The sequence below is a fragment of the Thermomonas sp. XSG genome (assembly GCF_014678725.1).
Taxonomy (GTDB): domain Bacteria; phylum Pseudomonadota; class Gammaproteobacteria; order Xanthomonadales; family Xanthomonadaceae; genus Thermomonas.
Window position 1 is genome coordinate 1,070,001 of the sequence record NZ_CP061497.1, and the last position, 57,227, is coordinate 1,127,227.

Genomic DNA, 57,227 nt, shown 5'->3' on the forward strand with positions numbered 1-57,227 from the left:
CGTGGAGCTGGCGGACGACGACGCCGAGCGCGCGCGCGGCCTGATGTTCCGGGATGCGATGGCCGAAGACCGCGGCATGCTGTTCGTCCATGACACCCAGGAACCGCAGGCCTACTGGATGAAAAACACCAGGATCGCGCTGGACATCCTGTACTTCGACAACGACCGCAAGCTGGTGGCCCAGCAGCGGGATGTCCCGCCGTGCTCGCTGGGCGATGCGTGCCCGTCCTATCCCAGCAATGCGCCAGCACGCTACGTGCTCGAACTCAATGCGGGACAGGCGGAGAAGCTCAAGCTGCAGGACGGCGCCACGCTGACCTTCGGCCCCGGCATCCCGACGCCGGCGCGCTGACCCACCCGCGAGCGAAGGCGATCAGCCTTCGTAGAGTTCGAAGTCGTCCTTGGTCACGCCGCAGTCCGGGCACGTCCACGTGTCCGGCACGTCTTCCCAGCGCGTGCCCGGCGGAATGCCGTCTTCCGGGGCCCCTTGCGCCTCGTCATAGACGTGGCCGCAGACCACGCACATCCAACTGCGATAGGGACGATCAGGACCGGGAGTCGACATCGGGGCGATAATTGGCGGGCGGGCCGCGATTGTCCCATCCTGCACCGGATGGCGGAAGCCGCCCGCCACCCCACACCACTTCCGAAGACCCGCCATGCCGATCAGCACCGAACGCTCCCACGACCTGTTTTCCCGCGCCCAGCAGCTGATGCCCGGCGGCGTCAACTCGCCGGTGCGTGCGTTCAAGTCGGTGGGCGGCGAGCCGTTCTTCGTGCAGCGCGCGGACGGCCCCTACCTGTTCGACGTGGATGGCAACCGTTACATCGACTACGTGGGGTCGTGGGGGCCGATGATCGTCGGCCACAACCACCCGAAGGTGCTGGAGGCGGTGATCGAAACCGCGCGCAACGGCCTCAGCTTCGGCACGCCCAACCCGCTGGAAGTGACGATGGCGGAGACCATCGCCCGGCTGATCCCCAGCTGCGAGATGGTGCGCATGGTGAACTCCGGCACCGAGGCCACGCTGTCGGCGATCCGGCTGGCGCGCGGCGCCACCGGGCGCAGCCGCATCGTCAAGTTCGAGGGCTGCTACCACGGCCACGGTGACTCGTTCCTGGTCAAGGCCGGCAGCGGGGCGCTGACCTTCGGCGTGCCTACTTCGCCGGGCGTGCCCAAGGCGCTGGCCGACCTCACCCTGACCCTGCCGTACAACGATTCCGAAGCGGCGACGCGCCTGTTCGACGAATGCGGCGGCGACATCGCCGCGCTCATCATCGAGCCGGTGGTCGGCAACGCCAACTGCCTGCCGCCGCGCGAGGGCTACCTGCAGCACCTGCGTGCCCTGTGCACGCGACACGGCGCACTGCTGATCTTCGACGAGGTGATGACCGGCTTCCGCGTCGCGCTGGGCGGCGCGCAGGCGCGCTACGGGGTGACGCCGGATCTTTCCACCTTCGGCAAGGTGATCGGCGGCGGCATGCCGGTAGGCGCCTATGGCGGCCGCCGCGAACTGATGCGGCAGATCGCACCGGCCGGCCCGATCTACCAGGCCGGCACCCTGAGCGGCAATCCGGTGGCGATGGCGGCGGGCCTGGCGATGCTGGAGTTGGTGCAGGCGCCGGGCTTCTACGACGCGCTGGAAGCGAAGACGAACGCGCTGTGCGACGGACTGGAGGCCGCCGCGCGCGATGCCGGCGTCGCCTTCACCACCCAGCGCGTGGGCGGCATGTTCGGCCTGTTCTTCAGTGCGGAAAAAGTGGACACCTTCGCGCAGGCGATGGCCTGTGACAGCGCCGCATTCAACCGCTTCTTCCACGCCATGCGCGAGCGCGGGGTGTACCTGGCGCCGTCGGCATTCGAGGCGGGCTTCCTGTCCGGCGCGCACGACGATGCAGTGATCAAAGCCACCATCGACGCGGCGCGCGCCGCCTTCGCCGCGATCTGACCCGCGCCGTGGACGACAAGCCGCAGACGGGTACGGGCGGAGGCGATTTCTTCACCCCCATCCACCAGCCTGCCAGCCGCGAAGGATGGCGCTTCCGGCTGTACCGGCTGATGTTCCACCACGAGAGCCGCGGCGAGCGGAACTTCGACCTCACGCTGATCGGCGTGATCCTGGCCAGCGTGCTGGTGGTGCTGCTGGACAGCGACCCGGAGATCAAGGCGCGCTGGCACTTCCAGCTCTACCTGGCCGAGTGGGTATTCACCTTGGTGTTCGCGGTGGAGTACGCCGCAAGGGTCTGGGTGGTGCGCGAGCCGCTGCGCTATGCGCGCAGCTTCCTCGGCATCGTCGACCTGCTGGCGATCCTGCCGACCTTCCTGTCGCTGCTGTTCCCCGCCAGCGCGTCGCTGACAGTGATCCGCATCCTGCGGCTGCTGCGCATCTTCCGCGTGCTCAAGCTGGTCAAGTATTCCGACGAAGCCGGCATGCTCACCCACGCGCTGATTCGCAGCCGGCGCAAGATCCTGATCTTCGTGCTCACCCTGCTCACCATCGCGGTGATCTTCGGCGCGCTGATGTACGTGGTCGAAGGCCCGGAGCGTGGTTTCGTCAGCATCCCCTCCGGCATGTACTGGGCGGTGGTGACGATGGCAACGGTGGGCTACGGCGACCTGTCGCCGTCCACCGGGCTGGGACGTTTCCTCGCCTCCATGCTCATCATCATCGGCTACAGCATCATCGTGGTGCCGACCGGCATCTACAGCGCCGAGTTGGCCCGCACCATGCGTTCGCGTGGCCGCGTGCAACTGCGCTGCCCGCAGTGCAGCCTGGGCGAACACGACGACGATGCCTGGTTCTGCCGCAAATGCGGCGAAGCCCTGCCCCCACACGATTGAGGCTCGCGATGACCACGCACCGTCCCTGCACCCTCGCCGTCCACGCCGGCAACCATGCCGACCCCGCCACCGGCGCGGTGGCGCCGCCGATCCACCTGGCCACCACCTTCCGCCATGGTCCCGCTGGCGAGCGCATCGCCGGCTACGAGTACCAGCGCGAGGGCGATCCCACCAACGACCGCCTGCGCGAAGCGCTGGTCGCGCTGGAAGGCGGCGCGACCGCGCTGACGTTCGCCTCCGGCATGGCCGCGATGACCACGTTGCTGGAATCGTTGCCGCCCGGCAGCCACGTGCTGTTCCCGGACGACTGCTACAGCGGGTTGCGCATGCTGTTCGGCGAGTTCCTGCCAGAACGGGGATTGGTGGTCGGGACCGTGGACATGGCCGACCTCGACGCCGTGCGCGCGGCCTGCGCCACGCCGCTGGCGATGCTGTGGGTCGAAACGCCGTCGAACCCGCTGCTGAAGATCAGCGACATCGCGACGCTCGCGGGCATCGGCCACGCGGCCGGCGCGCGGGTGGTGGTGGACAACACCTTCGCCACGCCGCTGCTGCAGCGCCCGCTGGCGCTGGGCGCGGACGTCGTCATGCACTCGACCACGAAGTATTTCGGCGGCCATAGCGACGTGCTCGGCGGCGCGCTGGTGTTCGCCCGTGACGACGAGTTCGCGAAGCACGTGGCGCACCGCCTGCACGTGACCGGCGCGGTGCTGGCACCATTCAGCGCCTGGCTGATCCTGCGCGGCTGCCGCTCGCTGGGCGCGCGCATGGCGATGCACTGCGCGAATGCGCGAAAGCTGGCGACGTTCCTCGCGACGCATCCGGCGGTGGCGCGGGTCAACTGGCCCGGCCTGCCCACGCACCCGGGGCACGCGGTCGCCACGGCGCAGATGCGCGACTTCGGCGCGATGCTGAGCGTGGAACTGCGCGGCGGCCGCGAAGCCGCGCTGGCGGTGGCCGGCAGGCTACGCATCTTCACCAATGCCACCTCGCTGGGCGGCTGCGAATCGCTGGTGGAACACCGCGCCTCGGTGGAAGGCCCGAACCCGCGCTCGCCGCAGAACCTGCTGCGGGTGTCGGTGGGTCTGGAAGACGGCGACGACCTGGTCGCCGACTTCCAGCAGGCGTTGGGCTGAGGACTCAGCCTGCGACGAAAGCGTCCAGCGCCTTGCGCAGCCGCGCCAACCCTTCCGCGACATCGGCATCGCCGATGTTGAGCGCCGGCACGAAACGCAGCACGTCCGGCCCGGCCTGCAGCAGCAGCAGGCCATGCGCGGCGGCAAGGTCGCCGATCGCGCCGGCCTTGCCCGCATGTTCAGGCTTCAGCACCGCGCCCAGCATCAGGCCGCGGCCGCGCACTTCGGCGAACAAGCCGAGGTCGCGGTTGATCGCTTCGATGCCGTCACGAATCGCCTGCGACTGCTTCGCCACGTTGGCAGCGATCTCGGCGGATCCCAGCCGGCGCAGCGCCACGCGCGCCACTGCCGATGCCAGCGGGTTGCCGCCGAAGGTGGTGCCGTGGGCGCCGAACTGCATCGCCTGCGCGACCCTGGGGCCGGCCAGCAGCGCGCCGATCGGCATGCCGCCACCCAAGGCCTTGGCCAGCGTCACGATGTCGGGCGTGACGCCGTCCTGCCAGTGCGCGAACAGCGCGCCACTGCGGCCCATGCCGCACTGGATCTCGTCCAGCACCAGCAGCGCCTTGTGCTGGTCGCACAGCGCGCGCACCGCCTGCAGGTAACCGGGCGCGGCCGGCATCACCCCGCCTTCGCCCTGCACCGGCTCCAGCATCACCGCGGCCACGTCGCCGCCGGCCATCGCCGCTTCCAGCTGCGCGATGTCGTTGAAATCGACGTAGCGGAAGCCGTCGGGCAGCGGCTCGTAACCTTCCTGGTACTTGGGCTGCGCGGTGGCGGTGACGGCCGCCAGAGTGCGGCCGTGGAAGCTGCCGCGGAAGGTGACGATGACGCGGCGCTCCGGTCCGCGCCCGTGCGATGCGGCCCATTTGCGCACCAGCTTGATCGCCGCCTCGTTGGCCTCGGCGCCGGAATTGCACAGGAACGCACGCTCGGCGAAGCGCGAGGCCGCCACCAGTTCCTGCGCCAGCCGCAGCGGCGGCTCGCTGTAGAACACGTTGCTGGTATGCCAGAGCCTGCCGGCCTGCTCCACCAGCGCGGCGGTCAGTTCCGGGTTGCAGTGGCCGAGGCTGCAGACGGCGATGCCGGCGCCGAAGTCCACGTACTCGCGGCCTTCGCTGTCCCACACCCGCGCACCCTGCCCGCGCTCCATGATCATCTCGCGCTGGCGGTACACCGGCAGCAGCACGTCGCGCCCAAGCGCCAGCAGCTCCTCCACGCTCGCGTCGCGTGCCATCTCACCAGACTCCCGTGTTCGGCATCGACACCCACGGCTCCTGCGGCGGCAGGTGGCCATCCTGCAGCAGCTCCACCGAGACCAGGTCCGGCGAACGCACGAACGCCATGTGGCCGTCGCGCGGCGGACGGTTGATGGTGTAGCCCATGTCCAGCAGGTGCTGGCAGCTGGCGTAGATGTCGGCGACGCGGAACGCAAGGTGGCCGAAGTTGCGGGCGCTGCCGTAGTCCTCGTCGGCGTCCCAGTTGTAGGTCAATTCGATCTCCGCGTCCGGGCTTTCGTCGGCGGCGAGGAAGATCAGGGTGAAGCGGCCCGCTTCGTTTTCCATGCGCCGGGTTTCGCGCAGGCCCAGGCCTTCGCAGTAGAAGCGCAGCGAAGCATCGACATCGCGTACGCGCACCATCGTGTGCAGGTATTTCATGGCTGGATTCCGTTCAGAGGGGGATCGCAAGATGATCCCACGAAGCCCGGTTCAGGGATCGATGTAGAGATCCGGCAGCAGCGGCATCGACGGGTCCTGCGCGTAGCCGGACAGATCGCTGATGCCGGCCTGGCGCAGCACCTGGTCGTCGATCAGGAAGTTGCCGGAAAAACCGGCGGCCTCGCGGGTCAGCACGGCGTGCGCGGCGTCGCCCATGATCTCGGGCTTGCGGCCGTTGCCGGCGGCAACGCCGGGGATCATGTTCAGCGCATCGGTGGCGATCAGGGTGCGTGGCCACAGCGCGTTCACCGCCACGCCGCGCGGGCCGAATTCGGCGGCCAGACCCAACGTGACGAAGCTCATGCCCATTTTCGCTAGGGTGTAGGCGGTGTGCGGGCCCCACCACTTCGGTTCCAGCGAGGGCGGCGGGCACAGGGTGAGGATGTGCGGGTTCGGCGCGGCGAGCAGATGCGGCAGGCAGGCCTGCGCGCACAGGAAGCTGCCGCGGCTGTTGACCTGCTGCATCAGGTCGAAGCGCTTCATCGGGGTATCCAGCGTACCGCGCAGCCAGATCGCGCTGGCGTTGTTGACCAGGATATCGATGCCGCCGAAGGCATCGACGGTCGCGGCGACCGCCGCGCGCACCTCGTCTTCCTCGCGGATGTCGCACTTCAGCGCCAGCGCGCGACCGCCCGCCTCCTCGACGGCGCGTGCGGCGCTGTGGATGGTGCCGGGCAGCTTGGGATTGGGCACGTCCGACTTGGCGACGATGGCGACATTGGCGCCGTCGCGCGCGGCGCGCAGCGCGATGGCCAGGCCGATGCCGCGCGAGGCGCCGGTGATGAACAGGGTCTTGCCGGAAAGCGTGGTCATGCGCATTCACCGTGGTATCGACGAACGGAAGTGTAGCCTCCGCCACCTATAATCCGCCGATGCAAAGCGCGTGGTTCGACAACATCGTCGCGTGGATCGGCGCGCACCCGCAGGCGGCCGGCCTGCTGATCTTCGTGATCGCATTCAGCGACGCGGTGATCGTGCTGGGCGCCATCGTGCCGGCACTGCCGCTGATGATCGCCATCGGCGTGCTGATCGGCATGGAAGAGATCGCAGGCCCCTACGCTGTGGCCTGCGCCGCGCTGGGCGCCTTCGCCGGCGACAGCCTGAGCTACTGGATCGGCCGCCGCTGGGGCAATGCGCTGCGCGGGGTGTGGCCGTTCCGCCGCTATCCGCAACTGCTGGACCGTGGCGAGGCGCTGTTCCGGCGCAACGCGGTCAAGAGCATCTTCATCGCCCGCTACGTGGGCGCGGTGCGGCCGTTCGTGCCCGCCATCGCCGGCATGTCGCGGATGCCGCTGCCGCGCTACCTGCAGGCCAGCGGCGTGGCCTGCCTGTCGTGGGCGGTGCTGTTCCTGCTGCCGGGCTGGGCGCTGGGCCAGGCCTACGATGCCGTGGCCGCGGTGGCCGACAAGCTGGCGTTGGTGCTGCTGGGCCTGCTGACGGCGCTGGCGCTGGCCTGGGCAGTGGTGCTGTACAGCTGGCGCTGGTTCGCGATGAACGCCGACAGTCTGCTGGCGCGGCTGCTGCGCTGGAGCCGCCGGCATCCGTGGCTGGGCCGCTATGCCGCGGCGCTGATCGACCGCCGCCGGCCGGAATCGGCGCCGCTGCTGCTGCTCGCGGTCTGCCTGTTCGCGGTGGCATGGCTATGGGCGTGGTTCAGCGCCTCGCTGATGCTGCGCGGCGGTCCGCTGCTGGCCGACCACGACGTGCACGCGCTGATGTTCACCCTGCGCAATCCGCTGGCCGACCGGATGATGGCCACGCTGGCGGCGATCGGCAGCGCGCCCGTGCTGGGGCTGGCCTCGATGTCGGCGATGCTGTGGCTGCTGTGGCGGCGGCGCTGGAAGGCGGCGGTGCACTGGCTGATCGCCATCGCGGTGGGACTGGGGCTGACCGAAGGACTGGAGGCGCTGGTCGACATGCCGCGCCCGCCCACCGCTGCTGCGGGCTTCGGTTTCCCGTCGGTCGCAGTGACCATGACCACGGTGGTGTTCGGCTTCTTCGCGGTACTGATCGCGCGCGAGCTGCCGGGCCGGCAGCGGGTCTGGCCCTACCTGCTCACCGGGATAGCCACTGCGCTGGTCGGCTTCGCCCGCCTGTACCTGGGCGCGCACTGGCTGTCGGACATCGTCGGCGGCGTGCTGCTGGGCGCGCTGTGGGTGCTGCTGATCGGCATCGCCTACCGCAGCCACAGCGAGCGCTCCTTCTGGATGCGTCCGCTGGGCTGGACCTTCTACGGCAGCTTCCTGCTCGCCGCCCTCTGGTACGCGCCGCGCAGCGCACCGCAGACGCTGGCGCAGTTCGAGCCACCGCCGCCTGCACAGGTGCTGGACGCACGCCGCTGGCAGGCGCAGGGGCTCGGCGAGGATCACCAGCGCTTCGATCTGGAAATCGCTGGCGACATCGAACTGCTGCGCCAGCGCCTGCAGGCGCGCGGCTGGCGGGTGCAACCGGCGGCGGACTGGGTGGCTGCGCTCGGACTGCTGGATGACGACCTGTCGCCGGCGCAGCGCCCGGTGCTGCCGCTGGCGCTGGATGCACATCCCGAACGGCTGCTGCTGCGACGCGCGGATCGCAACGATCCAGAACGCATCGAAGTGCTGCGCATCTGGCCGGCCCCGGTGCGGCTGGACGACGGCAGCACGCTGTGGGTGGCACGCTATGACGTGATGCAGCTGCGTCGCCGCTTGTACCTGTTGAACCTGTGGAAGCCGGACCCGCCGGCGCATGCGCTGCCGGCAGACCTGCTGGCGCTGGGCGATCCCCCGGCGCTGCGGGCGCTGGCGCATCCGCGCTGAACGCGAATCCTGCCGGCGCAGGAGCGCTCCACACTCGTCCTGCTTGAACCCTCTCCCGCGCGGGGAAAAGATCCGAAACGAGGCTTCAGAGCGCGGCGAAAAACCGGCGCGGCGCGCCGTCGAAGCCGCCGTTCGACATGAACACCACGTGGTCGCCGGCGCGCACGATGCCGCCCAGCGCGGCCAGCAACGCATCGGCGTCGGCGACGGCATGGCCTTCGCCACGCAGCGCCGCGATCACCTTGCCGGCGTCCCACGGCAGTTCCGGCCGGGCGAGGAACACCACCGCGTCGGCCAGATCCAGCGACGGCGCCAGCGCATTGGCGTGCGCGCCCAGGCGCATCGAATTGCTGCGTGGCTCCATCGCCACCACGATGCGGGCATCGCCCACCTTCGCCCGCAGCCCGGAAAGCGTGGTCGCAATGGCGGTGGGATGGTGGGCGAAGTCGTCATACACGGTGACGCCAGCGTGCGCGCCGATCACCTCCAGCCGTCGCTTGACGCTGTGGAAGCCCGACAGCGCCGGCATGACCCTCGCGACGTCCACGCCCACGGCCGCGCATGCCGCCAGCGCGGCCAGGCCATTCAGCACGTTGTGGTCGCCCAGCAGCGGCCAGTCGACGACGCCTAGCTCGGTGCCAGCGTGGAGCACCGCGAAGCGGCTGCCGTCTTCGGCCAGCTTGCGCGCGCTCCATTCGAATGCGGGATCGAAGCCGAACCGCTCCACCGGCGTCCAGCAGCCCATCGCGAGCACTTCACGCAGGTGCGCGTCGTGGCCGTTGACGATCAACCGGCCGCGACCGGGCACGGTGCGCACCAGATGGTGGAACTGGCGCTGGATCGCGGCCACGTCGGGGAAGATGTCGGCGTGGTCGTATTCCAGGTTGTTGAGGATCGCAACCAGCGGGCGGTAGTGGACGAACTTGCTGCGTTTGTCGAAGAAAGCCGTGTCGTACTCGTCCGCCTCGACCACGAATTCGCGGCCCGTGCCCACCCGCGCCGACACGCCGAAGTCCTCGGCCACGCCACCGATCAGGAAACCCGGCTCGCGGCCCGCGGCCTGCAACAGGTAGGCCAGGATGGTCGTCGTGGTGGTCTTGCCGTGGGTGCCGGCCACCGCCAGGGTGTCGCGGCCGGGCAACACGCGCTCGCTCAGCCACTGCGCGCCGGAGGTGTACTTCAACCCGGCATCGAGCACATGCTCGACCGCCGGGTTGCCGCGCGACAGCGCGTTGCCGACGATGATTTCATCGCAGTCCGCGCCGATGTTGCCGGCCGCATAGCCCTGCTGCAGCGCGATGCCCAGCTGCTCCAGCTGGGTGGACATCGGCGGGTAGATGTTGGCATCGCTGCCTTCGACGGCATGGCCGAGTTCGCGCGCCAGCGCGGCCACGCCGCCCATGAAGGTACCGGCGATGCCGAGGATATGGAGTTTCACGTCATGGGCTCCGGGAGGGTGCGGAACGGCGGGTGCGTCGGCCCCGCAAGTCGCTCCCCGATACTCGCTTGGTTGCGGGGCCGACGCACCCGCCGCCCCGCTTTCGCACGTGTCGGGCAGTGTCAGCCGACGTCGTGCCCGGGCTGGATCGCCTCGATGATGCGGGCGAACACATCGTCCAGCGAACCGACGCCGTCCACCACGGTCAGCTGGCCGTGCTGGCGGTAATAGTCAATCACCGGCGCGGTCTTCTCGTCGTACACGTTCAGGCGGTGGCGCACCGATTCGGGGGTGTCGTCGGCGCGGCCTTCCGCCTTGGCGCGGCCGGCGAGGCGCTCGATGATCTGCTCGTTGTCCACCGCCAGCTGCACCGCGGCATCGAACTTCTGGCCCAGGCTGGCCAGCAGTTCGTCCAGCGCAGCGGCCTGTGCCAGATTGCGCGGGTAGCCGTCCAGGATGAAGCCGGCGCGGGTGTCTTCCTGCGAGAAGCGCGAGCGCAGCATGCCCAGCAGGATCTCGTCGCTGACCAGGTCGCCGCGTGCCATCACCTCCTTGGCCTGCAGCCCCAGCGGGGTGCCGGCGGCCACTTCGGCGCGCAGCAGGTCGCCGGTGGAAATGTGCGGAACCTGCAGATGTTCCTTGAGTCGCGTCGCCTGGGTGCCCTTGCCGGAACCCGGCGCGCCCAACAGAACCAATCGCATCGAATCACTCCAGTAAGGGACAGGCGGGGCGGCGTTAGACTGCACCCGAACCCCCGCTACCCGGCCAGCTTAACGCATCCGGCCGTCGTTCCAGACCCATTCCGAAGGATTTTCCATGCCCGCCGGTACCCTGTTGTATGCCCAGAGCGGCGGCGTGACCGCCGTCATCAACGCCACCGCCTCCGCCGTCCTGCAGGCCGCCCGCGCCCGCAAGGTGCCGGTCCTGGCCGCCCGCAACGGCATCCTCGGGGCCCTGCGCGAAGAGCTGCTGGACACCTCCACCCTGACCGCCTCCGAGATCAAGGGCCTGGCGCATACCCCCGGCGGCGCATTCGGCAGCTGCCGGCTCAAGCTCAAGTCGCTGGCCGACGACCGCGCCAGGTACGAGCGCCTGCTGGAGGTCTTCCGCGCCCACGACGTGCGCTGGTTCCTCTACAACGGCGGCAACGACTCCGCCGACACCGCCCTGAAGGTGTCGCAACTGGCCGCGGAGTTCGGCTATCCGCTGACCTGCGTGGGCGTGCCGAAGACGGTGGACAACGACCTGGCCGTGACCGACTGCTGCCCGGGCTTCGGCTCGGCGGCCAAGTACACCGCGGTGTCGGTGCGCGAATGCGGGTTGGACGTGGCGGCGATGGCGGAAACCTCCACCAAGGTGTTCGTCTACGAGGCGATGGGCCGCCATGCCGGTTGGCTGGCAGCGGCGGCCGGCCTGGCAGGCGAAGGCAAGGACGAGGCGCCGCACCTGATCCTGTTCCCGGAGCGGGTGTTCGACGAGGCCGATTTCCTGGCCAGGGTCGATGCCGTGGTCAAGCGGATCGGCTACTGCGTGGTGGTGGCCAGCGAAGGCATCCGCACCGCCGACGGGACGTTCGTCGCCGATGCCGGCGGCGGCAAGGACAGCTTCGGCCATACCCAGCTGGGCGGGGTGGCCTCGCACTTGGCCGGGCGGGTCAAGGACAAGCTGGGCTACAAAGTACACTGGGCGCTGCCCGACTACCTGCAGCGGTCGGCCCGCCACCTGGCCAGCGCCACCGACCTGGAGCAGGCGCTGGCGGTGGGCAGGGCGGCGGTCGAGTGCGCACTGTCGGGGCAGAACGCGGTGATGCCGGTCATCGTGCGCGACAGTGACGCGCCCTACCGCTGGCATATCGACATCGCCCCGCTGGCCCGCATCGCCAACCACGAGAAAACCATGCCCAAGGGCTTCATCCGCGCGGACGGCTACGGCATCACCGCAGCGGCGCGCCGCTACCTGACCCCGCTGGTAGCGGGCGAGGCCTATCCGCCATTTGGCCGGGACGGACTGCCGAATTACGTTATTCCCAAGCTGCGGCAGTTGCGTCGCAGGCTTCCGGGCTGGAGCGACTGAGCGCCTCCGGTTTAAACTCACCACCGCGCGCATTCCGCGACGCCCATCACATCGAACGGGGACACCATGAAGACCGCATTCACCGCCGCCGCGCTGGCTTTGGCCGTGGCCGCCACCAGCGTGCCCGCGCACGCCCAGTGGAGCAGCAAGAAGACCGACCCGCAGGGTGCCGCCGGTGGCGCCAATGCCAAGGGTGCCGCCATCAACCTGGAGTCCTGCGACGAGCCGATGGGCACGGTCGCGGTGGTCGAGGAACAGGAAGGCGACTGGTACCGCTACCTGACCTCCGACCTGCGCCTGCCCTCCACCGTGCCGGTGATCCGCATGCTGATCCAGCAGTCCAACTGCTTCGTGGTGGTGGAACGCGGCCGCGCGATGCAGAACATGATGCAGGAACGTGCGCTGCAGGAAAGCGGTGAAATCCGCGGCGGCAGCAACTTCGGCAAGGGCCAGATGGTCGCCGCCGACTACACCATCAACCCCAGCATCAACTTCTCGCAGAGCAATGCGGGCGGTATCGGCGGTGCGCTCGGCCATTTCGGCGGCGCGCTGGGCGCGGTTGGCGCGCTGGCCGGCGGCCTGAAGTTCGGCAAGGCCGAAACCATGCTGACCATGATCGACAACCGCTCGGGCGTGCAGATCGGCGTGGCCCAAGGCGCGGCCAAGAAGACCAGCTTCGGCATCGGCATCGGCGGCGCCGGCAGCAACGGCTTCGGCGCGCTTGGCGGCTACAGCAACACGCCCGAAGGCAAGACCATCGCCGCGGCGTTCGCCAATGCCTACAACAACCTGGTCGTGGCCATGCGCGACTACAAGCCGCAGCAGGTCAAGGGCGGCCTGGGCAAGGGTGGCACGCTCAAGGTCGGCGACTGACACCGCTCCATCGCAACACGGTTCACCGCGAACGCCCGGCCCGACCGGGCGTTCGCTTTTTGCGGGCGCACACCGCGTGCGATCCTTGTGCACATGCCGATCCTGCAGGTCAAAGCCAAACCCAACAGCCGCGTCTCCGCGCTCACCCAGCAGGACGACGGCACCTGGTTGGCGCAGCTGAAATCGCCACCGGTCGATGGCAAGGCCAACGCCGAACTGGTCGAGCTGGTGGCGCGCACCTTCGGCTGCACGAAATCATCCGTCACCATCAAGACCGGCGCCGGCAGCAAGCTCAAGCGCGTGTTGGTGCCGGACTGAACCCGCCTCAGCGGCAGGCCTTGCCCTCGAGCGCCATCGCCACCGCGTACTGCGGGATCTCCCCCAGCTGGCCTGCGGATGCGGCATCCAGCCCGTCCTTGAGATAGACGCGGGCCTTGCCCTGCGCGTCCATCCTCGGCACGGCGCCGCCCGCCGGCTTGCGCCAGACCCGGATCACTGCCTGCCGCGAGGGGCATGCCGCGCTGGGTACGCGGATCAGGTCGTTGAGCACCCAGCCCGCAGCGCCGGGCGCAGGCGCCCGCTCCTGCAGCGCGGCGCGCGACTGGCAGCGCGCCCCGGTACGCACCGCGGCGAGGGCGTAGGGAGCCGAGCCATCGGCGGTAAAGCGGCCTTCCAGGCGGGTGCAGGCCTCCGGAATGGTGCGCAGGGTATGCACCACGCCAACGGCCTGCGGGGTGGCGGGCGGGCGCTGGATTTCCGGGGCGCCGTCGCCCGCAACGGCCGCGGATGCGGCGAGCAGGCCTGCGCAGAGCGTGTGCAGTCGCAACATGGGAACAGCCTCGGCAACACGGATCGGATGGCCAGACTGGCACGCACAGCCTGAATCGCATCGCCACGCGGGGCCGCACTGCCGGGATCACCGTCACCGCCCCGCTCGAGGCCGGGCGGCTCACGCGTGCCGGTGCGTGTGTGCGATAGTCGGACGTCGCCCGCCTGCGGGTGGGCACGACAACCTGATGTCTTCCATTCGAACACTCCGGGGAGGGGTTTCATGCTGGAGCAATATGGTTTGGTGTTGGCACTGGCCAGTGCCGTGGTCGCGATCCTCTATGGCCTGTGGGCCGCTACTTGGATCAACAAACAACCCGCCGGCAACGAACGCATGCAGGAGATCGCCGGCGCGATCCAGGAAGGCGCCCGCGCCTACCTCAACCGCCAGTACACGACGATCGCCGTCGCCGGCGTGGTGCTGCTGGTGCTGATCGGGTTCTTCCTCAGCTGGCACACCGCGATCGGCTTCCTGATCGGCGCGGTGCTCTCGGGCGCGGCCGGCTACATCGGCATGAACGTCTCGGTGCGTGCCAACGTGCGCACCGCCGAGGCCGCGCGCAGCGGCATGGGCCCGGCGATGGACGTGGCCTTCAAGGGCGGCGCGATCACCGGCATGCTGGTGGTGGGGCTGGGCCTGCTGGGCGTGGCCGGCTACTACACGGTGCTGACCAAACACCTCGGCGCCACCGAAGCCGAAGCGCTGCACGCGCTGGTCGGCCTGGCCTTCGGCTCGAGCCTGATCTCGATCTTCGCGCGTCTGGGCGGCGGCATCTTCACCAAGGGCGCCGACGTCGGCGCCGACCTGGTGGGCAAGGTCGAGGCCGGCATCCCCGAGGACGACCCGCGCAACCCGGCGGTAATTGCAGACAACGTGGGCGACAACGTGGGCGACTGCGCCGGCATGGCGGCCGACCTGTTCGAGACCTACGCGGTGACCGTCATCGCCACCATGCTGCTGGGCGGGCTGATGGTCGCCACCGTCGGCCAGCACGCGGTGCTGTACCCGCTGGTGCTGGGCGGCGCCTCGATCATCGCTTCGATCATCGGCACGTTCTTCGTGAAGGTGAGTGGCAGCAGCCCCAACATCATGGGCGCGCTGTACCGCGGCGTGATCGTCTCCGGCGTACTGGCGGCGGTGGCGTTCTACCCGATCACCACCTCGCTGATGGCGGATTCGTCCTTTGGTGCGATGAACCTGTACTGGTGCGCGTTGATCGGGCTGGTCCTGACCGGCGTGATCGTGTGGATCACCGAGTACTACACCGGCACCCAGTACAAGCCGGTCAAGCACGTCGCGCAGGCCTCCACCACCGGCCACGGCACCAACATCATCGCCGGCCTGGGCGTGTCGATGAAGTCGACCGCGCTGCCGGTGCTGGCGGTGTGCGCCTCGATCCTGGGCGCGTTCGAGCTGGGCGGCCTGTACGGCATCGCGATCGCCGCCACCGCCATGCTGTCGATGGCCGGCATGATCGTGGCGCTGGATGCCTACGGCCCGATCACCGACAACGCCGGCGGCATCGCCGAGATGGCGGAGCTGCCGCCGGAAGTGCGCGCGGTGACCGATCCGCTGGATGCGGTGGGCAACACCACCAAGGCGGTGACCAAGGGCTACGCTATCGGCTCGGCCGCGCTGGCCGCGCTGGTCCTGTTCGCCGACTACACCCACAACCTGCAGGCCGCGCATCCGGGCATCAGCTTCACCTTCGACCTGTCCAACCACATGGTCATCATCGGCCTGCTGATCGGCGGCCTGATCCCGTACCTGTTCGGCGCGATGGCGATGGAAGCCGTGGGCCGCGCGGCGGGCGCGGTGGTCGAGGAAGTGCGCCGCCAGTTCCGCGAGATCAAGGGGATCATGGACGGCAGCGGCAAGCCGCAGTACGACAAGGCCGTGGACATGCTGACCAGGTCGGCGATCAAGGAAATGATCGTGCCCTCGCTGCTGCCGGTCGCGGTGCCGGTGATCGTGGGCCTGGCGCTGGGCCCGCAGGCACTGGGCGGGTTGCTGATCGGCACCATCGTCACCGGCATCTTCGTGGCGATCTCGATGACCACCGGCGGCGGTGCGTGGGACAACGCCAAGAAGTACATCGAGGACGGCCACTTCGGCGGCAAGGGTTCCGAGGCGCACAAGGCCGCGGTGACCGGCGACACCGTCGGCGATCCCTACAAGGACACCGCTGGCCCGGCCGTCAACCCGTTGATCAAGATCATCAACATCGTGGCGCTGCTGATCGTGCCGCTGCTGCCGGTCAATGCCGGTGGTGGCGAAGCGGCCATTGCGCCGGTAGCGATGGAAGCCCCGGCCAACGATGCCGCCGCGATGGCGACGCCGATGGCCGCACCGGCGGAGGCCGCGCCCGCGCAGGCGACGGAAGACGAAGCGACGCCCGACGCAGACGACGCCAAGGCGTCCGAGTAGGCCCGCGTCACGCGACACGACAACGGCGGCCTTCGGGCCGCCGTTTTCTTTTGCACACCGCGACGACAGTGGGCCGGCACCGGAAACACAAAGGCCGCCCGGAGGCGACCTTTGCGTCGTGCGGATGAAACGCAGGCTTACTTGGCCAGGCGCGCCGCGATGGCCGCGCCCAGGTCGCCCGGCGACTTCACCGTGGTGACGCCCGCGGCTTCCATCGCCGCGAACTTGCCTTCGGCCGTGCCCGAACCGCCGGAAGCGATCGCACCGGCGTGGCCCATGCGCTTGCCCTTCGGCGCGGACGCACCGGCGATGAAGCCGACCACCGGCTTCTTGACGTGGTTCTTGATGTACTCGGCGCCGGCTTCTTCCGCCGCACCGCCGATCTCGCCGACCATGATGATGCCTTCGGTCTGCGGGTCTTCGTTGAACAGCTTCAGGCAGTCGACGAAGTTCAGGCCGTTGATCGGGTCGCCGCCGATGCCGATCACGGTGGACTGGCCCAGGCCAGCGGCGGTGGTCTGCTTCACGGCTTCGTAGGTCAGCGTGCCGGAGCGGCTGACGATGCCGATCTTGCCCTTCTGGTGGATGTGGCCCGGCATGATGCCGATCTTGCACTCGCCCGGGGTGATGATGCCGGGGCAGTTCGGGCCCACCAGCACCACGTCCGGGTGCTGCTTCAACACGTTCTTGACGCGCAGCATGTCCAGCACCGGGATGCCTTCGGTGATGCAGACGATGACCTTGATGCCGGCAGCCGCCGCTTCCAGGATCGCGTCGGCCGCGAACGGCGGCGGCACGTAGATCACGGAGGCGTCGGCGCCGGTGGAGGCCACGGCTTCGGCCACGGTGTTGAACACCGGCAGCTCGATGTGGGTGGTGCCGCCCTTGCCGGGCGTGACGCCGCCGACGACCTGGGTGCCGTATTCCACCATCTGGGTGGCGTGGAAGGTGCCCTGCTGGCCGGTGAAGCCCTGCACGATCACCTTGGTGTTCTTGTTGATGAGAACGGACATGGAATTGAATCCTTTGCTGTCGTAGGAGCGCACCGCAGGGGCGCGATGCTTTTGGCGTGATCCGGCAAAACGCGATCGCGCCCCTGCGGTGCGCTCCTACAGGTGTGGGGTCAGGCCGCCTTGGCCACAGCGGCGACGGCCTTGCGGGCACCGTCGTTGATGTCGTCTGCCGGGGTGATGGCCAGGCCGGATTCGGCCAGCAGCTTCTTGCCCGCCTCGACGTTGGTGCCTTCCAGGCGCACGACCACCGGCACCTTGACGTCCACTTCCTTGACCGCCGCGATGATGCCCTCGGCGATCATGTCGCAGCGGACGATGCCGCCGAAGATGTTGACGAAGATCGCCTTCACCTTGTCGCTGGACAGGATCAGCTTGAACGCCTCGGTCACGCGCTCCTTGGTGGCGCCGCCGCCGACGTCGAGGAAGTTGGCCGGGGCGCCGCCGTTGAGGGCGATCACGTCCATGGTGGCCATCGCCAGGCCGGCGCCGTTGACCATGCAGCCGATGTTGCCGTCCATGGTCACGTAGTTCAGGTCGTGCTCGCTGGCCTTCACCTCGGTCTCGTCTTCCTGCGTGGTGTCACGCATGGCGGCGAGGTCCTTGTGGCGGAAGGTGGCGTTGTCGTCGGAGTTGACCTTTCCGTCCAGCGCGTACAGGTTCTGGTCGTCCAGGATCGCCAGCGGGTTCAGCTCGACCAGCGACAGGTCCTTGTCGTTGAACAGCTTGAATAGCCCGCCCATGATGCCGGCCAGCTGGTTGGACTGCTTGGCGGTCAGGCCCATCTTGAAGCCGATCTCGCGGCCCTGGTAGGGCTGCACGCCTTCGACGTAATCGACGGTCAGGGTGTGGATCTTCTCGGGGGTGTTGGCGGCGACCTCTTCGATGTCGACGCCGCCCTCGCTGGAGACGATGTAGGTGATCGCCTTGCGGTCGCGGTCGACCAGCAGGGACAGGTACAGCTCCTTGACGATCTCGCCGGCGGTGGTGACCAGCACCTGGTTGACCGGCAGAGCGACGCCCGCGGACTGGTAGGTGGCCATCTTGGTGCCGAGCATCTTGCCAGCCGCGGCCTGCACGTCGTCGGTGGTCTTGCAGAACTTCACGCCGCCGGCCTTGCCGCGGCCGCCCGCATGGATCTGCGCCTTGACCATCCAGGGGCCGTTGCCCAAGGACTTGGCCGCCTCGACCGCTTCGTCGGCGCTGGACGCAACGCGCCCGGCCGGAACCGCAATGCCGTAATCGGCAAACAACTGCTTCGCCTGGTACTCGTGGAAATTCATGGATCACCCGGGGAGGAATTTGCCGATAACGGCTGGAACGCTCCGCGTGTCCGGTGGAACCGGTCCGGCGCGGGCGGCCGGCCATTTTAACGTGTTGCGGCGCGGCATGCTTCGATCCCCGTCGCATCCCGCATACTCGGCCCCATGGCCCCGCCTGACGCCGCGACCGCCGACGCCCGCTCGGTCCACCACGCCGAAATCCGGCGGGAGCTCTATTTCTTCACCCTGTACCGGGTGTTCGAGGCCGCGCTGCTGTGCCTGACGGTGTTCGGCCCGGTCGGCGACCTGCTGGCGCAGCCGCGCCACCCGCAGCTGGCGGCCGCGGTGGCGCTGGCCTACCTGCTGGGGGCGATGCTGCTGTTCGCCACCGGCCGCCGTGGGGCGGTGCAAAGCCAGGTCGCGGCCGGCGTGGCCGGCGACATCCTGGTCACCGCCCTGGCCATGCACGCACTGCCGTCGCTGGCCTCCAGCATCGCCATGATGCTGCTGTTCAACGTCGGCGCCGCCGCCCTGCTGCTGCCGCTGCGCCGCGGCCTGTTGGTGGCTTGTGCCGCCAGCCTGGCGCTGCTGCTGCAATACGCCTGGACCGTCGCGGTCGGCGAGGACGACGGCCGGCCGGCGGTGGAAGTGGTGATGTTCGCCACCAGCTACCTGGCGATCGCCACCCTCACCAGCCTGCTGGGCCGGCAGCTGCGCGCCAGTCAGGCGCTGGCCGAACAGCGCGGCAGCCAGGTCGCCAACCTGGCCGAGGTCAATGAACTGATCATCCGGCGCATGCGCACCGGGGTGCTGCTGGTCGACGGCGATGACGAGATCCGCCTTGCAAACGAAGCAGCGATGCTGCAACTCGGGGACGCCGGCGAGGGCCGGCGCCTGCTGGCCACCGCCGCGCCGGCGCTGGAGGCCCGCCTGCGCCGCTGGGAGCGCGACGGCAACAACGACCCCACGCCGCTGCAGCTGGCCGCCGACCTGCCCGAGGTGCTGCCGCGCTTCGCCCGCCTGCTGGCGGAAGGCGACCAGGTGCTGGTGTTCCTGGACGACGCCGAGCTGGCCTCGCGGCGGGCGGAAAGTCTCACTCTCGCCACCCTCGGCCGCTTTTCCGCCAGCCTGGCCCACGAGATCCGCAACCCGCTGGCGGCGATCAGCTACGCCACCCAGCTGCTGGAGGAATCGCGCGACATCCCCGAGGCCGACCGCCGCCTGCTGGAGATCATCTACCAGCAGACCCGGCGCATGAACGGCATCGTCGAGAACGTGCTGGGGCTGGCCCGGCGCGAACGCGCCCAGCCCGAGCACGTGGACCTGGGCGAATTCGCCCGCCACTTCGTGGCCGACTACTGCAACAGCCATCCGCTGGACCGCGACACCCTCGAGGCCCGCACCGACGGCCGGCCCGTGCCCTGCCTGGTCGACCGCCGGCAGCTGCAGCAGGTGGTCACCGTGCTGGTGCACAACGCGCTGATCTATGGCCGCATGCCCGGCGAGCCGGCGCGCGTGTCCCTGCACGTGCACCGCGACGCCAAGGGCGCCCCGCTGCTGGACGTGGTGGACCATGGCCCCGGCATTCCCGAAGCCGTCACCGGCCAGCTGTTCCGTCCGTTCTTCACCACCTCCAGCCACGGCACCGGGCTGGGCCTCTACATCGCCCGGGAGATGTGCCTGGCCAACCAGGCCGACCTGCGCTACGTCGCCATCCCCGCCGGCGGCGCCTGCTTCCGCATCCGCCTGGCTGGCGCACGCGCGATCGATACGGCCTGACGGCGCGCCGCGGCCTCAGTCGATGCCCAGCTTCTTCAGCTTGTAGCGCAGCGCACGGAAGGTGATGCCCAGCTGGGCGGCGGTCTTGGTCTTGTTGTAGCGGTTGTCGACCAGCGCCTGCTCGATCGCCTTGCGCTCCACTTCCTCGATGAAGCCCGGCAGCGCACTGCTGGCGGATTCGCGCGGATCGATCAGGCTGGGGTCCAGGGTGGCGGCCGCTGCACTGGCCTGCGCCGCCAGCGACGGTGGCGGCGCCGCCGGGCGGGCTTCGGGCAGGCGCAGGTCGGCGGCGCGGATGCCGTCGTCGTCGGCCAGCGCGAAGGCGCGCTCGAGGATGTTCTCCAGCTCGCGCACGTTGCCGGGGAAGGTGTAGTGCGCCAGCGCCTCCATCGCGTCCGGATGCAGCTCCGGCCGCAGCCGCCCCTGCGCTGCGGCCAAACGGGTGAGGATGGCGTCCACCAGCACAGGCAGGTCCTCGCGGCGCTCGCGCAGCGGCGGCACCCGCAGTTCGATGACGTTGATGCGGTAGTACAGGTCGTGGCGGAACCTGCCCTCCTCCACCAGCGCGGCCAGGTTCTTGTGGGTGGCGGACAGGATCCGCACGTCCACCGGCACCTCGGTATTGGCGCCCACCGGCCGCACCGACTTCTCCTGGATCGCACGCAGCAGCTTGACCTGCATGGACATCGGCAGCTCGGCGATCTCGTCCAGGAACAGCGTGCCGCCCTCGGCCGCCTGGAACAGGCCGGTCTTGTCGGCATGGGCCCCGGTGAAACTGCCCTTGCGATGGCCGAAGAACTCGCTTTCCATCAGCTCGGTCGGGATCGCGCCGCAGTTGACCGGCACGAACGGCCCGGCCGCGCGCATCCCCTCGTCATGGATGGTGCGCGCCACCAGCTCCTTGCCCACGCCGGACTCGCCCGCGATGTAGACCGGCGCCTGGCTGCGGGCCACCTTGCCCAGAGTGGCGCGCAGCTCGGCCATCGCCGCGGACTGTCCCAGCAGCCGCGAGGCCACCGCACCGGTCACCGGCGCCCTTTTGGGCGCTTCCTCGCCAGCGGCAAGAGCCGCTGGCACCAGCTTCAGCGCGTGCTGGACCAGCCCGCGCAGCACCGCCAGGTCAACCGGCTTGCTGACGAAGTCGAAGGCACCGGCCTTCAGGGCGCCCACCGCCGCCTCCTGGTTGCCGAACGCGGTGATCATCGCCACCGGCGTCTGCGCATAGAGCTGCGAGATTTCCTGCACCAGCTCGATGCCGGAACCGTCGGCCAGGCGCATGTCGGTCAGGCACAGCGCGTACTGGTTGCGCTTGAGCAGCGCGCGCGCGTCGTGGAGGGACGAGGCCGTGTCGCATTTCAGCCCCATCCGCCCCAGGGTCAGCACCAGCAGTTCGCGGATGTCGCGCTCGTCATCGACCACCAGGGCACAGATCGGGGCGTTGGCTTGGGGGCTGCGGGGGGGAATACTCATATTGCCGGAACCATAACCGGTTGCCACGCCGGGTCCAAGTGCGACAAGGCATGGCACATGCGGGCATTCCGGCCCGCGATGGCGGCGGTGGGCACCCGCCCTGTCCTTGCGCCGTTCCCACATGCGCGGGGCAGCCGGTCGGCACACTATATTGAGGGACGTGGCTCAGGCATGGCGGCACACAACGCCCCGAACCACGCAACCCAGATCACGCATCGGAAGTTGACCCTTGACGTCACTTGATGACGCAATCTGTCATACACTCCGGCCGGCGCACGACCCCAACCGCGTGATACCGGTCACGGAACTGGCGCCCAAGCCGCGCTGTCCGCTTCTGGCATGAATCCTGCGTTATAACTTCCGCACGTGTCACCGCCCGTAGTCGGGACCGGTAACCGGCGGGCACCACGGCACGTGAACCACCCAACCAACCCTAGGGGATACACCATGAACAAGCAGCAAGGCTTCACCCTGATCGAACTGATGATCGTGGTCGCGATCATCGCCATCCTGGCCGCGATTGCGCTGCCGGCTTACAACAACTACCGCATCCGCTCGGCGGAGAATGCCTGCCTGGGCGAGGCCAAGGCGTTCATGAATGCCTACTTGGCAGCATCTGTTTCGGCGATGACCATTCCGACATTCAACGCTAAGGCTTGCGCCACGGGTAACGGCGCCACCGGCGCGTTCACTTCGGCGGCCCCCGGCATCAAGGATCCGACCTGCAGCCCGACCACTGCGACCTGCCGCCTGCCCTGATACGCGCGCATTGCATTTCGCACCAAGAGCCCCTCGCAAGAGGGGCTTTTTTTTGTACCGGCATATCATCAACTGCCGCAGGGGCGCACAACTTTGCCGCGCACTCATGAGGGGATTTGGCCCGAGTCTTGCTTTGCATTCGGTATTAGGCATTTCGCCCGAGGCACCACCATGCGCAGCACCGCACGCGGCTTTACCCTGATTGAGCTGATGATCGTGGTGGCCATCATCGCGATCCTGGCTGCCATCGCCCTGCCGGCTTACAACAACTACCGTATCCGCTCGTCTGAAACGGCCTGTTTGGCGGAAGCGAAGAACTACGCCAGCTTCTCACTAGCTTCGATTTACAACGGCACGTCACCCCAAGGCCCAGACCTTGGCGCCTGCGCCTCGATCGATACCGCGACCGATGTCGATACCGATATCACCGCTACCCCACGCCCGCCCTACAATCGCACCGTCACCTGCGACATGAACAGCGGCACCTGCGTGCTCAACTGACGCTCGAGTGCGCCGGCCCGAAGGCAAAAGGCCCGCCGCCCACCATGCTTCCCGACAGAACCCTGCCAGCCACCAGATGAGTCGCCGGCACGCACCCGTGCGAGTATCTTGAGCCATCGCCGATGACCCGGTGCCTATCGCCACTTCATGCCACTGTCCATGCCCATGATCCCCGGCCACCGGCCCTTGTTGCCCCGCCTGTTTCTCAGCCTGATCGTCGCACTGCTCACAGCATTGCCCTTCCTGGCCGGCCTGCCGGGTGACTTCGTTCTCGACGACATCCCCAATATCGTCAACAACGATGACCTCCAGCTCAAGAGCTTTGATGTCGACCAACTGGCCACGATTGCCACCGCACCCCAGATTTCGGGCAGTCTGCGCGTCGTCCCCACGCTGACATTCGCACTCGACTATCTGCGCGCGGGCAGCTTCGACCCCGCGACCTTCAAGACCACAAACATCCTGATTCATGCCCTGACCGCCTGCGCATTGGCATGGTTCTTCCATGCGCTGCTGCTGGCCACCAGGGTTTCCGCGACACGCGCCCAGTGGGCCGCCCCCGCACTTGCTCTGGCATGGGCCCTCCATCCCTTGCAGGTCTCCTCCGTGCTGTACGTGGTCCAGCGCATGCAGACCATGGGCACGTTGTTCCTGGTGCTGGCGCTGCTGGCCTACCTGCAGGCAAGGCGTGCGCAGATCGCAGGCAATCCAGGGCGAACGGGCCTGCTGGTCTCAATGCTGCTGTGGGTTGTGGCCATGGGCTGCAAGGAAGACAGCATCCTGCTACCCGCGTACACATTGGCACTGGAACTGACCGTGCTTCGCTTTGGCGCTGCGGACACCGGCTTGGCCACCCGCTTGCGCCGCGGCTACCTGATCGCCACGCTGGCCGGTGCGGCAGCATACGCGCTGTGGTTGATCCCGAACCACTGGCATTGGGAAGCGTATCCGGCACGCGATTTTTCAACACCGGAACGCCTGCTGACCCAGGCCAGGGTGCTATGCCTGTACCTGTGGCAGATCTTGGTGCCCCTGCCTTCGCACATGCCGTTCTATTACGACTGGCTGCAACCCTCGCGTGGTTTCCTGCAACCTTGGACGACCCTGCCTGCCATCGCGGCATTGCTGGCCCTGCTAGTACTTGCATGGCGACTGCGTGCAAGCTGGCCCCTGTTTTCCTTCGGCATCCTGCTGTTTTTCAGTGCGCACGTCATCACCAGCAATGTCATAGGACTGGAACTGGCCTTCGAGCACCGCAACCACTTTGCCCTCATCGGCGCGGTATTGGCGGTGGGCAGTCTGCTGGCGCACGCAGGCGCGCGCCTTGGGCTGCGTCTTGGGGCGCAGTCCGGCCTCTGCGTCATCCTGCTGATCACGCTGGGAAGCGCCACGCTGGTTCGCGCCCACAGCTGGGCAGACAAATTGGCCTTTGCTCGCACCAGCACCGAGTTGGCGCCGCACTCCGCACGCGCATGGTTCGGCCTGTGCATGGATTACTTCAAGGCCGGCGGCGAAGCCGTCAAAGAAAATTCGAACTTGGACAAGGCGATCGAGGCATGCCGCAACGGGTCGACAGCCGCCCCCTATGCACTCAACAGCCCGGCAACCCTGCTTGTCCTGAAGACTCTTCGCGGCGACGTGACGCAGCACGACTGGGCCCTTTTTCAGAGCCGGATGAACGCTGTCCACATGGGCTGGGACAACCAGCGCGCGCCGATGATCCTTGCCTACTACGCACGCAAGGATGTGGCGCTGGATAAGCGGGAAATGCTCAAAGCATTTGCTACCCTGGCCCGAAGGGCGTCCATTACCCCATTCAACAGCGCATCGCTCGGCTACTTCATCATGAACGACCTGGAAGATCCGGACCAAGCGATGCCCTACTTCACCGTTGCTGTCAGCGCCGCCAATCCTGCAGATCCGTTTCCGCAGCAACTTGCCGACGAACTCAAGACCAAGCAGCGCCCAGATCTCGCCAGAAAGATCGAAAACATTGCCATAGGGCGATTCACAGGTGTCTCTGGCCAATCAGGCCCGAAATGATCTTCGCGGTTTCGTGAGCACTTTTTTTCGCGAAGACATCGAGGGCCTCCGGGCCATCGCCATCCTGCTGGTGGTCGCGGCACATGCGGGCGTGCCCTGGCTAGCCGGTGGCTTCATTGGCGTGGACGTGTTCTTCGTTCTGTCCGGCTTTCTGATCACCGGCAAGCTGGTGCAGGAAGCCACCGCCACGGGCCGCATCAGCCTACTCCCGTTCTATGTGCGCCGCTTGCGTCGGTTGCTGCCGGCGCTGCTGCTGATGCTGCTGGTGGTGGGGCTTGCCTCCACCTGGCTGCTTTCGCCCTTTGAACAATCAGAGCAGTTGTTCACTGCGCAGATGGCGGCCTTATGGCTGAGCAATTTCCACTTCGCGCTGGGCAACTTCGACTATTTCGCCGCCGGCAGCGAAACCAACCTGTACCTGCACACCTGGTCGTTGGGCGTGGAGGAGCAGTTCTATCTGGTCTGGCCCGCGCTGGTGTTGTGGCTGCTGGCACGCGATGGAGAACGCGGTGTCGCCAGGCTGCGGATCGGCATGGGGGTGGTGTTGCTGGCCAGCCTGCTGGCGTGCATCGCCCTGACCCGCACGGCGCCGTTGCTGGCCTTCTACATGATGCCGCTACGCGCCTGGCAGTTCGCCGCGGGCGCCCTGGTCTGGCTGGTGTTTGCGCGCACGACGCCTGCTTCGCCCCGGCTGACGCGCGCCGCACCCGGGCTTGGCCTGCTGGGGCTGGCGTTGATCGTTGCCTGCGGCCTGCTGCTGGATGCGCAACGTGCCTATCCCGGTGCATGGGCGCTGCTGCCGACCATGGGCGCCGTGTTGGTGGTGCTGGCAGGCTCACTGCCTGGAGGCCAGCGCGGCGCCGGCGCCTTGCTCTCGCTGCCGCCGCTGCAATGGCTGGGGCGCATCTCCTATTCCTGGTATCTGTGGCATTGGCCAGTGCTGTTGCTGGGCGTGGCCTACACCGGCAGCCAAGCGCCGGAATACCGGGCGCTGCTGGTGGCGGTTTCGCTTGCACTGGCCGCGGGGTCCCACGCGCTGGTGGAAGCACCGCTGCGCCGCTGGCGGCAGTGGCTGGCTTTCCCACGTACCGCCGTGCTCGTATCGCTGGCCAGCATGGCGGCGATGGTCGCATTGGCAACGCATTGGACACGGCAGGCCAGCGACGCATTGCAGACGCCGGCATTGCAACGCTATGCGGCCGCGCGCACGGATGCACCGGCCATCTACGCCATGGGTTGCGACGACTGGTACCGCAGCGCGACGGTGCGCACCTGCAGTTTCGGCAGCGAACAGGCCCCACGTACCGCGGTGCTGATGGGCGACAGCCATGTCGGCCAATGGTTTCCTGCAGTACACCGAGCGCTGGACAATGCCGGCTGGCGCTTGCTGGTGATCACCAAGTCGGCCTGCCCGATGGTGGATGCGCCGATCTTCTATGCCCGCATCGGCCGCGAGTACACCGAGTGCGCGCAGTGGCGCGACGCAGCGCTGCAAAAGATCCAGGCACTGAAGCCAGACCTGTTCATCTTCGGCAGCGCCCCAGCGGCGTTCACCCCACAGCAATGGACGGAAGGCACCGCCCGCGTGCTGGCGCGGCTCAGCCCGGCCGCTACGCGCATCGTCCTGCTGGCGGACACGCCCGCGCTGCCCTTCGATGGCCCCCAATGCCTGATGCAGCAGGCCTTGCGCCCTGCGTGGCTGGCCGACGCAAGGCGCTGCACCTCAGCGCCCGGAAATGCCGATGCCGACGCCATACGACGTTCGCTGCAAGCCACCGCATCGCGATTCGCCAACGTCGAGTTCGTGGACTTGCGGCCGCATGTCTGCCCGGACGGCCTCTGCCGCGCGGAGTTGGACGGACGGGTGACGTACCGGGACAACCAGCACCTGAGCGGGAGCTTTGCCGAATCGCTGGCGCCAGAAATGGCAAGAGCGCTGCGGGTGGCTGCTCAATGACAACCGATCATCCAGGCAGCGCCTGCAAGCATTGCTCCGGCCCAACAAGCCGGATCAATGGGCGCACCTTGCGCCAGTCACCCGCCCGCGGGGGCTTTCTGAAAAAGGCGGACGACAAGCGCTGGATCCAGATCTGCCCCACATGCGAGCGGGGGGATCTGTTTGACGGCCGAGGGGTCGCGCTGCCGTTCCGCGCTGCGGATGGGGTGATGCGCACGGTGATCGACACCGATTCGGCGGAGGTCCTGGCAATCGCGGACTTCCGTTTCACACGGCCGGCGCTGGATTGTGGCGTTGCCCTTGCGAACCTCGAGCAACCGGCCGACACGGTGCAAACCACCGGCAGCGTGGAGCACCTGGCTTGCCGCTATCTGCTGTCACCGTCTGCCGGGGCCGCAGCAACGCTCTCGGAAACCGTCTGCTATTGGGGCGGCGGCGGGCGCGTGCTGGGCAACCTGAAGAGACACCACGCAGGACGCCTGGGCGACGTGATGCAACGCTGGATGCAGGCCGCCCTGGCCGCAGCCAGCGACGAGGAAGCCATTGCACAGGCGTCTCCCCGGCGTCCCGCGGGACTGCCACACGGCCTGGGAATCTCGTTTGGCAGCAAGCACCTGCGAATGCTGGATCCCCACCGGTTCGCCGTGCTGGACTCCGTGCTCAGCGAAGGGCTGGGCTATGCGCTCAATCCGAAGGGCTATGCTCTGTTCATGCGTCACCTTCGCGACTTCCACCAGCAGCTTTCAGCCTCCGGATGGGGCCACTCCCTGGCGCGGACGGAAAGCGGATTGTTCGTGCTGGTGAGGCAGAATGTACGCTTGGAGTCCGATCAACCGGTCACCCCGAGCGAAGCATGAAAAAAGCCCTCATCACCGGCATCACCGGCCAGAACGGCGCAAATCTGGCGGAGTTCCTGCTGGCCAAGGGCTACCAAGTCCATGGCATCAAGCGACGCTCGTCGTCCCTCCGTATCAAGCGGATCGGCAACCCTCCCCAACTGGTTATGAGCCGTCGTTAGTGAAACTTTGACATGACGCACCTGCGCAATTTGGGCACGGCCGTTTTCGAATGGCGGCCAGGCCGGCTGGCGCAGCACGGAGGGGCGCTGCTTGGCTGGATGATGCTGCGCGCCGCCGCACAAGCCGGCACCGTCGTGTTGCTGGCGCGCACGCTTGCTGTGCAGACCTACGGTGAGTTCGTTGCGGTGATCGCCGTGGCCGGTTTTGTCGTCCCATTGGCAGGGCTGGGTCTGTCCAACATGGTGTTGCGCAACGTGGCGCGCGATCCACAGGCCGCGCCGTGGTACCTCGAACGTGCCGTCACCACCTGGACCCGGACGCTGCTGCCGTTGTCCGCCGCCGCTATCGGCATCGCACTTTTGCTGATCCCCAAAGGCTTGCCAGTAGCCGCCATGGCAGCCGCCATCTGCGGCGAACTGCTGGCGTCCTCACTCACCGAACTGGCCGGACGCTACCGCCAAGCGCAGCATCGGCACCACGCCTACGGCGCCATCAATGCCGGCCTGCCCCTGCTGCGCCTGCTTGCGCTGGGACTGTTGGTTTTCCTGACCAACCGGACGGACATCGCCTCCGTCCTCTGGACATTCACTGCCGCCAGCGTGGTGTATGCCCTGCTGCTGTGGCCGGTGGTGCGCACTGTGGCGTCGGTCGTCGCGGAGGACGCGACGGAAGCCATGCCGGTGCGCAGCGGGCTGCCGTTCAGTGCATCCGCACTGGCCATGCGCCTGCAGGGCGAGTTCAACAAACCAGTGCTGGCGCATGCGGGCTTCGGGCTTGCCGGCAGCTACAACATCGCGCAGCGCGCGGTGGACATGGCCAGCCTTCCTTTGCAGGCGCTACAGGAAGCCCTTTGGCCCAAGCTCTATGCACAAGCGAACCCGCTCCCGCAGCTGCGCCGAACCGGTGCTGCACTGCTGTTGATGGCACTGGCCATGGGGGCGCTGGTCTGGCTGGCCGCGCCACTGCTCCCGCTCCTGGTGGGTAACGCTCATGAGGACGCCGTCCGCGTACTACGCATGCTGGCTTGGCTGCCGCTGCTTCAAGTAGGCCGGTCCCTGCTCAATTTCCACGCCATTCACCACGGTCACATGCAGCACATCAGCTGGGCCTACATCCTCGGCGGTGGCGTCAGCGTCTGCGTCGTGGCCGCACTGGTGCCCGCCCACGGGATGGCAGGCGCGGTGATCGCCAGCTACATTGCAGAAACCACCATGAGCCTGGCATTGCTGGGCTTCGCAATGCGCGCATCGCGCTGACGCCGACCTACTGGATAGCCCATGCAAGTCGCAGATCGTCTCCGCAACTCCAGACTGCTGCGTCGCCCCTTGCTGGCCGCCAGCAGAACGCTGTTTTCATTGCTCCGCGGCGGCCCCCCCCTCCTGCGCAGGGCCGCCTACGACGCGATGCCGGTGCCCTATCTGGTGGCCGGACACCCGGAGCACTTCGTGGTATCCACGGCCGACAAGGTCATCGGGCGGGAGGTGTTTCTGCACGGGGAATTCGACTTCGCAAAGCTCCAGACCGCCTTGGCCATTCTGGGGCGGGAGGGGCGCCCAGCCCCCACTCACCTGATCGACGTCGGCGCGAACATCGGCACCATCACCATTCCGGCGCTAAAACGCGGACTCATCCAGACTGCCACCGCCATCGAACCGCACCCCCACAACCTCCGGCTGCTGCGCGCCAACATCGCGCTGAATGGGCTGGAGGATCGCGTCACCGTGCTGGCGCAGGCAGTCGGCGACCGCAGCGGCGTCACACTGCACCTCCACGAATCCGCCACGAACAGCGGGAATCACAGCATCGGCGCAGAAGGCATCCCGGTCTCTTCATCCAAGCTGGACGATCTAGACCTTCCATCGGCACCTAGCCTGCTCTGGATGGATATCGAAGGCTATGAGGGGCATGCACTCACCGGCGCTGGGCGGCTGCTCAGCACGGGGACTCCGGCGGTATGCGAGTTCAACCCCACATATCTTGAGCATTCCGGAGGACTTGAATTACTTAAAAAAGCAACTCTGGGTTACGAAATTTTCGACCTTAAGTCACCAAATAGCACAAGCACTTCCCTCGATAAGGTTAATAATAAATATCGCACTATCAACGAATTTACAGACATACTACTAATCAAACCAAGGTAGAGCTGTGCGCATAATATTTTTTACCCCACAACTATCAAGTGGTGGCGCACAACAAGTTGCGATATTACTTTCTTCCGCCATGGCATCACTGGGCCACGAGGTCACGATTGCACCTCCCTCGCTAGCGGGCGAGCTGGCGTCAAAAGTGAATCGACATTGCTCATTATTTGACCTGAAATCAAGCAAACCCATCAAAGCTCGGCGAAATCTCGCAGCGCTTGTAAACGAACTAAATCCGGATGCCGTCATTTGCTTTGGAATCTATACTGGAATTGCAGCCGCCTTGTCCAGCCTGAGCTGGCGCAATACCCCAGCCCTAGTAATTCGCAACGAAAACAACCTGCACATCGATTGGCAGCAAGGCACTTGGCTCAATCGAATTATTGGCCCCCACCTGTCCCGCTGGGCCGCACGAAAGGCGCACGTGATCGCGGTATCTCAATCACTCGCCCAGCCGACGGCTGATTTTCTTCGCATCCCATCATCACGACTGACCACGATCCTCAACCCGGTCATCGATGACTCGGCGCCACAAATCACTGGGACGGAGGAGACACTGCATCCATGGCTAAGGGATAAATCTGTCCCCACATTCGTTGCGATGGGGCGACTGGAACATCAAAAAGGATTCGACGTGCTCATTGACGCGTTCTCGCGCGCAAGAAAGAGGACCGATGCACGCTTGATCATCTTTGGGAAGGGGGCACTTCGTGACACCCTACAAAATCAAATCGCATCCTGCGGAATGAACGAATCCATATGCCTCGCAGGCTTCACGCCGCACGCCATCTCCCAGATGTCTGCTGCACATGCTTTTGTGCTCAGCTCGCGCTTTGAAGGCTTCGGCCTGGTGCTAGTGGAAGCGATGTTGGCGGGTACGAAAGTGATATCCACGAGCTGTGATTTCGGCCCGTCTGAGCTGCTGGAAGATGGACGCTATGGGAAGCTAGTCCCCGTCGATGACGCCCAAGCGCTTGCCGATGCCATATTGCAATCCATCAAGGAGCCATGGACCGCCGAGCGCCCCAGCGAGCAATGGTTTTCACAGTTCACAGCATCCGAAGCCGCACGCCAGCATCTCGCGTTGATCGAAAAATTACGCAGCGACTCGGGCAATTTCAGCTAACGCCCTGATTGGCACCAGCGAGCGGTAGCGCAATGCCCGAAGGCAAGCACGGGCAATCAACGCCGGCAATTTCGTGGCGCACATCACCCACCTTTGGAATCCCGCGCCCGCAAGCTTGCGCACCAACATCCAGTGCGACCCGACCAGAAAACGCTCGTAGGCCGCACTGGCCTGCCCGCTGCTGGCAGATCCGGCGTGGCGCAACCAGACCTCATCCAGCAACACCAGCGCCCCGCCCTGCCTGCGCCAGCGCCATGACAGCTCGACGTCCTCGCCGTACATGAAGAAGTCCTCGTCGAACAAGGGCGAAGCGTGGTCGGTACGTCGCACCAGCAGGCAACAACCGCTGAGGTAGGCAACGCTGCCCGGCAACGGGCGACCGGTCACCAGCGCCAGCCATCGTTGGTAGTACAGCCACCCCTGAATTTGGCCACCCTGGAGAATTCGGGGGGCCACCAGCGCCGGTACGGTACTGTCGCGGGGCAGCGCGGCAAGCAGCGCCGCACGCATGCCGGGCAATACCTCCGCATCGTTGTTGACCAGCAGGAGGGGGCCGGCATGGCCCCTGCGCTCCAGCTCGGACAGGGCGGCATTCATGCCCTTGCCGAACCCGAGGTTGGTTTGATTGGCGACAAGCTGCACGCGCGGCTCCCCGGCGTAGCGGGCGGCAAGCGCCCGCAGGCTGTACCCCTCGTCCGCGGAGTTGTCCCAAACCAGAACCGGCGCCCACCCATCGGCCAGCAGGCTGTCGATGCACCTTGCGGTCAGTTCCGGCTTCCGGAAGTGGATGGTGATGGCGGCGGTCATGCGTTCCCTTCCAGAAGGTCGTGATACGTCTGGATATAGGCGTCGCCCATCTTGCTTTCCCGGAAATGGGCCGCGGCCATCTCGCGCGCAGCAGCACCGCACGCAAGGCGCAGCTGCCGATCCGTCGCCATGGCTCGTGCAGCCTCTGCAAATGCCAGAACTTCCTCTCGCTTGCACAGCAGGCCCGTTCTGCCATGCGCAACTACCTCTTCGACGGACGTCCCCTGCATCGCAATGACAGACAGGCCGCAAGCCATAGCCTCGATGGCAACCAACGGCAGCCCCTCGCTACGCGACGGGAACAGAAACGCATCCGCACCTTGCATCGCAGCAACTACCTGCGGCCCTGTCAGGCGCCCCACGTCATGCATGTTTGACGGCATGGTGAGCTTGTCTTTTTCCGCCGCCGGGCCGCCGGTGTACTGCAATTCAAATTCGCCCCCCAACTCACGCATGATCGGGGCCAGCAGATCCACGCCTTTACGCGCCATCCAGCTGCCGACATAGAGCAGACGAAACGGTTCACCCGGTTGCCGCACGCGGTTTCCGGGCCGAAACACCTCCGTATCGATGCCGTTGTAGATGACCTCCATCGGCACATCACACAGGGTCTGGCGGGCCATCTCGGCCACGAAGCGACTGACAGCCACTACCCGGTCGGCCCGGCGCAAGACACGGCGTTCAATGGGCGCAATCCACCAGCGGTGATAGGCGGCGCGCAACCATCCCTTGTAAGGCTTCAATGCCGGGTCGTGGATCGAATGGTGCAGCGTCGCCACGACCGGCAATTGCCGGGGGATGAAGCGCGGATGCAGCCAGGTATTGATGTGGCAGACCGTCGCCCATTCCGGCGCCTTGGGCACGCGCACCGTCCAAGGCGCGTACTCCGCGCGTAGCGGCAACCATGTGATTTCTGCGCGCAGGCCACGCGCCCGCAGTCCAGCTACCAACCGCTCGGTGAACACGTCGGTGCCGGTGCATGTGCGTACGGCGGGAAACCAGATGGCGGGCGCGCTATCGGCCATGGCCGCTCTTCTCGATACGATAGATCAAGGTAGGGATGAGCCCACGGAATCGTTTGAGCAGATTATCTGGAACCCGCCTCAACAATCGGGTCGCCAGCGCGCCCGGCCGCTCGATATCCAGCGTTTCCCGCAGTCCTTCAACGCAGATATTCCGATAGCTCACACCCGCTGTCGCCAGCATTGCCTCGATCTGCGCCAGCTCCAGCGGCTCGCAATCGTAAAGATCGCCTTTTCCTGACCATCGAAGGTAAGGCGTGCGCCACGGCTTCGGCAGCCAGCTGAGAAACTTCAGGCGGTAGTGCGGCTCGGTCAGCATCCAGCGGTTGGGTACGGCCAGATAGACACAACCACCGGCTCTCAACACACGGCGGATCTCGCGCAAGTGCGTCAGTTGCGCCTCCTTGTCACCTACATGCTCGATGACGTGATTGCTGATCACCACGTCGAATCTAGCGTCTTCGAACGGGAGTTCGACGCCCTGCACCGGGATGTAGTCGTAGCCTGCGTGAACCTGCCGATTGTCGTGCACATCTACCGCGGTGACATTGCAGGACAGGGTTGGATGCGTTCCGAAATAATGTGCAATTCCACCGGAGCCAGTCCCGATCTCCAGCAACTCCAGCGGATTTGCCCCGGGCTTCAGGCCCAACAGGCGCTCGATCTTGAGTGCCTTGGGCTTGCGCGATGCCAGATCGGTGACGGCATGTGCTTGGCGGTTCATATGTCAGCCGCCTGCATCGCATCCGCGGCCCCACCACCGATGCTCAGGCTGGTCCGCAGGGATGCACCGAACCGCAGCCAGGCAAACTGCCGGGCGAAGTCCTGCGCGCGTGTACGCCATGCGCCTTCGCCATCACGCAACACGGCGAGCGCGGCATCGCGCAAGCCATCGTAATCGCCAGGGGCGATCAGCCTCCCGGAACGCCCTTCCGCCACTGCATCCACGATGCCTCCTGTGGCGAAGGCGACGGTCGGCAGGCCATGCGCCGCGGCTTCGATGGCCACCATGCCGAAACCCTCAGGGTCGCCCGGCAGTTCGCGGACCGGGAACACATGCAGGGCCGCGGATTCGTACGCACAGGCAAGCGCTTGCGGATCGGTGATGACGCCCAGGAAGCGGAGGTGCCGGCCGACGCCCGCGGCATCCGCCGTGGCCTGGATGCTGTCGCGGGATTGCACGCCCGCCAGCAGGGAGTCGGTCGGCGCATCGCCAATCACGGCAAGCACGACATCCGGTGCCGCGTGCACGATGCCCGGCAAGGCGTTGCGAACGAACTCCAGCAGCCCCTTGCGGCGGGTCAACCGGCCGATGGACAGCAGTACACGGGCGTCCCCTAGAGCGTGCTGTTCGCGAAACCGCTGCAGGGCTTCAGGCGCCTGCGGCGCTTCTGGCAAGGTCACGCCGGGATGCACGATGCGCAGCCTATCCTCGCTGACACCCAGCGCGCAGACCAAGTCCGCGGTAGGCCGGCTGTTGGCGACCACCACGTCCATGCGACGCAGCACTGGGTACCAGAAGGCCCGGTAGACCGGATGTCGCACTGCAACGTCCAATCCGTGCACATAGGCCGCCGCCCGCGCACCGCACGCTCGGGCGGCCAACCAGGCAGCCGGTGCAGTTAATCCGCTACCGGCCAGCACAACCTGCGGGCGCTGTCGCCGTGCCAGCCGCAGCGCCCGCCAGGCAGACGCCAGCAGGAAGCGAGGCAGCGGGCGCAGCGGAACTTCGCTCAATCCGATATTCGCAGGCTTGAGCGCAGCAGAACCCTGCGGGCCGATGACCTGCACCTGCGCCCGCCGCGACAGTTCATCGGCGATGTGCCAGTTCAACCGCTCCATGCCGCCCACCAGCGGCGGCAGGTTGCGGGTGATGTGGAGGATGCGGGGCGGCGGGGCGTTATCAGCCATCGCGCCTGTAGGTCAGGTTGGTGATCTGCTCGGAAATCAGTCCGATCAGGAAGACGATCACCGCCGCGCTGAACAGTAATGTGCTCATGTTGGTGAGCCTGCCCTGCGTGGCGAAGGTGTAGCCATACCAGCCGAGCGCCGCCAGGAAGAACGCCGCGGCCGTCGGCGCGAACAGCTTCAACGGCGAGTACAGGCTGGCGATCTTGAAGATGATCAGCAGGAAGCGGACGCCGTCCTTGAACGGGCGGATGTGGCTGCCGTTGCCTACCCGCTTGGCCACCGGGATCGGCACATAGGCCACCGGGTAAGCGCTGCGGAAGAACGCCATGGTGCTGGTGGTGGGATAGCTGAAGCCGTTGGGCAACAGGTGCAGGAACTCCTTGAACTTGTCTGCTCGCACGGCGCGGAAGCCGGAAGTGAGGTCCGCGATGCGGTGGCCGGTCATCCAGCTGGCCAGACGATTGTAGAAGCCGTTGGCCAGGCCGCGGTGCAGGTTGGCCTGTCCACTGCGGTCGCGCGCACCAACCACCATGTCGTAGCCTTCGTCGAGCTTGTCCAGCAGCGCGCGCACATGGCCCGCTCCGTGTTGCCCGTCGGCATCCATGAACACCAGTACCTCGCCGCTGGCCGCCCGCGCACCGCGCTTGATGGCGGCGCCGTTGCCCATGGAATACGGTGAGGACAGCACCCTGGCGCCGGCGTCGGCGGCGACCCGCGCGGTGTCGTCGGTGGACCCGTCGTCCACGACGATGATCTCCGCCTCCGGATAGGCCACCCGCAGCGCCGGCAAGGTGCCACGCAGGCCCTCGGCCTCGTTCTTGGCCGGCAGGATGATGCTCAGTATTCGGTTCCCCATGGGGTTAGGTTAGCGCGAACGGCTGACGTCAGGGCCGGCCGCGCGCGGCTCCCCGCCCTGGCCGTCCGCCACGCCCCGGGGGCCGGACCACAGCCGCCGCGAGCCGCGGGGCCGCGTTGGGCCTTGTTATGCGTTTACGCTAAAGTCGCACCGTTCCCGTGGAGATCGCCTGACCAATGAGCACCGCCCCCACTGCCAATCTGATGGGCATCACCGGGATCGCCCGGCGCCTGGTGCTGGACGGCGCCCTGGACGAGGCCGTCGCGCGCAAGGCGATGGACGGCGCGACCGCCGAGAAGATGCCGATGGCGTCCTACCTGGCCGATCGCCGGCTGGTGACGCCCGGGGCACTGGCAGCCGCCAACTCCATCGAGTTCGGCATGCCGCTGGTGGATGCGCTGGCCATCGACCCGGCCCAGTCCGCGATCACGCTGGTCAAGGAAGAGTTGCTGCGCAAGCACCAGGTGCTGCCGCTGTTCAAGCGCGGCAACCGGCTGTTCGTGGGCACGGCCGACCCCACCAACAACCGCGCGCTGGATGACATCAAGTTCCAGACCAACCTGACGGTGGAACCGATCCTGGTGGACGCCGACCGGATCAAGCGTTGCCTGGACCAGTGGCTGGAGGCCGCCGACGCGATGGCCGACGACCTGGCCGACGCCGACGGTCTGGACGGCCTGGAGGTCGGCGGCGGCGACGACGACCTGAGCAGCGATACCGGCGTGGACGCCAAGGGCGAGGACACCCCGGTCGTCAAGTTCGTCAACAAGGCGCTGGTGGACGCCATCCGCCGCGGCGCCTCGGACATCCACTTCGAGCCGTACGAGACGGACTACCGGGTGCGCTTCCGCATCGACGGCATCCTGAAGACGTTCAAGAAGGTGCCGGTGAAGCTGCACGCGCGCATCGCCGCGCGCCTGAAGGTGATGGCCCAGCTGGATATCGCCGAAAAGCGCATCCCGCAGGACGGCCGCATCAAGCTCAACATCAGTAAGACCAAGCAGATCGACTTCCGCGTCAGCACCCTGCCCACCCTGTTCGGCGAGAAGATCGTGCTGCGTATCCTGGACGGCAGCGCCGCCAAGATGGGCATCGAGAAGCTGGGCTACGAGCCGGACCAGCAGAAGCTGTTCCTGGACAGTATCCACAAGCCCTACGGCATGGTGCTGGTCACCGGCCCCACCGGCTCCGGCAAGACGGTGAGCCTGTACACCGCGCTGGGCATCCTCAACGACGAGACCCGCAACATCAGCACGGTCGAGGACCCGGTGGAAATCCGCCTGCCGGGCGTCAACCAGGTGCAGCAGAACGCCAAGCGCGGCATGACCTTCGCCGCCGCGCTGCGCAGCTTCCTGCGCCAGGACCCGGACGTGATCATGGTGGGCGAAATCCGCGACCTGGAAACCGCGGAGATCGCGGTGAAGGCGGCGCAGACCGGCCACATGGTGCTGTCCACCCTGCACACCAACGACGCGCCGCAGACCATCGCGCGCTTGATGAACATGGGCATCGCGCCCTACAACATCACCAGCTCGGTGAACCTGGTCATCGCCCAGCGCCTGGTGCGCCGCCTGCACGACTGCAAGCGCGCGGTGCACCTGCCCGAGCACGCCCTGGCGGCTGAAGGCTTCACTGCCGACGAGATCCACGCCGGCATCACGGTCTATGAGGCGGTGGGTTGCGAGGAGTGCACCGGCGGCTACAAGGGCCGCGCCGGCATCTACCAGGTGATGCCGATGACCGAGGAAATCCAGCAGATCGTGCTGGCTGGTGGTAATGTCCAGCAGCTGACCGAGGCTTCCCTGCGCAGCGGCGTCCGCGATCTGCGGCGCTCAGCGCTGGACAAGGTGAAACAGGGGATCACCAGCCTCATCGAGATCAACCGCGTCACCAAGGATTGAAGGGGAGCGCCATGTCCGCACGCAAGGCCGCCATCGGCAGGGTCCGCGAGAAAGCCGAAGCCCACCGGTTGAACGCGCTGGATGAGTTCGTCTGGGAGGGCCGCGACAAGCGCGGCAAGGTGATGAAGGGCGAGCAGATGGCGCGCAACGCCAACCTGCTGCGCGCGGAGCTGCGCCGGCAGGGCATCACCCCGACCGTGGTCAAGGCGAAGCCGAAACCCCTGTTCGGCGGCGGGGCGAAAAAGATCTCGCCGCGCGACATCGCCGTATTCAGCCGCCAGATCGCCACCATGATGAAGTCCGGCGTACCGATCGTGCAGGCCCTCGAGATCATCGGTGGCGGCAACAAGAACCCGGCAATGAAGAAGATGGTCAACAGTCTGCGCACCGACATCGAGGGCGGCGCCTCCATCTTCGAGGCGATGAGCCAGTTCCCGGTCCAGTTCGATGAGCTGTACCGCAACCTGGTGCGCGCCGGCGAGTCTTCCGGCGTGCTGGAAACGGTGCTGGAAACCATCGCCACCTACAAGGAAAACATCGAGAGCATCAAGGGCAAGATCAAGAAGGCGCTGTTCTACCCGGCCGCGGTGGTCGCAGTGGCGATCCTGATCAGCGCAGTGCTGATGATCTTCGTGGTGCCGATTTTCCGGGAGACCTTCTCGAGCTTCGGTGCGGACCTGCCGGCGTTCACCAACCTGGTGTTCGGCATCTCCGACATCGTTGTGAAATGGTTCTGGCTGATCGGCATCGTCATCGCCGCCGCCGTGGGCTTCTTCATCTTCTCCTACAAGCGCTCCGAGAAGCTGCAGCACACCGTCGACCGGCTGATGCTGAAGATCCCGGTGATCGGCAAGGTGCTGCACGAGTCCGCGATCGCCCGCTTCGCCCGCACGCTGGCGCTGACCTTCCGTGCCGGCGTGCCGCTGGTGGAGGCGCTGGACAACGTGGCAGGCGCGACCGGCAGCATGGTCTACCAAAAGGCCGTGATGCAGATCAAAGACGACGTGGCGGTGGGCTATCCGGTCAACGTGGCGATGAAGCAGGTCAACCTGTTCCCGCACATGGTGGTGCAGATGACCGCGATCGGCGAGGAAGCCGGCGCGCTGGATACCATGCTGCTGAAGGTGGCGGAATTCTACGAGGAAGAGGTTAGCAACACCGTCGACGCGCTGAGCAGTCTGATCGAACCGATGGTGATGGTGATCATCGGCGGCCTGGTCGGCTCGATCGTGGTGGCCATGTACCTGCCGATCTTCAAGATCGCCATGACGGTGATGTAAGCAGGACACCTCTCCCAGATGGCATTTCTCGACGCACACCCCGGCCTCGGCTATCCCGCCGCGGCTGGCCTGGGCCTGCTGGTCGGCAGTTTCCTCAACGTGGTGATCCTGCGCCTGCCGCCGCGGCTGGAATGGCAGTGGAAGCGCGATGCCCGCGAGATCCTGGAAGAGCCGGACCTGTATGACCCGCCGCCGCCGGGCATCGTGGTGGAGGGCTCGCACTGCCCGAAGTGCAAGAAGCCGCTGTCCTGGTACGAGAACATCCCGGTGCTGAGCTGGGTGCTGCAGGGCGGCAAGTGCCGTGGCTGCAAGGCGCCGATTTCGGTCCAGTACCCGCTGGTGGAACTGGTCACGGCCCTGCTGTTCCTGGGTTGCGCCTGGCGTTTCGGCTTTGGCTGGAAGGGCTTCGGGGCGATGCTGCTGACCAGCTACCTGGTCGCGCTGTCGGGCATCGACTTCCGCACCCGCCTGCTGCCGGACCAGTTGACCCTGCCGCTGCTGTGGCTGGGCATGATCGCGGCTGTTGAAAACCTGTACGTCGGCCAGAAGGCCGCGATCCTCGGTGCGATGGCCGGCTACCTGAGCCTGTGGTCGGTGTACTGGGTGTTCAAGCAGCTGACCGGCAAGGAAGGCATGGGTCACGGCGACTTCAAGCTGCTGGCGGCGCTGGGCGCATGGATCGGGCTGTCCGGGATCCTGCCGACCATCCTGCTGTCCTCGCTGGTGGGCGCGGTGGTGGGCTCGATCTGGCTGGGCGTAAAGGGCCGCGACAAGGCCACGCCGATTCCGTTCGGCCCCTATCTGGCGGTGGCCGGCTGGATCAGCTTCATGTGGGGGCAACAGCTGGTGGATGCGTACCTGCGTTTCGCCGGATTGGCGTAAGGCCCAACACCCCGTCCGCGGGAGCGCACCGCAGGGTGGCGCTGACCACATAATGCGCCGATGAGCGAATACATCATCGGCCTGACCGGCGGGGTGGCGTCCGGCAAGAGCGCCGTCGAGGCCTGCTTCCACACGCTGGGCGTGGTGGTGGCGGACGCCGATGCAGCCGCGCGCGCTGCGCTGGCGGCAGGCAGCGAAGGCCTGGCCGAAGTGGTGGCGACATTCGGGCCGACGGTGCTGGGACCGGATGGCCATCTGGATCGAGCGGCAATGCGCCGGCGGGCGTTCGCCGATCCCGAGGCGCGCCAACAGCTGGAAGCCATCGTCCATCCAAGGGTGCGCGCTGCGCTGGCCGAGGCCTGCCGCGGCGCGCCGGGCCCCTACGCCGTGGCCTCGATCCCGCTGCTGGCGGAAGGCGGTGGCCGCGCCGCCTACCCTTGGCTGGCCCGGGTGCTGGTGGTGGATGTGCCGGAAACGACCCAGCTTGCGCGCCTGCTGCGGCGTGACGGCATCGATGAAGCGCTGGCAAAGGCGATGATCGCGGCGCAGGCGACCCGGCAGCAGCGCCTGACGATCGCGGACGATGTCATCGTCAACGACGGGCCACTGGAGGCACTGCCCGGCCAGGTGACTGCACTCGATCGGCTTTACCGGGGTCTTGCCGCGGCGCGATCGTAGTCTTCCTTGCGGAGCGTTATTCGCTGCCAGCGTTGCCGTTGCCCGCCGCCGGCAGCGGCGAAGCCCGGCGCAGCAGTTCCGCCACCACCGGCACGTCGGCCGGCGGCATGGGATAGTCCGACAGCTTGCGCAGTGGCACCCATGCCAGCGCCTGCCCTTCCAGCCCGCGCGGGAGACCGCTGAAGGCGACCTCCCGCACATCCAGCAGCAGGCGCCTGCCGGGGGACTCCAGCGGCACGCAGGCCACCGGTGCCCCGACCTCGGTCTCGACCCCCAGTTCCTCGCGCAGTTCGCGCACCAGCGCGTCCTCGGGGGATTCCCCGGGTTCGACCTTGCCGCCCGGGAACTCCCACAGGCCGGCCAGATCGCGGCCTTCGGTGCGGCGCGCCAGCAGGACCCGCCCGCGCGCATCGCGGAGCACGCCAGCGACGACGTGGACCTGCTTCATCGAAACGAACAGGGCCGCCTGCTACGCAAGCTGCCCGTGGCAGTGCTTGAACTTCTTGCCGCTGCCGCAGGGGCAGGGATCGTTGCGGCCGATGTCGGCAAACGCGGCCTGCTGGGCGCGTGCCGCCTGCACCTGCGCTGCTTCCTCGTCCGCACCCATGCCGCCGGTGCCCGGGTGCTGGAACTGCATCTGCCGGGCAATGGCCTCGGCACGCGCGCGCTCCTCCGCCTCCGCGGCCGCCACCTCTTCCTCGCTGCGGATGCGCACGCGGGCGAGCAGCGAGACCACTTCGTGCTTGACCTTCTCCAGCAGTTCCGAGAACAGCTCGAAGGCTTCCTTCTTGTATTCCTGCTTGGGCTGCTTCTGCGCATAGCCGCGCAGGTGGATGCCCTGGCGCAGGTAGTCCATGCGTGCGAGGTGCTCCTTCCAGCTCTGGTCCAGCACGTTGAGCATCACGTGCTTCTCCAGCATGCGCATGGTTTCGCCGCCGACCTGCGCTTCCTTGTCCGCGAACAGTGCATCCACCGCGTCCTGCACGTGGCCAAGGATCTGCGATGCATCCAGCTCGGCCTGCGCCTTGTGCAGCCCCACCAGGTCCAGCTGCACGCCGAACTCGCTGGCCAGCGCCGCCTCCAGGCCGGGCAGGTCCCACTGCTCGTCGATCGAGTCGGCCGGCACGTGGCGCTGCACCAGCTCGGCGACCACGTCGTAGCGGATGCCGTCGATGTTCTCCTTGACGCTCTCGGCTTCCAGCAGCTCGTTGCGCTGGCCGTAGATGACCTTGCGCTGGTCGTTGTTGACGTCGTCGAAGTCCAGCAGGTTCTTGCGGATGTCGAAGTTGTGGGCCTCGACCTTGCGCTGCGCGTTGGCGATCTGCTTGGTCACCAGCGCCGACTCGATGATGTCGTCTTCCTTCAGGCCCATCCGCGCCATCACCTTCTGCACCCAGTCGGCGGCGAAGATGCGCATCAGGTTGTCTTCCAGCGACAGGTAGAAGCGGGACGAACCCGGGTCGCCCTGGCGGCCGGAGCGGCCGCGCAGCTGGTTGTCGATGCGGCGGGACTCGTGGCGCTCGGTACCGATGATGTGCAGGCCGCCCGACGCCTTGACCGCCTCGTGGCGCTCCTGCCAGGCCGCCTTGACCCGGTCCTTCTCGGCCTGCGGAGCATCCTCGCCGAGAGCGGCCAGTTCCGCTTCCAGCGAACCGCCCAGCACGATGTCGGTGCCGCGGCCGGCCATGTTGGTGGCAATGGTCACCGCGCCCGGGGCGCCTGCGTTGGCGACGATATGGGCCTCGCGCTCGTGCTGCTTGGCGTTGAGCACTTCGTGCGGGATGCCGGCCTCGCGCAGGTTCTCGCTGAGCAGCTCCGACACCTCGATGGAGGTGGTGCCGACCAGCACCGGCTGGCCCTTTGCCACGCATTCCTTGATCTCGTTGGCCACCGCGCGGTACTTGCCGGCGCGGTTGAGGAACACCAGGTCCGGGTGGTCCTTGCGGATCATCGGCCGGTGGGTGGGGATCACCACCACTTCCAGACCGTAGATGTTCTGGAACTCGAATGCTTCGGTGTCCGCGGTACCGGTCATGCCGGACAGTTTCTTGTACATGCGGAACAGGTTCTGGAACGTCACCGACGCCAGCGTCTGGTTCTCGCGTTGCACCGGCACGCCTTCCTTCGCCTCCACCGCCTGGTGCAGGCCGTCGGACCAGCGCCGGCCCGGCAGGGTGCGGCCGGTGAACTCGTCGACGATGATCACCTCGCCGTCGCGGACGATGTAATCCACGTCGCGCTGGTAGATGGCATGGGCGCGCATCGCCGCGTTGAGGTGATGGACCACGTGGATGTTCTGCGCGGCGTACAGGCTCTCGTCGGCCTCGAGGATGCCAGCCTGGCGCAGCAGCTGCTCGGCATGCTCCTGTCCGGCTTCGGACATGTGCACCTGCTTCTGCTTCTCGTCGACCCAGTAGTCGCCTTCGCTCTCTTCGGTTTCCTGGCGCTGCAGCGACGGCACCACTGCGTTCACCCGCAGGTAGAGCTCCGGTGATTCGTCGGCCGGACCGGAAATGATCAGCGGGGTGCGCGCCTCGTCGATCAGGATCGAGTCCACTTCGTCGACGATGGCGAAATTGAGGCCGCGCTGGAACCGGTCTTCCTTGGCCAGCGCCATGTTGTCGCGCAGGTAGTCGAAGCCGAATTCGTTGTTGGTGCCGTAGGTGATGTCGCAGCCGTAGGCCGCGCCCTTGTCGGAATGCGGCATGCCCGGGTAGACCACGCCCACGGAGAGGCCCAGCCAGTTGTACAGCTTGCCCATCTGGGCGGCGTCGCGTCGGGCCAGGTAGTCGTTGACGGTGACCACGTGCACGCCCTTGCCCTCGAGCGCATTGAGGTAGACCGCGGCGGTCGCGGTCAGGGTCTTGCCCTCGCCGGTGCGCATTTCCGCGATCTTGCCGCCGTGCAGGACCATGCCGCCGATCAGCTGGACGTCGAAATGGCGCATGCCGAACACGCGCACCGAGGCTTCGCGGCAGACCGCGAACGCTTCCGGCAGCAGCTTGTCCAGCGATTCGCCCTTGGCGATGCGGGCCTTGAACTCATCGGTCTTCGCCTTCAGCGCCTCGTCCGAGAGCGCCTGCATCTGCGGCTCCAGCGCATTGATCTTCCTGACGTTGGCGCCGTACTGCTTGAGCAGGCGCTCGTTGCGGCTGCCGAAAACGCTGGTAAGCAAACTGTTGAACATGGGGTGTCCCTGGCGGGATGCGCGCCGGCGGCGCGGCATCGGGAAAGCAACGGAATACCCAAAGGCGGGCAGGACTGCCCGTTCGGGAATCGATTAGTTTAGCTGGAGGCGGCCTGCGGCGTGCGCAAGCCCCTCGCCCGATGTCAGCCGCGGTCGGGGCCGTGGCGGGCCAGCGCGTTGTTGTGGCCGAGGAACTTGCGGGGATTGACCACCACGCCGTCCTGCCACAGCTCGAAGTGCACGTGCGCGCCGGTGGAGCGGCCGCTGGAGCCGGCCCTGGCGATCTCCTGCCCCGCGCGCACCAGGTCGCCGACCTGGCGGACCAGGCGCGAATTGTGCGCATAGCGGGTGACGTAGCCGTTGCCGTGGTCGATTTCGACCGTGTTGCCGTAGCCGCTGCGATCGCCCGCATAGCTGACGACGCCGTCCGCCACCGCCAGCACCGGGTCGCCGATGCTGGCCTGGAAATCGATGCCCTTGTGGAACTGGCTGCCGCCGCCGAACGGGTCGGCGCGACCGCCAAAACCGGAGGTGACGAAGCTGCCTGCAATCGGCTCGCGCGAGGGCACCGTGTTGCGGTCCAGCGCGCGGTTGAACAGCAGGGTTTCCAACACCGACAGCTGGGTGCCGGCAGCCCGGTATTCGTTTTCCAGCGCGACCAGGCGCGCGCGCAGCTCGGCCGGCGGCATGTCGCGGGCGATCCCGCCACCGCCCTGTCCGACCGGCTTTTCGAAATCGAACTCCCCGTCCTGCAGCTGGCCGGCGCGGGTCAGCCGGGTGCCCAGCGCATTCAGGCGGTTGGCCTGCGCCTGCAGTTCGGCCAGCCGCGCGGCCAGCGCGTTGACATCGCGTTGCGCGTCGCGGCGTACCTTGTCCAGCTCGGCCTGGCGTTCGGCGTCCGCAGCTTGCAGCGCCTCCACCTGGGCCATGCCGATCGCGCTGCGTGCGGCGGCACCGCAGAGCATGCCGGCACCCAGCAGCAGCGCCAGCGCCGCCCACGGCCTGCTGCGCGCCCACCGGCGCAGCTGCTGGGCCTGCGCAATGGCGCGTTGGCGGGTATCGTGTAGGTTGCTGATTTCGATCATCCGTATGCCTGGTTCTCGATCCAACCCCGAAAGGGGCCGTGCCGCCGCCAGCCCGCGTGCAGCGCTGGACGCGCTGCTCGCCGGCTCTGCCGGGGGCACCCTGCGCCGGGCCCAATGGCTCGACGCGATGGACCGGTTGCTGCGGCCCCTCCTGCCAGCGGGGCTGGCGGCGCATACGCGCCTTGCCAACGTCCGCGGGGACAGGCTGGTGTTCGTCGTCGACGCACCGGTCTGGCATGCCAAGTTGCGGCTAGCCGCGCCCGCGCTGATCGACGCCGCCCGCTCCATCGGGCTCGAAGTGAACGACGTGGGTGTCAGGACGACCACCGCACCGCTGCGACCACAACCGCTGGCCGACGCGCGCCATACTCCGATGTCGGCCGCCGCCCGTGCTGGACTGGAGACGGCCTTGGCCATGCTGCGGCCGGAGGCATCGGAAGACACCCCGGGCGACCGCAAGGCGGGGACGAGGCGGGCACCGAGACCCCCCGCCGAACCAGCCGAGGGCGCATCCTAGCCGCGCCGGCCGCCGGTTTTGTTAAGAATTCGATGGAGAGCGGGCGGGATTTCGTGAAATGCATCACGGTTTCCGCCGGGGTTAGACCGCCGGCAGCGCGATGCCGTAGCCCAGCTGCGGTGCCTGTTCGGCATCGACGAAGCTGACTTCTTCCCACGCCTCGGCATCCGCCAGCAGCGCGCGCACCAGCTTGTTGTTCAGCGCATGTCCGGACTTGTAGCCCTCGTAGGCGCCGAGGATGGCGTGGCCGGCCAGGTAGAGATCGCCGACCGCGTCGAGGATCTTGTGGCGGACGAATTCGTCGGCGTAGCGCAGGCCGTCCTCGTTCAGGACGCGGAAATCGTCGAGCACGATGGCGTTGTCCATCGAGCCGCCGAGGCCGAGGTTGCGGTCGCGCATGTACTCGAGGTCGCGCATGAAGCCGAAGGTGCGGGCGCGGCTGACTTCCTTGATGTAGGCGCTGGTGGAGAAGTCCACCTCCACCCGCGACAGCGCATCCGGGATCGCCGGATGGTCGAACTTCACCGTGAAACCCAGCCGGAACCCGTCATGCGGGTCGAAACGGGCGACCTTGTCGCCATCGCGCACTTCCACCGGCTTGAGGATGCGGATCAGCCGCTTGGCCGCGCGCTGCTCGACGATGCCGGCGGATTCCAGCAGGAATACGAACGGACCGGCGGAGCCGTCCATGATCGGCACTTCCGGCGCGCTCAGCTCGACATAGGCGTTGTCGATGCCCAGGCCCGCCATCGCCGACATCAGGTGTTCAACCGTCTGCACCTTGGCGCCATCGCGGCTCAGCCCGGTGCACAGGGTGGTTTCGGTGACCAGCGCCGCGGCGGCGGGCATTTCCACCACCGGGTCCAGGTCGATGCGGCGGAACACGATGCCGGTATCGACGGGCGCCGGCCGCAGGGTCAGGAAGACCTTCTCTCCGCCATGCAGACCCACGCCGGTGGCGCGGATCACGTTCTTGAGGGTGCGTTGGCGAAGCATCGGTTCAGATTATCACGGGACTTGCTGAATCGATCCGTAAAAAACTTCCGGCCCGTCCCGGCAGCGCCCGCTGCGGCGGCTGGGAAAGGGGCCGGCCAGCTTGCGCCAGCCGGCCGGAAGACGCGACCGGGCGGACGACCCGGCGCGCGATTCGACAGGGGTGCCACGCCCTGCTGCCACGGCCGCGGCGGCAGGGATCGGGAATGGGCCGCGCCGGTCAGCGCAGGCTCGTTCCGCCCTCCCGCTCCGCAGGGGAAGCGGGAGGCGCTGAGCGACAGCCGGACGGTCCGAAGCGGACCACCCGCACGCTGCTACCCTCAGTCCGCTTGGCGGCGCAGGAACGCCGGGATGTCGAGGTAGTCGTCCTTCGGCAGCTCGGCGGCGGCCGGTGCCGCTTCGGCGGCATTGCGGCGCAGGCCACCGGCGAAACCCACCGGCGCCGTCGGCGCGTAGCTGTCGGCAATCGCGTCGATCGGCAGCCCGGTGGTGCCGTCGCGCTTGACCTGGGTATTGATCAGCTGCACCTGCGGACGGCGCAGCGGCTCCTGCGCGGTTTCATAGCGCACCTCGCGGCGGTCATTGCCGGCCGGCTGGCGCAGGCCCACGGTGGCGCGGCTGAGGCCGGTGGCGACCACGGTGACGCGCACCTCGTCCTGCATGTCCGGATCGAGCACGGTACCGATGACCACGGTGGCGTCCTCGGCGGCGAACTGCTCGACGGTGCGGCCCACCTCGTCGAACTCGGCCATGGTGAAGTCGGGGCCGGCGGTGATGTTGACCAGGATGCCGTTGGCGCCGGACAGGTTGACGTCGTCCAGCAGCGGGTTCTGGATGGCGGCTTCCGCCGCGGCCTGCGCGCGGTCGTCGCCGCGGGCGCTGCCGCTGCCCATCATCGCCAGGCCCATCTCGGACATCACGGTGCGCACGTCGGCGAAGTCGACGTTGATCAGGCCAGGACGTACGATCAGGTCGGCGATGCCCTGCACCGCGCCCAGCAGCACGTCGTTGGCTGCGCGGAACGCCTGGATCATGGTGGCGTTGCGGCCCAGCACGGTGATCAGCTTCTCGTTCGGGATGGTGATCAGCGAGTCGCAGTGCTGGCTCAGTTCCTCGATACCCTTCGCCGCCACCTGCATGCGCCGGCGGCCTTCGAACGGGAACGGCTTGGTGACCACGGCCACGGTCAGGATGCCCATTTCCTTGGCCAGCTGCGCCACCACCGGCGCGGCGCCGGTGCCGGTGCCGCCGCCCATGCCGGCGGTGATGAACACCATGTCGGCGCCCTGCAGCGCCTCGATGATGGCTTCACGGTCCTCCAGCGCGGCCTGGCGGCCGACTTCCGGGTTGGCGCCGGCGCCCAGGCCCTTGGTGACGTTGCCGCCGAGGGTCAGCTGCTGCGATGCGCCGCAGTTCTTGATCGCCTGCGAATCGGTGTTGGCGGTGATGAACTCCACGCCGTCGACGCTGCTGTTGACCATGTGCGCGACCGCGTTGCCGCCGCCACCGCCGACGCCGAAGACCTTGATGACCGCGTTGGGTGCCACCTGCTGGATCAGTTCGAAATGTGCCATGTCCGTGTCCTGTCGTTGTGGCCGGGATCGGGGAGGCGGGAGTCCCGCTTCGCCTTCGCCGGCTTGTTATTGGGTTGTGTCCTGCGCTTGCTGCCTTGCTGCTTGCCTGTCTTTCCTGCCCTGCCCGCCTGTTGCCGCTACTGCCCGCTGCCGACGCTCAGAACGCGCCGCGGAACCACTTCACCGCCTTGCCCAACACCCCGCCGACCTTGCCGCTGGGCAGCGTCGGCCGCTTCGGGTGTTCCATCTGCGCGCCCATCAGCAGCAGGCCCACGCCGGTGGCATGCACCGGGTTGCCCACTACCTCGCCGAGCCCGGTGACGTGCTGCGGGATGCCGATCCGCACCGGCATCTGCAGCATTTCCTCGGCCAGCTCGACCACGCCTTCCATCTTCGAGGCACCGCCGGTCAGCACCATGCCGGCGCGCACCCGCTGCTCGAAGCCGGAGCGGCGCAGTTCCGCCTGCACCATCTCGAAGATTTCCTCGTAGCGCGCCTGCACCGCCTGCGCCAGCGCGTGCCGCGGCAGCCGGCGCGGCGGGCGGTCGCCCACGCTTTCGACCTGGATGCTCTCCTCGGCACGCGCCAGCTGCGCCAGCGCGCAGGCGTACTTGACCTTGATGTCCTCGGCGTGCGGCGTGGGCGTGCGCAGCATGTGCGCGATGTCCTCGGTCACCTTGTCGCCCGCCACCGGCAGGTTTGCGGTGTGGCAGATCGCGCCCTGCATGAACACCGCGATGTCGGTGGTGCCGGCGCCCATGTCGACCAGCACCACGCCCAGTTCGCGCTCGTCCGGGGTCAGCACCGCGGTGCTGGACGCCAGCGAGGACAGGATCAGCTCGTCCACCTGCAGGCCGCAGCGCTGCACGCACTTGCTGATGTTCTGCGCCGCCGACTGCGCGCAGGTGACCAGGTGCGCGTGCACCTCCAGGCGCACGCCGGTCATCCCGACCGGGTTGCGGATGCCTTCCTGCGAATCGTCCAGCACGTACTCGCGCGGGATCGCGTGGAGGATGCGCTGGTCGGCCGGGATCGCCACCGCCTTGGCGGCTTCCAGCACGCGGTCGAGATCGCCGTAGGTCACTTCGCCGTCGCGGATCGGCACGATCCCGGGCGAGTTCTTGCACTGCACGTGGTTGCCGGAAATCGAGGCGTACACGCTGCTGACCTCGCAGCCGGCCATCAGCTCGGCTTCCTCCACCGCACGCTGGATCGACTGCACGGTGGAATCGATGTCGACCACCACGCCGCGGCGCAGCCCGCGCGATTCGTGCGAGCCGATGCCGATCACCTCGATGGGCTCGCCCGGGGCGTATTCGCCGACCAGCGCGGTGACCTTGGAGGTGCCGATATCGAGGCCGACGATCAGGGACTTGTCGCCTTTGCGGTTCATGTGTTGCTGCCGTGGTTCATGGGGGTGGGATCAGCCTTCGCCCAGGTCAGGGCGAAGCCATTGGTATAGCGAAGGTCGGCGCGCACCAGACGACGGTGCGGGTTCTGCGCGGCCAGCTGCGGCAGCATCGGAGCGAACCGCGCCAGCCGGGCGCCGGGGTCGCTGCGACCCAGCACCACGCGGGTGCCGTCGCGCAGGCTGATCGACCAGCTGCCGCGACGGTCCAGCGCCACACCCAGCACGCCGCCGGCGTCGGCCAGCTGCTCGCGGGCCTGGTTGTACAGCGCCACCACTTCCGGCACCCGGCCTTCCGGACCGTCCAGCAGCGGCAGGCCCGGCGGCGGCTGGAGCCTGCCGACCGGGAACAGCCGGCCGTGCTCGGACAGCAGCTGCTGCTCGCCCCAGCGCGCGAACGGGCGGTGCTCGACGATCCGCACCTCCAGCACGTCCGGCCAGTGCTTGCGCACTTCCGCGCGCTCCACCCAAGGCAGGCCGTCCACGGTGCGCTGGATCGCGCCCAAGTCCACCGCGAAGAAGCCGCGCTGCGCATGGGGCAGCACCGCCGCCTGCAGCTGCGCGCGGTCGACCCGCGCCAGTTCGCCCTGCACGCGCAGGGTACGCAGCGGCCAGTGGTCGCCGCCCATCCAGCCCTCGACCACGGCCACCACCGGCAGCGCCAGCAGCGCCAGCGCGAGCAGCCAGGCCAGCGAGCGCAGGGCAGGCTTCAAAGCGTCTGCTCCAGGATGCGCCAGCACAGTTCCTCGAACGACACGCCCAGCTCGCGCGCCGCCTTCGGCACCAGCGAGTGACTGGTCATGCCCGGGGCGGTGTTCACTTCCAGCAACAGCAGCCGGCCGCTGGCGCGGTCGCGCATCACGTCGATGCGACCCCAGCCGCTGCAGCCGGCGGCGCGGAACGCATCCAGCGCCAGCGCGCGGATCGCGGCCTCATCGCCGCCCTCCAGACCGGGACACAGGTACTGGGTGTCCTCGGCGATGTACTTGGCGTTGTAGTCGTACCACTCGCCTTTGGGCACGATCCGGATCGACGGCAGCGCGACTTCGCCCAGCACGCCGACGGTCAGCTCGTCGCCCACCACCATCTGCTCCATCAGCATTTCGCCGCCGTAGCCGCGCGCGACCTCGATCGCGGCGTCGATGTCGGCTTCGGCCAGCACCCGCGCCACGCCCACGCTGCTGCCCTCGCTGGACGGCTTCACGAACACCGGCAGGCCCAGTTCCAGCGCGGCCGCGCGCAGGTCGGCGCCGGGCGCCAGGCGGACGAACTTCGGCGTCGGCAGGCCGGCGCTGATCCACACCTGCTTGGTGCGGATCTTGTCCATGGTCAGCGCGCTGCCCAGCACGCCTGAGCCGGTGCAGGGAATCTCGAAGCCCTGCAGCAGGCCCTGCAGCACGCCGTTCTCGCCGTCGCCGCCGTGCAGGATGTTGAACACGCGGTCGAACCTGCCGTGCACCAGCGCATCGACCAGGGCCGGGATGCCGTCCACCGCATGGGCGTCGACACCACGCGACTGCAGCGCTTCCAGCACGTTGCGACCGGAATCCAGCGAGACTTCGCGCTCGCTGCTGCTGCCGCCCATCAGCACGGCGACACGGCCGAACGCTGCCGGGTCGGTGCAGCGCAGCGGGGCGAATGCGGAGGCGCTCATGCGGGTTCTCCCTGCGCAGGTTGCGGCTGCAGGCCATCGCGGGCGATCTGCTGCGCGGCGGCGCCGATGTCGCCCGCGCCCATCAGCAGCAGCAGGTCGCCGTCGCGCAGCACGCCCGGCAGCACGGTGGCCAGTTCGGCGGCACCACCGACGACCACCGGCTCGACCCGACCGCGGGTGCGGATCGAACGCGCCAGCGCACTGGCATCGGCGCCGGCGATGGGCGCCTCGCCGGCCGGGTACACCTCGGTGAGCAGCAGCGCATCCACGCTCGACAGCACTGCCGCGAACTCGTCGAACAGGTCGCGGGTACGGGTGTAGCGGTGCGGCTGGAACGCCACCACCAGCCGCTTGTCCGGCCAGCCGCCGCGGGCCGCGGCGAACACCGCGGCGAGCTCCTTCGGGTGGTGGCCGTAATCGTCCACCAGCGCCACTTCGCCACCTTCGGCCAGCTTCAGCGTGGCCAGCTGGTTGAAGCGCCGACCGATGCCCTGGAAGCCTTCCAGCGCCTTGGCGATGGCCGCGTTCGGCACGCCCAGCTGCCAGCCGATGGCGGCGGCAGCCAGCGCGTTCTGCACGTTGTGGCGGCCCGGCAGGGCCAGCGTGCAGGCGGTGCGGCTGCCGTCCGGCAGGCACAGGGTGAACTGCATGCGCGCGCCCTGCTGGCGCACGTCGGCGGCGCGCACGTCGGCCTCCGGCGCGAAGCCGTAGGTGACCACGTGGCGCGGCGTCCTGCGCGCCAGCTGCGCCACTTCCTCGTCATCGATGCACAGCACCGCCAGACCGTAGAACGGCAGCCGGTGCAGGAATTCGGAGAACGCCTGCTTGACCCGCTCGAAATCGCCGCCGTAGTTCTCCAGGTGGTCGGCGTCGATATTGGTGATGACCGCCACCACCGGGTTCAGGCGCAGGAAGCTGCCATCGCTCTCGTCGGCCTCGGCCACCAGCCAGTCGCCGCCGCCGAGGCCGGCATTGGCGCCGGCAGCCAGCAGCTTGCCGCCGATCACGAAGGTCGGGTCCAGCCCGCCTTCGGCCAGCACGCTGGCGGTCAGCGAGGTGGTGGTGGTCTTGCCGTGCGTGCCGGCCACCGCCACCCCGCGCTTGAAGCGCATCAGCTCGGCCAGCATTTCCGCGCGCGGCACCACCGGGATGCGCTGCGCGCGCGCCTCCAGCAGCTCGGGGTTGTCCGGCTTGATCGCGCTGGACACCACCACGCAGTCGGCCTCCAGCACGTTGGCGGAAGCGTGGCCGCGGTGGATGACGATGCCCAGCGACGCCAGCCGCTTGGTCACGGCGTTGTCGGCGTTGTCGGAGCCGCTGACCTGGTAACCCAGCGTGCGCATCACCTCGGCGATGCCGCTCATGCCGACCCCGCCGATGCCGACGAAATGCACGCGCGGCAGGGCCTTGGCCGGGTCGTTGATCTGCCGCAGGTGCAGGCTGTGCGGGCTCATCGGGAAACCTCGTTGGAAATCGCGGCCAGCACCGCCTCGGCCACGCGCTGCGCGGCATCGGGACGGGCCAGGCCACGCGCGGCCTGCGCCATCGCCAGGCGCTTGCCGGGATCGGCGGAAAGATCGGCCAGCGCCTGCTGCAGGCGCGCGGCCAGTTGTTCGGTCTGCGGCAGCAGCACGGCGGCGCCGCGCTCCACCAGGTATTCGGCATTGCGGGTCTGGTGGTCGTCCACCGCCTGCGGGAACGGCACCAGCACGCTGCCGACGCCGACCGCGCACAGCTCGGCCAGGGTCAGCGCACCGGCGCGGCAGACCACCAGGTCGGCCCAGGCGTAAGCGGCCGCCATGTCGGCAATGAAGGGCTCCACGCGCGCTTCGACATTCGCATCGGCATAGGCCTTGCGCGCGGCGTCGAGCATCTTCTCGCCGGCCTGGTGGATGATCTCCACCGGCTGGCCCAGCGCGGCCACCGCGCGCGGCACCGCTTCGTTCAGCGCACGCGCGCCCTGGCTGCCGCCCAGCACCAGCAGGCGCAGCGGCCCTGCATGCGCGAAGTCGCGCTGCCCGGGCGGCGGCACCTGCGCGATCTGCGCACGCACCGGATTGCCGACATGGACTTCCTTCGCGAAGGTCTGCGGGAAACCCACCAGCACCTGCCGCGCCACTCTTGCCAGCGCCTTGTTGGTCATGCCGGCGGCACGGTTCTGCTCGTGCACCAGCAGCGGGATGCCCGCCAGCTTGGCGGCGATTCCGCCCGGCCCCGCGGCGAAGCCGCCGAAGCTGACCGCCGCGTCCGGACGACGCGCGCGCATCACCGCAGCCGCCGCGCGCACCGCCGACAGGATCCGCAGCGGCGCCGCCAGCAGGGTGGCGATGCCCTTGCCGCGCACGCCCTTGACCGCGATGGTGTCGATGGCGACGCCCTGAGGCGGCACCAATCGGGTTTCCATGCCGCCGTCCGCGCCCAGCCAGCACACGTCCGCGCCGCGCACGCGCAGCGCCTGCGCCACCGCAAGGCCGGGGAAAATGTGGCCGCCGGTGCCGCCGGCCATCACCATGACGAGGGGCGTATCCGCGTTCAACGGGCCCTCCGCAGCGCGGCCAGCGCGGGCGATTCGGTGGACGGCCGGCCCAGGCCGGGTTCGATCCGCTGGCGCAGGCGGCTGGTGCCGCGATTGCCGGCGTCGGCCGGCAACGGCGGCTGCGCGGCTACAGGCGGCGCGCCTACCGCCGCGCCAGCGCCCACCGCGCGGCGGCGGGCCACCTGGCGGGCGGCGCGTTCGTACTCCCACGACACCCGCATCAGCAGGCCCAGCGCGGCGCAGGTCATCAGCACCGAGGAGCCACCGGACGAAACCAGCGGCAGGGTCAGGCCCTTGGTCGGCAGCAGGCCGAGGTTGACGCCGATCGACACGAAGCTCTGCAGCGCCATCCACAGCGCGATGCCGAAGGCGACGTAGCCGGAGAAGTGGCGGCGCATCTCCACGCACTTCATCCCCAGCCAGAACGCACGCCCAGCCAGCAGCGCGTAAAGCCCCACCACCAGGCACACGCCGGCGAATCCAAGTTCCTCGGCGATCACCGCCATGATGAAGTCGGTATGGGCTTCCGGCAGGTAGGACAGCTTCTGCACCGAAGCGCCGAGACCGACCCCGAACCACTCGCCGCGACCCACCGCCATCAGCGCGTTGGTCAGCTGGTAGCCACTGTCGAACGGGTCGGCCCACGGGTCGAGGAAGGTGGTAAGGCGGCGCATGCGGTACGGCTCGGCGATCGCGATCACCGCCAGCACCGGCAGCCCGACCAGCACCGGCCCGAACATCCGCGGCATGTTGACCCCGCCCAGCACCAGCATGCCGGCGGTGATCGCCAGCAGCAGCGAGGACGAGCCGAAGTCGGGCTGCAGCAGCAGCAGCCCGACCAGCAGCACCGCCACGCCCAGCGGCTTGAGCATGGCCGGCCAGGTGGCCGCCACGTCTTCGCTGTAGCGCTTCAGGTAGCTGGCCAGCCAGATGATGTAGAGCAGCTTGACCGCCTCGACGGCCTGGAAGTTGGACACACCGAGGTTGAGCCAGCGCTTCGCGCCGTTCACGGTGACGCCGACGCCGGGAACGAACACCAGCCCCAGCAGCACGATGCAGGCCAGCAGCAGCCACTGCGCGTGCTTCTCGACCGTCTTGAGCTCGGTGCGCATCACCAGCGCGGCCAGGCCCAGGCCGATGCCGAGGAACATCAGGTGGCGGGTCAGGAAGTACCACGGGCCGGCATCCACGCCGCCGCCGGCGATCGCCGCCGAGCCGACCATGACCACGCCCAGACAGGCCAGCGCCACCGCGCTGCCCAGCAGCCACGGGTCGATGCGCCCGCCGATCTCGTCGAGGCGGGTCGCCTGGCCCAGGCTGTCGGTGGCGGTCGTGGCCATCAGCGCACCTTCAACGTGGCAAGCCCGACCAGCACCAGCACCACGCTGATGATCCAGAAGCGCACGATCACGCGCGGCTCCGGCCAGCCCTTCAGTTCGAAGTGGTGGTGGATCGGCGCCATCCGGAACACGCGCTTGCCGGTGAGCTTGAAGCTGGCGACCTGGATCATCACCGACAGCGTCTCGATGACGAAGATGCCGCCCATCAGGACCAGGACCAGCTCCTGGCGCACGATCACCGCGATGGTGCCGAGCACCGCGCCCAGCGCCAGCGCGCCGATGTCGCCCATGAACACCATCGCCGGATAGGTGTTGAACCACAGGAAGCCGAGCCCGGCGCCGGCGATGGCCGCGCAGATGATGATCAGCTCGCCCGCGCCCGGCACCCGCGGGATCTGCAGGTACGCGGCGAAGGTGGCATTGCCGGAGGCATAGGCGAACACACCCAGCGCGCAGGCCACCAGCACGGTGGGCATGATGGCGAGGCCATCGAGGCCGTCGGTCAGGTTGACCGCGTTGGAGAAGCCGACGATCCAGAAGTAGGCGATGGCGACGAAACCGATGCCGGCCAGAGGGAGCGCGATCGACTTGAAGAACGGCACGTAGAAGGTGGTGGCTGCCGGCACGTCGGCGAAGGCGAACAGGTAGATGCCGGCGGCAAGGCCCAGCACCGACTGCAGCGCGTACTTGGTGCGCGAGCGCATGCCGTTGGGATCGCGCTTGACGATCTTGATCCAGTCGTCGGCCCAGCCGATGGCGCCGAAGCCCAGCATCACCACCAGCACCACCCAGACGTACTTGTTGCGCAGGTCACCCCACAGCAGTACCGAGGCCGCGACGGTCGAGAGGATGAGCGCACCACCCATGGTCGGCGTGCCGGCCTTGGAAAAATGCGACTCCGGCCCGTCCTTGCGGATCGGCTGGCCGCCCTTGAGCGTGGCCAAGTAGCGGATCATCCGCGGCCCCCACCACAGCGACAGCGCCAGCGCGGTCAGCGCGCCGAGGATGGCGCGGAAGGTCAGGTAGTTGAACAGGTTGAAGTGGCCCTGCAGCTGCTCCAGCCAGCGGGTGAGTTCAAGCAGCATCGGTGGTCTCCCCGTCGGGTCCGGCATCCCGCTGCAGCAGCGCGGTCACGATCTTGTCCATCGCGCTGCCGCGCGAGCCCTTCACCAGCACGGTGGTGCCGGCACCCAGCTGCGCCCACAGCGCATCGGCCAGCGCGGCGTGCGAGGCATGCACGCTGCCGCCCTCGCCGAATGTCCTTGCGGCATGCGCGCTGAGTTCGCCCAGCGCGAACAGGCGGGCAATGCCGGCGGCGCGCGCGCGCGCGCCTGCCTCGGCGTGCAGGGCGACTTCGTCGGCACCCAGCTCGCGCATGTCACCCAGCACCAGCCAGGCCTCGCCACCGCCGTCCGCCAAGGTGTCGATGGCTGCCGCCAGCGAGCCGGGGTTGGCGTTGTAGCTGTCGTCCACCAGCGTTGCGCCGCGGCGCAGGCGGTGGGCGGCCAGCCGCCCGGCCACGCCTTCCACCGCTTCCAGTCCGGCGCGGATCTGCGCCGGGCCGGCACCCAGCGCCGTCGCCATCGCCGCCGCGGCCAGCGCGTTGCGGACGTTGTGGCGCCCCGGCAGCGGGAGCGCGACCTCGACCTCGCCCTCCGGCGTCACCAGCGTGAAACGTGATCCCTGCAGGCCGCCGTGGATGTCGCGCGCGCTGATATCGGCCTCGGCCTCGATCCCGAAACGGATCATCCGCACGCCGCGCAGCCGCTCGCTGAAATACAGCGCGAATGCGTCGTCCGCGTTCACCACCGCCACGCCGTCCGCCGGCAGCGCCTGGTAGATCGCGCCCTTGGTCTGGGCGATGCCGAGCAGGCTGCCCATCCGTTCCAGGTGGGCAGACGCGATGTTGTTGACCAGCGCCACGTCGGGCCGGGCGATGGCAGTGAGGTAAGCGATGTCACCGGGTTTGCCGGCACCCATCTCGTAGACCGCGAAGCGCGCATCGTCCGGCGCGTCCAGCACGGCGAGCGGCAGGCCGATCTCGTTGTTGCGGTTGCCCGGGTTGGCGTAGGCGCTGCCCAGCTGGCGCAGGATCGAATGCAGCAGGGTCTTGACCGTGGTCTTGCCGTTGCTGCCGGTGACCGCCAGCACCTTGGTGGCGCGTTCGCGTTGCACCGCCGCGGCCAGGCTGGCCAGCGCGCGCTCGGTATCGGCCACGACGACCTGCGGCAATGCGGCCTCGACCGGACGCGCCACCAGCGCGGCCACGCAGCCGCCATCGGCGGCGGCCCGGACATGCGCGTGCCCGTCAAAACGCTCGCCCTTCAGCGCGACGAACAGCGCATCGCCGCCGGGCAGCGCGCGGGTATCGGTCGCGACGGCATCGACCGTACGGTCG

The 57,227-nt window shown here is 67.8% G+C and carries 48 protein-coding genes and 4 pseudogenes (2 of these 52 cut by a window edge); 24 read left to right on the plus strand and 28 right to left on the minus strand.

Annotation, left to right across the window (positions count from 1 at the left end):
- Positions 1-352 carry the 3' portion of a DUF192 domain-containing protein gene (locus ICG51_RS05090; RefSeq protein WP_190281932.1) on the plus strand. It extends 98 nt beyond the left edge of the window, so only the last 352 of its 450 coding nucleotides appear in the window; the start codon falls outside the window, past its left edge; the stop codon is at positions 350-352.
- 21 nt (positions 353-373) lie between these two features.
- Here ICG51_RS05090 and ICG51_RS05095 read toward each other — a convergent pair whose 3' ends face one another.
- Positions 374-565 (minus strand): rubredoxin, encoded by a 192-nt coding sequence (locus tag ICG51_RS05095; protein WP_190282364.1) that lies wholly within the window; start codon positions 563-565, stop codon positions 374-376.
- 100 nt (positions 566-665) lie between these two features.
- On the opposite strand from ICG51_RS05095, the gene hemL reads away from it, so the two are divergent.
- From hemL to ICG51_RS05110, 3 genes are read left to right on the plus strand one after another with little or no spacing between them, the layout of a single operon-like run.
- A complete protein-coding gene (hemL, locus tag ICG51_RS05100) occupies positions 666-1,949 on the plus strand; it encodes a glutamate-1-semialdehyde 2,1-aminomutase (RefSeq protein ID WP_190282365.1) in 1,284 nt (427 codons plus the stop codon).
- Between the two features lie 8 nt (positions 1,950-1,957).
- The gene (locus ICG51_RS05105; protein ID WP_223809521.1) at positions 1,958-2,842 is read left to right on the plus strand and encodes an ion transporter; all 885 of its coding nucleotides are present in this window, start codon (positions 1,958-1,960) and stop codon (positions 2,840-2,842) included.
- An 8-nt stretch (positions 2,843-2,850) separates the two neighbouring features.
- The gene (locus ICG51_RS05110) at positions 2,851-3,978 is read left to right on the plus strand and encodes a PLP-dependent transferase (RefSeq protein ID WP_190281933.1); all 1,128 of its coding nucleotides are present in this window, start codon (positions 2,851-2,853) and stop codon (positions 3,976-3,978) included.
- Positions 3,979-3,982: 4 nt separating this feature from the next.
- On the opposite strand, the gene ICG51_RS05115 is transcribed toward ICG51_RS05110, so the two are convergent.
- Genes ICG51_RS05115 through ICG51_RS05125 form a run of 3 tightly spaced genes read right to left on the minus strand, consistent with a single transcriptional unit; the run spans position 3,983 to position 6,509 of the window.
- Positions 3,983-5,215 (minus strand): acetylornithine transaminase, encoded by a 1,233-nt coding sequence (locus tag ICG51_RS05115; RefSeq protein ID WP_190281934.1) that lies wholly within the window; start codon positions 5,213-5,215, stop codon positions 3,983-3,985.
- A 1-nt stretch (position 5,216) separates the two neighbouring features.
- Positions 5,217-5,636 carry a VOC family protein gene (locus tag ICG51_RS05120; protein WP_190281935.1) on the minus strand — a complete coding sequence of 140 codons (420 nt, stop codon included), beginning with the start codon at positions 5,634-5,636 and terminating at the stop codon, positions 5,217-5,219.
- A gap of 51 nt (positions 5,637-5,687) precedes the next feature.
- Positions 5,688-6,509: an NAD(P)-dependent oxidoreductase gene (locus tag ICG51_RS05125; protein ID WP_190281936.1), complete on the minus strand. Its 822-nt coding sequence runs from the start codon at positions 6,507-6,509 to the stop codon at positions 5,688-5,690.
- A gap of 59 nt (positions 6,510-6,568) precedes the next feature.
- On the opposite strand from ICG51_RS05125, the gene ICG51_RS05130 reads away from it, so the two are divergent.
- On the plus strand, positions 6,569-8,491 hold the full coding sequence (locus tag ICG51_RS05130) for a bifunctional DedA family/phosphatase PAP2 family protein (RefSeq protein WP_190281937.1): 1,923 nt from the start codon (positions 6,569-6,571) through the stop codon (positions 8,489-8,491).
- A gap of 85 nt (positions 8,492-8,576) precedes the next feature.
- On the opposite strand, the gene mpl is transcribed toward ICG51_RS05130, so the two are convergent.
- Both mpl and ICG51_RS05140 read right to left on the minus strand, forming a co-directional pair.
- Positions 8,577-9,929: a UDP-N-acetylmuramate:L-alanyl-gamma-D-glutamyl-meso-diaminopimelate ligase gene (gene mpl / locus ICG51_RS05135; RefSeq protein WP_223809522.1), complete on the minus strand. Its 1,353-nt coding sequence runs from the start codon at positions 9,927-9,929 to the stop codon at positions 8,577-8,579.
- A 122-nt stretch (positions 9,930-10,051) separates the two neighbouring features.
- Complete coding sequence (locus tag ICG51_RS05140) at positions 10,052-10,630, minus strand: adenylate kinase (protein ID WP_028839199.1); 579 nt, start codon at positions 10,628-10,630, stop codon at positions 10,052-10,054.
- Between the two features lie 115 nt (positions 10,631-10,745).
- Between ICG51_RS05140 and ICG51_RS05145 the strand changes: the two genes are divergently transcribed.
- The 3 genes from ICG51_RS05145 (at position 10,746) to ICG51_RS05155 (ending at position 13,193) form a co-directional block, all read left to right on the plus strand.
- Positions 10,746-12,002, plus strand: a complete 1,257-nt coding sequence (locus ICG51_RS05145) for a 6-phosphofructokinase (protein WP_190281938.1) — start codon at positions 10,746-10,748, stop codon at positions 12,000-12,002.
- Positions 12,003-12,068: 66 nt separating this feature from the next.
- Positions 12,069-12,875, plus strand: a complete 807-nt coding sequence (locus ICG51_RS05150) for a CsgG/HfaB family protein (RefSeq protein ID WP_190281939.1) — start codon at positions 12,069-12,071, stop codon at positions 12,873-12,875.
- A gap of 93 nt (positions 12,876-12,968) precedes the next feature.
- Positions 12,969-13,193 (plus strand): DUF167 domain-containing protein, encoded by a 225-nt coding sequence (locus tag ICG51_RS05155; RefSeq protein WP_190281940.1) that lies wholly within the window; start codon positions 12,969-12,971, stop codon positions 13,191-13,193.
- A 7-nt stretch (positions 13,194-13,200) separates the two neighbouring features.
- Here ICG51_RS05155 and ICG51_RS05160 read toward each other — a convergent pair whose 3' ends face one another.
- Complete coding sequence (locus ICG51_RS05160) at positions 13,201-13,704, minus strand: hypothetical protein (protein ID WP_223809523.1); 504 nt, start codon at positions 13,702-13,704, stop codon at positions 13,201-13,203.
- Positions 13,705-13,926: 222 nt separating this feature from the next.
- Here ICG51_RS05160 and ICG51_RS05165 point away from each other — a divergent pair, with 222 nt between their 5' ends.
- Positions 13,927-16,131: a sodium-translocating pyrophosphatase gene (locus tag ICG51_RS05165; protein ID WP_190281941.1), complete on the plus strand. Its 2,205-nt coding sequence runs from the start codon at positions 13,927-13,929 to the stop codon at positions 16,129-16,131.
- Between the two features lie 137 nt (positions 16,132-16,268).
- Here ICG51_RS05165 and sucD read toward each other — a convergent pair whose 3' ends face one another.
- A complete protein-coding gene (gene sucD / locus ICG51_RS05170) occupies positions 16,269-17,144 on the minus strand; it encodes a succinate--CoA ligase subunit alpha (protein ID WP_187569472.1) in 876 nt (291 codons plus the stop codon).
- 110 nt (positions 17,145-17,254) lie between these two features.
- The gene (gene sucC / locus ICG51_RS05175) at positions 17,255-18,424 is read right to left on the minus strand and encodes an ADP-forming succinate--CoA ligase subunit beta (protein WP_190281942.1); all 1,170 of its coding nucleotides are present in this window, start codon (positions 18,422-18,424) and stop codon (positions 17,255-17,257) included.
- A 144-nt stretch (positions 18,425-18,568) separates the two neighbouring features.
- Between sucC and ICG51_RS05180 the strand changes: the two genes are divergently transcribed.
- Positions 18,569-20,182 (plus strand): ATP-binding protein, encoded by a 1,614-nt coding sequence (locus tag ICG51_RS05180; protein ID WP_190281943.1) that lies wholly within the window; start codon positions 18,569-18,571, stop codon positions 20,180-20,182.
- 15 nt (positions 20,183-20,197) lie between these two features.
- On the opposite strand, the gene ICG51_RS05185 is transcribed toward ICG51_RS05180, so the two are convergent.
- A complete protein-coding gene (locus tag ICG51_RS05185; RefSeq protein ID WP_190281944.1) occupies positions 20,198-21,652 on the minus strand; it encodes a sigma-54 dependent transcriptional regulator in 1,455 nt (484 codons plus the stop codon).
- 447 nt (positions 21,653-22,099) lie between these two features.
- Between ICG51_RS05185 and ICG51_RS14345 the strand changes: the two are divergent.
- From ICG51_RS14345 to ICG51_RS05230, 9 genes and pseudogenes are all read left to right on the plus strand, one after another.
- A pseudogene (locus ICG51_RS14345) lies at positions 22,100-22,189 on the plus strand (prepilin-type N-terminal cleavage/methylation domain-containing protein); the annotation flags it as partial.
- A gap of 393 nt (positions 22,190-22,582) precedes the next feature.
- Positions 22,583-22,720 (plus strand): annotated as a pseudogene (locus ICG51_RS14350) (prepilin-type N-terminal cleavage/methylation domain-containing protein); the annotation flags it as partial.
- Positions 22,721-23,071: 351 nt separating this feature from the next.
- The gene (locus ICG51_RS05200) at positions 23,072-24,955 is read left to right on the plus strand and encodes a hypothetical protein (protein ID WP_190281947.1); all 1,884 of its coding nucleotides are present in this window, start codon (positions 23,072-23,074) and stop codon (positions 24,953-24,955) included.
- A 13-nt stretch (positions 24,956-24,968) separates the two neighbouring features.
- Entirely contained in the window at positions 24,969-26,912 is a 1,944-nt protein-coding gene (locus tag ICG51_RS05205) for an acyltransferase family protein (protein ID WP_190281948.1), read from the plus strand.
- 68 nt (positions 26,913-26,980) lie between these two features.
- The gene (locus tag ICG51_RS05210; RefSeq protein WP_190281949.1) at positions 26,981-27,769 is read left to right on the plus strand and encodes a hypothetical protein; all 789 of its coding nucleotides are present in this window, start codon (positions 26,981-26,983) and stop codon (positions 27,767-27,769) included.
- A pseudogene (locus tag ICG51_RS05215) lies at positions 27,766-27,897 on the plus strand (GDP-mannose 4,6-dehydratase); the annotation flags it as partial. The gene ICG51_RS05210 and the pseudogene ICG51_RS05215, both read left to right, overlap by 4 nt.
- Positions 27,898-27,942: 45 nt before the next feature.
- On the plus strand, positions 27,943-29,187 hold the full coding sequence (locus tag ICG51_RS05220) for an oligosaccharide flippase family protein (RefSeq protein ID WP_190281950.1): 1,245 nt from the start codon (positions 27,943-27,945) through the stop codon (positions 29,185-29,187).
- A 21-nt stretch (positions 29,188-29,208) separates the two neighbouring features.
- Complete coding sequence (locus ICG51_RS05225; protein ID WP_190281951.1) at positions 29,209-30,072, plus strand: FkbM family methyltransferase; 864 nt, start codon at positions 29,209-29,211, stop codon at positions 30,070-30,072.
- A gap of 4 nt (positions 30,073-30,076) precedes the next feature.
- Entirely contained in the window at positions 30,077-31,198 is a 1,122-nt protein-coding gene (locus ICG51_RS05230; RefSeq protein WP_223809524.1) for a glycosyltransferase, read from the plus strand.
- Here the strand turns inward: ICG51_RS05230 and ICG51_RS05235 are convergent.
- The 5 genes from ICG51_RS05235 to ICG51_RS05255 all read right to left on the minus strand — a co-directional run bounded on the left by ICG51_RS05235 (position 31,169) and on the right by ICG51_RS05255 (position 35,794).
- Positions 31,169-32,005, minus strand: coding sequence for a glycosyltransferase (locus ICG51_RS05235; protein ID WP_190281953.1), 837 nt, complete (start codon positions 32,003-32,005; stop codon positions 31,169-31,171). The two genes, ICG51_RS05230 and ICG51_RS05235, sit on opposite strands and share 30 nt — an antisense overlap.
- Positions 32,002-33,030: a glycosyltransferase family 4 protein gene (locus tag ICG51_RS05240; protein ID WP_190281954.1), complete on the minus strand. Its 1,029-nt coding sequence runs from the start codon at positions 33,028-33,030 to the stop codon at positions 32,002-32,004. Before ICG51_RS05240 ends, ICG51_RS05235 begins: the two co-directional genes overlap by 4 nt.
- Positions 33,020-33,751, minus strand: a complete 732-nt coding sequence (locus ICG51_RS05245; RefSeq protein ID WP_190281955.1) for a class I SAM-dependent methyltransferase — start codon at positions 33,749-33,751, stop codon at positions 33,020-33,022. The genes ICG51_RS05240 and ICG51_RS05245 overlap by 11 nt, the downstream gene beginning before the upstream one ends.
- The gene (locus tag ICG51_RS05250; protein ID WP_190281956.1) at positions 33,748-34,869 is read right to left on the minus strand and encodes a glycosyltransferase family 4 protein; all 1,122 of its coding nucleotides are present in this window, start codon (positions 34,867-34,869) and stop codon (positions 33,748-33,750) included. Before ICG51_RS05250 ends, ICG51_RS05245 begins: the two co-directional genes overlap by 4 nt.
- A 61-nt stretch (positions 34,870-34,930) precedes the next feature.
- On the minus strand, positions 34,931-35,794 hold the full coding sequence (locus ICG51_RS05255; protein WP_190281957.1) for a glycosyltransferase family 2 protein: 864 nt from the start codon (positions 35,792-35,794) through the stop codon (positions 34,931-34,933).
- A 176-nt stretch (positions 35,795-35,970) separates the two neighbouring features.
- On the opposite strand from ICG51_RS05255, the gene pilB reads away from it, so the two are divergent.
- From pilB to coaE, 4 genes are read left to right on the plus strand one after another with little or no spacing between them, the layout of a single operon-like run.
- Positions 35,971-37,695 carry a type IV-A pilus assembly ATPase PilB gene (pilB, locus tag ICG51_RS05260; protein WP_190281958.1) on the plus strand — a complete coding sequence of 575 codons (1,725 nt, stop codon included), beginning with the start codon at positions 35,971-35,973 and terminating at the stop codon, positions 37,693-37,695.
- Between the two features lie 11 nt (positions 37,696-37,706).
- Positions 37,707-38,975, plus strand: a complete 1,269-nt coding sequence (locus ICG51_RS05265; protein ID WP_190281959.1) for a type II secretion system F family protein — start codon at positions 37,707-37,709, stop codon at positions 38,973-38,975.
- 18 nt (positions 38,976-38,993) lie between these two features.
- Positions 38,994-39,857, plus strand: a complete 864-nt coding sequence (locus tag ICG51_RS05270) for an A24 family peptidase (protein ID WP_190281960.1) — start codon at positions 38,994-38,996, stop codon at positions 39,855-39,857.
- A gap of 60 nt (positions 39,858-39,917) precedes the next feature.
- Complete coding sequence (gene coaE / locus ICG51_RS05275) at positions 39,918-40,535, plus strand: dephospho-CoA kinase (protein WP_190281961.1); 618 nt, start codon at positions 39,918-39,920, stop codon at positions 40,533-40,535.
- Between the two features lie 82 nt (positions 40,536-40,617).
- Here the strand turns inward: coaE and ICG51_RS05280 are convergent.
- From ICG51_RS05280 to ICG51_RS05290, 3 genes and pseudogenes are all read right to left on the minus strand, one after another.
- Positions 40,618-40,995: pseudogene (locus ICG51_RS05280) on the minus strand (NUDIX domain-containing protein); the annotation flags it as partial.
- Positions 40,996-41,004: 9 nt separating this feature from the next.
- Positions 41,005-43,722 carry a preprotein translocase subunit SecA gene (gene secA, locus ICG51_RS05285; protein WP_190281963.1) on the minus strand — a complete coding sequence of 906 codons (2,718 nt, stop codon included), beginning with the start codon at positions 43,720-43,722 and terminating at the stop codon, positions 41,005-41,007.
- 143 nt (positions 43,723-43,865) lie between these two features.
- The gene (locus ICG51_RS05290; protein WP_190281964.1) at positions 43,866-44,807 is read right to left on the minus strand and encodes a M23 family metallopeptidase; all 942 of its coding nucleotides are present in this window, start codon (positions 44,805-44,807) and stop codon (positions 43,866-43,868) included.
- 4 nt (positions 44,808-44,811) lie between these two features.
- On the opposite strand from ICG51_RS05290, the gene ICG51_RS05295 reads away from it, so the two are divergent.
- Positions 44,812-45,324: a DUF721 domain-containing protein gene (locus ICG51_RS05295; protein ID WP_190282369.1), complete on the plus strand. Its 513-nt coding sequence runs from the start codon at positions 44,812-44,814 to the stop codon at positions 45,322-45,324.
- An 81-nt stretch (positions 45,325-45,405) separates the two neighbouring features.
- Here ICG51_RS05295 and lpxC read toward each other — a convergent pair whose 3' ends face one another.
- The 10 genes from lpxC to murF all read right to left on the minus strand — a co-directional run.
- A complete protein-coding gene (gene lpxC / locus ICG51_RS05300) occupies positions 45,406-46,320 on the minus strand; it encodes a UDP-3-O-acyl-N-acetylglucosamine deacetylase (RefSeq protein WP_190281965.1) in 915 nt (304 codons plus the stop codon).
- A 317-nt stretch (positions 46,321-46,637) separates the two neighbouring features.
- Positions 46,638-47,891 (minus strand): cell division protein FtsZ, encoded by a 1,254-nt coding sequence (gene ftsZ / locus ICG51_RS05305; RefSeq protein ID WP_190281966.1) that lies wholly within the window; start codon positions 47,889-47,891, stop codon positions 46,638-46,640.
- 157 nt (positions 47,892-48,048) lie between these two features.
- On the minus strand, positions 48,049-49,284 hold the full coding sequence (gene ftsA, locus ICG51_RS05310; RefSeq protein WP_190281967.1) for a cell division protein FtsA: 1,236 nt from the start codon (positions 49,282-49,284) through the stop codon (positions 48,049-48,051).
- Positions 49,281-50,012, minus strand: coding sequence for a cell division protein FtsQ/DivIB (locus tag ICG51_RS05315; RefSeq protein ID WP_190281968.1), 732 nt, complete (start codon positions 50,010-50,012; stop codon positions 49,281-49,283). The genes ftsA and ICG51_RS05315 overlap by 4 nt, the downstream gene beginning before the upstream one ends.
- Positions 50,009-50,953: a D-alanine--D-alanine ligase gene (locus tag ICG51_RS05320; RefSeq protein WP_190281969.1), complete on the minus strand. Its 945-nt coding sequence runs from the start codon at positions 50,951-50,953 to the stop codon at positions 50,009-50,011. Before ICG51_RS05320 ends, ICG51_RS05315 begins: the two co-directional genes overlap by 4 nt.
- A complete protein-coding gene (gene murC / locus ICG51_RS05325; protein WP_190281970.1) occupies positions 50,950-52,407 on the minus strand; it encodes a UDP-N-acetylmuramate--L-alanine ligase in 1,458 nt (485 codons plus the stop codon). Before murC ends, ICG51_RS05320 begins: the two co-directional genes overlap by 4 nt.
- On the minus strand, positions 52,404-53,465 hold the full coding sequence (murG, locus tag ICG51_RS05330; RefSeq protein ID WP_190282370.1) for an undecaprenyldiphospho-muramoylpentapeptide beta-N-acetylglucosaminyltransferase: 1,062 nt from the start codon (positions 53,463-53,465) through the stop codon (positions 52,404-52,406). The genes murC and murG overlap by 4 nt, the downstream gene beginning before the upstream one ends.
- A 20-nt stretch (positions 53,466-53,485) precedes the next feature.
- Positions 53,486-54,829, minus strand: a complete 1,344-nt coding sequence (gene ftsW, locus ICG51_RS05335) for a putative lipid II flippase FtsW (RefSeq protein ID WP_190281971.1) — start codon at positions 54,827-54,829, stop codon at positions 53,486-53,488.
- The gene (gene mraY, locus ICG51_RS05340; RefSeq protein WP_190281972.1) at positions 54,829-55,914 is read right to left on the minus strand and encodes a phospho-N-acetylmuramoyl-pentapeptide-transferase; all 1,086 of its coding nucleotides are present in this window, start codon (positions 55,912-55,914) and stop codon (positions 54,829-54,831) included. The genes ftsW and mraY overlap by 1 nt, the downstream gene beginning before the upstream one ends.
- Positions 55,904-57,227, minus strand: the 3' portion of a protein-coding gene (murF, locus tag ICG51_RS05345; protein ID WP_190281973.1) for a UDP-N-acetylmuramoyl-tripeptide--D-alanyl-D-alanine ligase. Its footprint extends 59 nt past the window's final position; 1,324 of the gene's 1,383 nt are visible here — the last part of the coding sequence; its start codon lies beyond the right edge, outside the window; its stop codon occupies positions 55,904-55,906. Before murF ends, mraY begins: the two co-directional genes overlap by 11 nt.

Bases quoted from the DNA above. Each gene is read 5' to 3' on its own strand.
- ICG51_RS05185 (WP_190281944.1), bottom strand. From the start codon at position 21,652: ATGAGTATTCCCCCCCGCAGCCCCCAAGCCAACGCCCCGATCTGTGCC.
- coaE (WP_190281961.1), top strand. From the start codon at position 39,918: ATGAGCGAATACATCATCGGCCTGACCGGCGGGGTGGCGTCCGGCAAG.
- ftsA (WP_190281967.1), bottom strand. From the start codon at position 49,284: ATGAACCGCAAAGGCGACAAGTCCCTGATCGTCGGCCTCGATATCGGC.
- ICG51_RS05245 (WP_190281955.1), bottom strand. From the start codon at position 33,751: ATGAACCGCCAAGCACATGCCGTCACCGATCTGGCATCGCGCAAGCCC.
- ICG51_RS05295 (WP_190282369.1), top strand. From the start codon at position 44,812: ATGCCTGGTTCTCGATCCAACCCCGAAAGGGGCCGTGCCGCCGCCAGC.
- ICG51_RS05155 (WP_190281940.1), top strand. From the start codon at position 12,969: ATGCCGATCCTGCAGGTCAAAGCCAAACCCAACAGCCGCGTCTCCGCG.
- ICG51_RS05160 (WP_223809523.1), bottom strand. From the start codon at position 13,704: ATGTTGCGACTGCACACGCTCTGCGCAGGCCTGCTCGCCGCATCCGCG.
- ICG51_RS05145 (WP_190281938.1), top strand. From the start codon at position 10,746: ATGCCCGCCGGTACCCTGTTGTATGCCCAGAGCGGCGGCGTGACCGCC.
- murG (WP_190282370.1), bottom strand. From the start codon at position 53,465: ATGGTGATGGCCGGCGGCACCGGCGGCCACATTTTCCCCGGCCTTGCG.
- ICG51_RS05130 (WP_190281937.1), top strand. From the start codon at position 6,569: ATGCAAAGCGCGTGGTTCGACAACATCGTCGCGTGGATCGGCGCGCAC.
- ICG51_RS05250 (WP_190281956.1), bottom strand. From the start codon at position 34,869: ATGGAGCGGTTGAACTGGCACATCGCCGATGAACTGTCGCGGCGGGCG.
- ICG51_RS05110 (WP_190281933.1), top strand. From the start codon at position 2,851: ATGACCACGCACCGTCCCTGCACCCTCGCCGTCCACGCCGGCAACCAT.
- sucC (WP_190281942.1), bottom strand. From the start codon at position 18,424: ATGAATTTCCACGAGTACCAGGCGAAGCAGTTGTTTGCCGATTACGGC.
- sucD (WP_187569472.1), bottom strand. From the start codon at position 17,144: ATGTCCGTTCTCATCAACAAGAACACCAAGGTGATCGTGCAGGGCTTC.
- ICG51_RS05200 (WP_190281947.1), top strand. From the start codon at position 23,072: ATGCCCATGATCCCCGGCCACCGGCCCTTGTTGCCCCGCCTGTTTCTC.
- mraY (WP_190281972.1), bottom strand. From the start codon at position 55,914: ATGCTGCTTGAACTCACCCGCTGGCTGGAGCAGCTGCAGGGCCACTTC.
- ICG51_RS05140 (WP_028839199.1), bottom strand. From the start codon at position 10,630: ATGCGATTGGTTCTGTTGGGCGCGCCGGGTTCCGGCAAGGGCACCCAG.
- ICG51_RS05290 (WP_190281964.1), bottom strand. From the start codon at position 44,807: ATGATCGAAATCAGCAACCTACACGATACCCGCCAACGCGCCATTGCG.
- ICG51_RS05320 (WP_190281969.1), bottom strand. From the start codon at position 50,953: ATGAGCGCCTCCGCATTCGCCCCGCTGCGCTGCACCGACCCGGCAGCG.
- ICG51_RS05225 (WP_190281951.1), top strand. From the start codon at position 29,209: ATGCAAGTCGCAGATCGTCTCCGCAACTCCAGACTGCTGCGTCGCCCC.
- ICG51_RS05180 (WP_190281943.1), top strand. From the start codon at position 18,569: ATGGCCCCGCCTGACGCCGCGACCGCCGACGCCCGCTCGGTCCACCAC.
- ICG51_RS05150 (WP_190281939.1), top strand. From the start codon at position 12,069: ATGAAGACCGCATTCACCGCCGCCGCGCTGGCTTTGGCCGTGGCCGCC.
- ftsZ (WP_190281966.1), bottom strand. From the start codon at position 47,891: ATGGCACATTTCGAACTGATCCAGCAGGTGGCACCCAACGCGGTCATC.
- ICG51_RS05265 (WP_190281959.1), top strand. From the start codon at position 37,707: ATGTCCGCACGCAAGGCCGCCATCGGCAGGGTCCGCGAGAAAGCCGAA.
- ICG51_RS05165 (WP_190281941.1), top strand. From the start codon at position 13,927: ATGCTGGAGCAATATGGTTTGGTGTTGGCACTGGCCAGTGCCGTGGTC.
- ICG51_RS05125 (WP_190281936.1), bottom strand. From the start codon at position 6,509: ATGACCACGCTTTCCGGCAAGACCCTGTTCATCACCGGCGCCTCGCGC.
- ICG51_RS05270 (WP_190281960.1), top strand. From the start codon at position 38,994: ATGGCATTTCTCGACGCACACCCCGGCCTCGGCTATCCCGCCGCGGCT.
- lpxC (WP_190281965.1), bottom strand. From the start codon at position 46,320: ATGCTTCGCCAACGCACCCTCAAGAACGTGATCCGCGCCACCGGCGTG.
- murC (WP_190281970.1), bottom strand. From the start codon at position 52,407: ATGAGCCCGCACAGCCTGCACCTGCGGCAGATCAACGACCCGGCCAAG.
- ICG51_RS05115 (WP_190281934.1), bottom strand. From the start codon at position 5,215: ATGGCACGCGACGCGAGCGTGGAGGAGCTGCTGGCGCTTGGGCGCGAC.
- ICG51_RS05240 (WP_190281954.1), bottom strand. From the start codon at position 33,030: ATGGCCGATAGCGCGCCCGCCATCTGGTTTCCCGCCGTACGCACATGC.
- ftsW (WP_190281971.1), bottom strand. From the start codon at position 54,829: ATGGCCACGACCGCCACCGACAGCCTGGGCCAGGCGACCCGCCTCGAC.
- ICG51_RS05220 (WP_190281950.1), top strand. From the start codon at position 27,943: ATGACGCACCTGCGCAATTTGGGCACGGCCGTTTTCGAATGGCGGCCA.
- ICG51_RS05235 (WP_190281953.1), bottom strand. From the start codon at position 32,005: ATGACCGCCGCCATCACCATCCACTTCCGGAAGCCGGAACTGACCGCA.
- pilB (WP_190281958.1), top strand. From the start codon at position 35,971: ATGAGCACCGCCCCCACTGCCAATCTGATGGGCATCACCGGGATCGCC.
- ICG51_RS05095 (WP_190282364.1), bottom strand. From the start codon at position 565: ATGTCGACTCCCGGTCCTGATCGTCCCTATCGCAGTTGGATGTGCGTG.
- secA (WP_190281963.1), bottom strand. From the start codon at position 43,722: ATGTTCAACAGTTTGCTTACCAGCGTTTTCGGCAGCCGCAACGAGCGC.
- ICG51_RS05255 (WP_190281957.1), bottom strand. From the start codon at position 35,794: ATGGGGAACCGAATACTGAGCATCATCCTGCCGGCCAAGAACGAGGCC.
- ICG51_RS05120 (WP_190281935.1), bottom strand. From the start codon at position 5,636: ATGAAATACCTGCACACGATGGTGCGCGTACGCGATGTCGATGCTTCG.